The organism is Luteimonas sp. MJ250 (assembly GCF_039548455.1).
GTDB lineage: Bacteria > Pseudomonadota > Gammaproteobacteria > Xanthomonadales > Xanthomonadaceae > Luteimonas.
This window is the reverse complement of sequence record NZ_JBCLVB010000011.1, coordinates 395059-449940: the sequence shown is the minus strand read 5'-3', so window position 1 is coordinate 449940 and position 54882 is coordinate 395059. Positions and strand designations below refer to the sequence as shown.

Genomic DNA, 54882 nt, shown 5'->3' with positions numbered 1-54882 from the left:
CAAGGGCTATGCGATCGGTTCGGCCGGCCTGGCCGCACTGGTGCTGTTCGCCGACTACGCGCACAAGCTGGAAGCCTCGGGCCGCGCGGTGAACTTCTCCATCGACAACCCGAACGTGGTCATCGGCCTGTTGATCGGCGGCATGATCCCGTACCTGTTCGGCGCAATGGCGATGCAGGCCGTGGGTCGCGCGGCAGGCGCCGTGGTCGAGGAAGTGCGGCGCCAGTTCCGCGAGATCCCCGGGATCATGGAGGGCACCGGCAAGCCGCAGTACGACCGCGCGGTCGACCTGCTGACGCGATCGGCAATCAGGGAAATGATCGTGCCTTCGCTGCTGCCGCTGGCCATTCCGATCATCGTCGGCCTGGTGCTGGGCGCGGACGCGCTCGGCGGCCTGCTGATGGGCACCATCGTGACCGGCCTGTTCCTGGCGATTTCGATGTGCACCGGCGGCGGTGCCTGGGACAACGCCAAGAAGTACATCGAGGAAGGCCACCACGGCGGCAAGGGCTCCGAGGCGCACAAGGCCGCGGTCACCGGCGACACCGTCGGCGATCCCTACAAGGACACCGCGGGTCCGGCGGTGAACCCGCTGATCAAGGTCACCAACATCGTGGCCCTGTTGCTGGTGCCGCTGCTCTAGCGACGCTGCCCGCCGGCCGTGCCGGCCTGCAACGCAGAAGCGGCCCATGGGGGCCGCTTCTGCTTTCAGGCTCGCTCGCACGCAGCGGCGGTCACCACCTGCCGATCTCAGCCGCTTTCGAACGTCCCCGCCGCCATGTCGAACCACGGCGTGCACAGCAGCTGCTGCCGCTCGACCACGCTGAAGGGCGCCGACCACAGGGCGACATCGCCCCCCGAGGTCGCCGGCCTGAACTCGGCCTCTTCGAAGGGCAGCACGCCCAGGCACCAGCGCACCCGCGCGACGCTGGCGGGGGACAGAGACAGGTCCACATCGAAGCTGGCATCCAGGCGTTCGCCCGGACCGAGCTTCGTGGCCAGCGGCGTCGGCGGCGACGTCGGTGCCGGATCCGGCAGCGCCTGTGCGGCATGCGACAGCGTGAGGCCGTCGACCCCCCCCTCCATCCTCGGCCCCGGCACGTCACCCGCCACCAGGCGCTTGCTCAGTACCGAATGGACGTCTCCGCGATCGAATAGCGCCAGCGGCGCATCGCTGTCATTACTGACGCGATAGCGCACCGCGAGGCGCTGCGCGTCGGGGTCGAAAGCGACTTCGACCATCGCCCCTTCGCCGCTCACGCGGGTACGCGCCACCTGGTCTTCCTCGTTCACGGCTTTGGTCTCCACTTGTCCGCCCGCGACCGCGGGCTGTGCGACGACTGCAGCGGTCGACAGGGCGGCCGCGAGGATGCCCGCGTGCCGGATGATGTTCAGGGCCATGTCTGTGCTGCCTCCTGGTTGGTACCGCTCAGGATGACCGAACGCACGCAGCCTGCGGTGAACGCAGGCTGCGCGGAACCATCACCGGGCCGGATTTGTTCAGAACTCGAGCGCGTAGCTCGGGCGGTCCGGCATGCCCAGCTCCTCGCGGATGCCGTTCTCGGTCAGGTGATCCGGGTTGGCGGTGGTCGGTGCAGTCGAGCGATCGCCGTCGAAGTCGAAGGCGGGTGCGCTGGTCTCCAGGCCCACGGCCTGTCGCTCGGCGTTGGCGATGCCGTTGTCAGGCCCCGGACCGGTGTATTCACCGGGCTGGAAGCTCCCGTTCACGCCGTTGTAGGCATGCGACATCTCGTGGTACAGCACCACCACGGGGGCCGGGAAGGCATCCATGTGGAAGGACGGGTTGTAGACGATGTCGACGTTGCCACCGGCGCCGGCGCGACCGTTCACGATGTCGGCGTCGCGGCTGAAGGTCTGGGCATAGCCGTTCTGCTCGTTGGCCAGCTCCTTGATCGTGACCATGTTGCCTTTGACGTCGGCGGCCTTGTCGAACTCGGCGAGCATCTGCTGCCCCACCGGCGAGGCGCGCAGGAAGTCGAGCTCGGACTGGATGCGCTGCACGAAGCCTTCCGAACCCTCGACCTTGATGGTGTGGCCGGCGTTGGCGTCGATGGCGACGTTGACCACGGTCGGCTTGCTGCCGGTGGCCGAGTTGATCAGGTCGCCGACCTCGGCGTAGACCGTGGCATTGACGCCGGCGCCGTCCACGGCGTCGTCGCCGGCACCGGTATAGATGGTGCTCTTGCCGTCGCCCGCGGCGATGCGGTCGTTGCCGACGCCGCCGGACAGGATGTCGCTGGTGCCGGCGCCCTGGATCACGTCGTCGCCGGCGCCGCCCTCGATGAAGTTGGTGCCGGCGCCGGCGGTGATCTCGTCGTCGCCGTTGCCGCCGTGGATGATGTTGACGCCTTCGCCACCGGTCAGCAGGTCGTTGCCGCTGCCGCCGAAGATGTCGTCGCGGCCGGCGCCGGAGAACACGGTGTCGTTGCCTTCGCCGCCGTCGATGCGGTCGTCGCCGGCACCGGTGGTGATGGTGTCGTCGCCCTTGCCGCCCTCGACCACGATGTTGACCCTGACGTTGGGCGCGACCTCGATCACGTCGTTGCCGTCGCCCGCACGGATCGTCAGCTCCTGCCCCCGATCGAGATGCACCTCGTAGTTCTCACCGTTGATGCTGACGTCGAGCGTGCCGTCGTCGCGCTGCTTGACGCCGAAGCTGTCGTTGCCGGCGCCGGTGGTGAACACCAGCTGGTCGCTGCTGACCTGGTTCCAGGCGTCGATGGTGCGTTCGCGCGCCACCTCCAGGCCCTTGTCGGAATGCAGCGGGTCGACCACGACCGGCTTGCCGTCGACCGTGCTGCGCTGGCTGCGCCCGGCGGGATTGTCGGAGCCGCCGTCGATCGTCCGACCTTCCTCCTGCCCTGGCGCCTGGTCCGCATCCACGGCATCGGTGCCGCCCACGTCGACCTGGCGGGGCGCCGGGGCATCGCTACCCAGGGCCTCGGCACCGCGGTCATGCTGGTGCGGGGCGTCGGGGTTGTTCCAGTAGCCCGCGCGCTCGAACTGGGCGGCGGCGCTGGCGCCTGGAAGGGAATTCGCGGACTGGATGCTCATGCAGGGCGCTCTCGGTGTGGATACGGTGCCGTACTGTGTAACCGGACCGTCAATCGCACCAAGCTGGGGCGTACCCCAGCTCGGGTCGCCCCGCCGCCTGTTCATCCCCCGCGCGCCGCCTGCGACACCCTTTGCTGCGTCGCAACAGCGACGCGTAGAATGGGCGCCCTTCCCTTACGCGGCAGCGGCCATCCCGGTTCGCCCGCACCACTGGAGCAGCCATGGGCCTGGATCATGTGACCACCGGCAAGAGTCCGCCGGACGAAATCAACGTCATCATCGAGATCCCCAAGGACGCCGAGCCGGTCAAGTACGAGGTCGACAAGGAGTCCGGCGCGATCTTCGTCGACCGCGTGCTGTCGACCCCCATGCGCTACCCCTGCAACTACGGCTACGTCCCGAACACCGTTTGCGGTGACGGCGATCCGGCCGACGTGATGGTGATCCTGCCGCTGCCGCTGGTGCCGGGTTCGGTGATCCGCTGCCGCCCGGTCGGCGTGCTGAAGATGACCGACGAGGCCGGCAGCGACGAGAAGCTGCTGGCTGTGCCGGAGCCGAAGGTGTTCGCCGGCTATGCCCACATCCATGACATCGACCAGGTCTCGGGACACTGGCTGGAGCGCATCGGCCACTTCTTCGAGCACTACAAGGACCTCGAGAAGGGCAAGTGGGTCAAGATCGAGGGCTGGGGCAACGCCGCCGAGGCCAAGGGCCTGCTGCTCGAGGCGATCGAGCGCTACCGCGCGGCATAAGGGCCGCCGGATGCCGGCGTCCGGACCTGCACGCAGGGTTCCCCGGATCGCCGGCGCTCAGTCCCGGCTGCGCCCGCGCTGGCGCACGATGCTCAGCGCGATCAGCCGTGACACCACGGCGGCGATGTAGCCCACGCCCGCGAACTGCTCCAGCATCACCAGAACCCGCGCATAGGGCGTCAGCGGCATGATGTCGCCGTTGCCGGTGCCCGACAGCGTCGAGAAGCTCAGGAACAGCAGTTCGATCCAGCGTCGCGGCCGTTCCGGTTCGACCACGCCGGTGAAGCTGGCCGGCAGGATCGCCTGGCAGACCAGGAAGGCATAGGCGAAGCCCCAGGCCAGCAGTGTGAACGCCGCGGCCGCCGCGAACAGCTCGTCGACGGTGACCGTGTGATCCTCGAGCATGTACACGATCAGCGCGCCGGCGGCGTAGAAGTAAAGCACTGACTCCAGCGCGGCCGAGGCCACCCCGAGCAGCGGCAGGTCGAAGCCGATCGCAGCACCGGCCAGCAGCATCGCGGGCACGGCCAGCGCCCATGCGAACCCGTTTGCAGCGTGGCTGCGCGACACCACCCAGACCGCCAGCGGCACCGCCACCAGGGTGAACGCGCTGAACAGGACGCGGCTTTCGCTGCCGTCCATCAGCGGGTAGAGCAGCAGGCTGGCCAGCTGCACAGCCAGGAGCAGCGCCGAAGGATGCCTCGCCGCGGCGGTGGACCAGCGCATCGGCTTGCGGAGGATGTCGACCATCGGCGGAGTGTGCCGCGCCGGGGCCGCGTGCGCACGCATGGCGCGCAGTGCCCACCCTCGGGCAGGCACCAGCTGTCGACGGCTGCGCGCGGTCCCTAGGCTTCGTGGCTCCCCCGACACGAGGTGCCGCATGTGATGGATGTCACCCAAGCCCTTTCCCCGGCGACAGGAGGGTCGCTGGCATTGCTGCAGCAGTCTCCCGGCCGCATGGCCATGGCGGCGGCGGCCGATCCAGATGCCGATCTCGTCTCCCACCTCCAGGACCTCGCCGACGGCGGCGACATCGAGAGCTTCCTCGGCCAGGTACGGGACGCGATCTCCCTCGCCGGTGGCGACCAGACCTTCGGCGACCACCTCGACCCGCTGCTGGGCCGTATCCGCGATGCGCTGGGCGAGCTCGACACGAGCCGGCTTCCGCGCGCCGAGCGCGACGCGATCGAAGCCACGGTCAACGAACTCGACGCCCACCTGGGCGTCGATGATGTCGATGGCCCGGACGTCCCGGATGGTCCCGACGCGCCCGGCGAAGTTCCCGGCGGCGGCCTCCAGGCCCACGAAGACGCCGGTGGCCACCTGATCGAGCGCCACGTCGGCAAGAGCGAGGAGTGGCTGGTCGACCGCGTGCGCAACGACAACATCAGCGCCGCTTCCAGCTTCCGCGACATCGGGGAAGCCGAACACTTCGTGTCCGCCACCCTCTCCGAGCACCAGAGCCGCATCGACGCCTGGGTCGACGGCCAGGGCGGCAACCGCCTGGTGATCGACGCCAGCTTCGACGCCACCACCGGCATCTCGGTCAAGCGCGGCGACAGCAGCGCCGAAGACGTGTTCTCCGTACGCCTGGTGCTGGAGCGTTCGGACCGGCTCGATACCGGCTATCGCATCGTCACCGGCTATCCTTCGACGCCCTGATCACGATCCCGAGGCCCCTGCATGAGCGACACTCCGGCGCTTGAGAATTTCCTGTCCGCCTATTTCCACCAGGACTGGGCGATGGAGCACGACACCGCAGCCGGTGTCGTCGATGCCTACCTGGGCAGCGAAGCCGACGCCGAGATCGTCGCCGTGCGCGATGATCTTTCAAAGCTGGCCGGCGAAGGCCTCGACGAGGCCGCACTTGGGGCGCGCATGCAGGCCCTGGGCAGCGAATACGACCCCAGCCGCGACGGCGGCAGCTGGCAGGGCTGGCTCGCCTCCCTGCAGACCGCTTTCACGCGCTGAGGCGGCGACCATCGTCCGCCCCGCGGCGTGGCCGGGTCGGCCGAGTGCCGCTCAAGGCGCTCCGGCGCGGTGCGGATAGGCGGCGAAGATCTCGGCAATCGTGCTGTCGATGGCCGCGTCGCGCTCGAGCGGGTCCTGGTTGCGCCGGACCCGACCGACGGCGATGCCTTCCCAGACCAGCGTATTGCGATCCGCATCCACCAGGTCGATGTTCATCGTGCCCTCGGTGTAGCGGCTCACCGTGGTGCGGTCACGCCAGTACGGCATGGCCACGTAGCCACGATACCGGTAGCTGTAGTAGTAGGCGTAGTCGACGTCGGGAATGGTGCTGACGTCGGTGCGCTGCTGCATGTAGGCGTTGATGTTGAGCCACAGGTCGGGCTCCTGCTCGCTGTAGCGGTAGCCGCGCGATTCCATCTCGGCGCGCGCCGCGGCCTTCATGCGACCGCTGACGAGGCTGGCATAGCCCTCGCGCTCGATCGCCAAAGGCGAGTAGAACGCGAACGTGCGGTAGGCGGAGAAGTCGACGCGCGGGTCGGAGTCCGAGCTGATGCGCGGGCCGGTGGCGCAGGCGGTGACCAGCCCGACCAGAAGCGAGGCCAGCAGCCATCGGAATGAAGACGGTCGGATGCGTGCCATGGCGAAGCTCCTGTCTGGATGCACCGGACGCTAGCACGCAGCCGGCGGCGCGCACGTGAAGCGGGACCCCTGGAGGGGACCCGCCGGGCACGCGTTTACTTCCGTTTCAGTCGCGCCGGTAGACCTCGGCGCCGGCCGCCCTGAACTCGGCCGCCTTGCCCGCCATGCCCGCCTGCCGGGCCTGCTCTTCATCGAGGCCGTTGCCGGCGGCGTAGTCGCGCACGTCCCGGCTGATTTTCATCGAGCAGAAGTGCGGGCCGCACATGGAACAGAAATGAGCCAGTTTGTGCGCGTCCCTGGGCAGGGTCTCGTCGTGGAACTCCCTGGCCTTCTCCGGGTCCAGGCCGAGGTTGAACTGGTCTTCCCAGCGGAACTCGAAGCGCGCCTTGCTCAAGGCGTTGTCGCGCACCTGGGACCCGGGATGCCCCTTCGCCAGGTCGGCGGCGTGGGCCGCGATCCTGTAGGCCATGATCCCGTCGCGGACGTCCTGCCGGTTGGGCAGGCCCAGGTGCTCCTTGGGCGTGACGTAACAGAGCATCGCGGTGCCGAACCAGCCGATCATCGCCGCGCCGATCGCGCTGGTGATGTGGTCGTAGCCGGGCGCGATGTCGGTGGTCAGCGGGCCAAGCGTGTAGAACGGCGCTTCGCCACACTCGGCCAGCTGCTTGTCCATGTTTTCCCTGATCAGCTGCATCGGCACATGCCCGGGACCTTCGACCATGCATTGCACGTCATGCGCCCAGGCGACCTTCGTGAGTTCGCCCAGGGTCTCGAGCTCGGCGAACTGGGCGGCGTCGTTGGCATCGGCGATGCAGCCCGGCCGCAGGCCATCACCCAGCGAGAAGGCCACGTCGTAGGCTTTCATGATGTCGCAGATGTCTTCGAAGCGTTCGTAGAGGAAGCTTTCGCGGTGGTGCGCCAGGCACCACTTGGCCATGATCGAGCCGCCGCGGCTGACGATGCCGGTGACGCGCTTCGCGGTCAGCGGCACATGGCGCAGCAGCACGCCGGCGTGGATGGTGAAGTAGTCCACGCCCTGCTCGGCCTGTTCGACCAGCGTGTCGCGAAAGATTTCCCAGCTGAGCTCCTCGGCACGACCGCCGACCTTTTCCAGCGCCTGGTAGATCGGCACCGTGCCGATCGGCACCGGCGAGTTGCGGATGATCCACTCGCGGGTTTCGTGGATGTGCTTGCCGGTGCTGAGATCCATCACATTGTCCGCGCCCCAGCGGATCGCCCAGACCAGCTTCTCGACCTCTTCAGCGATGCCCGACGACACCGCGCTGTTGCCGATGTTGGCGTTGATCTTGGTGAGGAAGTTGCGGCCGATGATCATCGGCTCGCTTTCGGGATGGTTGATGTTGCAGGGCAGGATCGCGCGGCCGCGGGCGATTTCGTCGCGCACGAACTCCGGCGTGATCCGCGCCGGAATCGACGCCCCGAACGATTGCCCCGCGTGCTGTGGCTGCCCTGGCAGGGAGTCCAGCCGCTGGTTTTCGCGAATGGCGACGTACTCCATCTCCGGCGTGATGATGCCGCGGCGGGCGTAGTGCATCTGGGTGACGTTGGCGCCGGCCCTGGCACGCAGCGGCCGCGCGCGCGACGGGAATCGCACCGCGTCCAGGCGCGTGTCGGCCTCGCGTCCGCGGCCGAAGGCGGAGCCCGGGACATCCAGGCACTCGGTGTCACCGCGCTCGGCGATCCAGCCGGCGCGCTTCGCGGGCAAGCCCACGGAGAGGTCGATGTCGGCATCCGGATCGGTATACGGGCCCGAGGTGTCGTAGACCGGGATCGAAGGATTGTCCTCGCCGCCGAACAGGGTCGGGGTCGGCGTCTGCACGATTTCGCGCATGGCCACCCGTAGGTCCGGGCGCGATCCTTCGACGAAGATCTTGCGAGACCCGGGAATCGGGCGGGTGACGGATTCGGAAAGCTGTTGCGCCTGCTGCTGCAGGGGCGAAGGCACTGCGTTCATTGGCATCGTCCTGTGGGTGCCGCGGGAGGCTCCCGCGTGCTGGACGAAGCGAAGGCGCAGCAGCCCCACCGGGACCGGTGGCGCTGTCGCGAAGCTTCCCTACGGCGGTATCAACCGCATCAGGTTCGAAGGGTCTGTCTCAACCACGCCGTGCCGGCCGTGGTACCCCCGCTTCGGCCGGAATTGGAGCATGCAGGCCGGGGAAAGGCCAGAGCCTGCGTTCAGCGCAGCGCGGCGTCGTGAACCGCAGGCCGCGGGATGGGACAATCCGGACATGAGCCCAGACCATCGCCAGGCCCGCGCGTTCGCACCCGCAAGCATCGGCAACATCGGCGTCGGCTTCGACCTGCTCGGGCACGTCATCGACGGGCCGCGCGACGTCGCCACGGTTCGCGTCATCGAAGAGCCGGTGGTGCGCGTGGACGCGGTGCGCGGACCGGTGCGTGGCATCGAGGGCATTCCCCTGGACGCCGCGGCCAATACCGCCGGGCGCGCGCTGATCACGCTGCGCGAAGGGCTTGGACTCGGCCACGGCTTTGCGATCGAGCTCGACAAGGGCATCCCGATGGGCTCGGGGCTCGGCGGCTCGGCGGCATCCTGCGTGGCCGCCCTGGTCGCGGCCAACGCGCTGCTGGCGCAACCGCTCTCCCGCGAAGCGCTCTATCCCTATGCGCTGGAAGGCGAGTGGGCCTCGACCCACAGCCGGCAGGGCGACAATGTCGGCCCGATGCTGGTCGGCGGCGTGGCGCTGGCCACGCCCACGCGGCTGCTGCGCCTGGAGGTGCCGGACTGGCTGCACTGCGTGGTCGTGCAGCCGGAGCTGGTGCTTGAAACACGCCGCGCGCGCGCGGTCCTGGCCGAGCCCTGTCCACTGCCCCTGGTGGTCGAACACGCCTCGCACCTGGCCCTGTTCCTCACCGGGCTGGCCCGCGCCGACGCCGCGCTGATCGGCGACGGCCTGCGCGACGTGCTGGTGGAGCCGCGGCGCGCGCCGCTGATCCCGGGCTTCGCCGCGGTGAAGCAGGCCGCGCTCGAGCGTGGCGCGCTGGGCGCCAGCATCTCCGGCGGTGGACCCTCGTGCTTCGCGTGGTTCGCATCGCGGCCGCAGGCGGAGGCCGCGGCGGCCGCGATGGTGGCCGGTTTCGCCACCGCCGGCGTGGCGGCGCTGGCGCATGTTTCGCCGGTGGCAGGGCCGCGCGCGGAACTGCTTGCCCAGGCCGGTCCCCGCTAGCCGCGGTACCGCCGCGGCCCGCGGCGATCGAATCCTGGCCGCGCGCCGGGGCTTGAAGTGGCGAGTGCTATGTTCACAGAACTCCACGGTCTAGTATTTGCCGATGTCCACGCCCAGCGACCAGCCGGTGGCCCCGCGCCCCGCACCGGGCCGCCCCAAGGACCTTGCCAAGCGCGCGGCGATCCTCGATGCGGCCCAGCGCATGTTCCTCGAGCATGGCTTCGAGGGCGTAAGCATGGACCAGATCGCGGCCCTGGCCGGGGTTTCCAAGCTCACCGTGTACAGCCACTTCGGCGACAAGGACACGCTGTTTGCCGCTGCGGTCGAGTACTACTGCGAGCAGCAGGTGCCGCCGTCCCTGTTCACGCCATCGCCGGGCACGCCGCTGCGGCCGCGCCTGGTCGGCATCGCGCGCGCGGTTCACGCGCTGATGACCTCGCCCGAAGCGCTCGCGGGCTTCCGCCTGGTCTGCAGGCCCGCGCGGGTGGATCCCAGGCTGTCGCGCATGTTCTGGGACGCCGGCGCCGGCCACCTGCAGGCCGGGTTCGCGGCGCTGCTGGCGCGCCGCACGGCCACCGGCGAACTGGACGTGGCCGACACCGGGCGCGCGGCGAGCCAGTTCTTCGCCCTGCTCAGGGGCGAACTCCATCCGCGGCTGATGATGGGCTGCGGCGACATGCCCGGTTTCGACGTCGATGCGCACCTGGAGGCGACGGTGGAGCTGTTCCTGCGCGCCTACGCCCGCCGCCCGGCGCCGTAAGCGCCCCGCCGGGCGGCCCGGTGACTTCCGGCACTCAGGCACGGCACCCGGTCGCGGCGATGCTGTCGGCACCCCCCGCCAATACACCGTAAAATGGCCGGTCACCCAGACCCGCCAGGCCCCGACACCATGACCCTCGATTTCGCCAAAGCACGTGAAGCCATGGTCGAGCAGCAGATCCGCCCGTGGGACGTGCTTGAACCCCGCGTGCTCGACGTCCTGCTGCGCCTGCCGCGCGACGCGTTCGTGCCGGCCGCGCATCGTGCACTGGCCTATGCCGATATCGCCCTGCCCCTGGCTCACGGCGAATCGATGATGAAGCCGGTGGTCGAAGGCCGTACGCTGCAGGCGCTGGCGCTGGAAGGATCCGAGGACGTGCTCGAGATCGGCACCGGCAGCGGTTTCCTGGCCGCCTGCATTGGTCGCCTTGCGCGCGCGGTGACCACGATCGAACGCCACGCCGATCTCGCCCTGGGCGCGCAGGCCTCGCTGCTGGCGCAGGGCTCAAGCAACGTCTCGGTGGTCCATGCCGATGCATTCGCCTGGGAGCCGGGCCGCCAGTTCGACGCGATCTGCGTCAGCGCCGCGGCCGACATCGTGCCGGAGCGCTTCATCGGCTGGCTGCGCCCCGGCGGCCGCATGTTCATCGTGCGCGGCCACGCGCCGGCCATGGAGGCCGTGCTCGTGCACGCCGACGTCAACGGCAACCGCATTGAATCGTTGTTCGAAACCGAACTCGCCTATCTCGCCGGCGCCGTGCCGGCGCCTGCATTTGCGTTCTGACCACCGGCTCACCGCCGGCCCCGACCAAGGACCTCCCCTGATGATCCGTCGCCCCCTCGCCCTTGCGCTCCTCCTCGCCCTGCTGCCGGCCGCGGCATCGGCCGAAGACCTGCTGCAGACCTACGAGCTGGCGCGCGGCAGCGATCCGCAGCTGGCGATCTCCGAAGCCAACCGCGACATCAGCCGCGAGGGCCGCGTCCAGGCCCGCGCCAGCCTGCTGCCGCAGATCAACGGCAGCGCATCGATCAACCGCAGCTACGCCGCCGGCGTCGACGGCGACGCGCGTCGTCGCAGCGTGGGCGTGGACCTCAGCCAGACGGTGTTCGACCTGGGTGCGATCTCCAACCTGCGCGCGCAGCGCGACCTCGACGCCGCAGCCGGGCTTGACCTCGAGGCCGCCAACGACGAGCTGATCACCCGCACCTCGGCCAGCTACTTCAACGTGCTGGTGGCGATCGAAACCCTGGCCGCCGCCGAGGCCGCGGAACAAGCGCTGCAGAAGCAGTTCGACTTCGCCGACAAGCGCCTCGAGGTCGGGCTGGCGCCGATCACCGACGTGCACGAGGCGCGCGCCCAGTACGACGCCGCGCGCGCAAACACCATCCTCGCGCGCAATGCGCTTGAAGACGCCTACCAGGCCCTGGCGGAGATCACCGGCCGCCCGGTGCGCACCCTGCGCGCGCTGCCCGAGGACTTCCAGCCCGAAGCGCCGGAAGGCAACGGGCTGGGCCGCTGGCTTGCCAGCGCGCTGGAGAACAACCCCTCGCTGCGCGCCGCCGAGTACAACGTCAGCGCCGCCGAACACAGCGTCAACACGGCCCGTTCCGGCCACCTGCCGCGGCTCACCCTTGGCGCCGGCTATGACAACGGCGCGGCCTGGGGCGATCTCGGCACCGGTGGCGGCGTCGGCACGTCCACTGGCGAAGGACACAGCATCGGCCTGACCCTGAGCGTGCCGATCTTCAGCGGCGGCGCCACCCAGTCCCAGGTCCGCCAGGCGCTGTCGCGCCGCGACATCTCCGAGCAGCAGCTGGAACAGGCCCGTCGCGCGCTCGACCGCAACACCCGCAACGCGTACCAGACGGTGGTCGCCGGGGTCAGCGAGATCGAGGCCCGCCGCCAGGCGCTGATCTCGGCGCGCAGCGCGTACGAGGCGTCCCAGGTTGGCCTGGAAGTGGGCACCCGCACCGTGGTCGACGTGCTGATCAACCAGCAGAACCTGTTCAACGCCGAGCAGCAGTACGCGCTGGCGCGCTACAACTACCTGCAGAACCGGCTGCTCCTGGCCCAGGCCGCGGGCACCCTGGACATCGGCAACGTGCAGGACATCAACCGCCTGCTCACCGTCGACGCGGCAACCCCGGACACCGGCGCCGAGGGCTGAGCAGCACCGCGACGGTCACGCCGGGGGCAGCTCCGGCGTGACCATCGCGATCGTCCGCGCCAGCGCGCCGCGGCCTTCCATCACCAGGCGCAGGCCCTGCCCGGCCATGGACGCCCGCGCGCCTTCATCGCCCAGGAGCGCTTCCACCGCGGCGCCCACCGCCTCGGCGTCCGCGCCGATGCGCACGGCGCCGGCATCGTCCATCTGCCGGGCGATGTCGGCGAAGTTGTGCAGGTGCGGCCCGGTGACCACGGCCACGCCCAGCGCCGCGGGCTCCAGCAGGTTGTGTCCGCCCACCGGCTGCAGGCTGCCGCCGACGAAAGCCACCCTGGCGCAGGCGTAGAAATTCACCAGCTCGCCCAGGGTATCGATCACGAACACATCGTCGTTGCGGTCGGGCCACTGCGTGAGCTTGCGCGTGGCCACCCGCCAGCCGGCCTCGACGCAGGCCTGGGCCACCGGGCGGAAGCGCTCCGGATGGCGCGGCGCCCACAGCAGCATCAGGTCCGGCCAGCGTTCGCGCAGCCGGCGGTGGATGGCGATCACCGCGGCCTCTTCCTCGGGATGCGTGCTGGCGGCGATCCAGGCCATGCGCTCACCGCTTTGCTCGACGAACGCGGCCGCGATCCGGCGTGCGGCACCGTCGACCTTGACGTCGAACTTCAGGTTGCCGAGCACCGAGACCGCCGCCGGCTCCGCGCCCAGGCGCACGAAGCGCGCGGCGTCGGCGTCCGACTGCGCTGCCACGCAGGCCAGCGTGCGCAGGGCGCGGCCGATCAGTGGACGCAGCGCGCGGTAGCCACGCAGCGAACGTTCGGACAGGCGCGCGTTGACGAGATAGGCGGGGACGCCGTGGTCGCGACAGCAGAACAGCAGGTTCGGCCAGAGCTCGGTTTCCAGCACCAGCGCCAGCCGCGGGCGGAAATGGCCGAGGAAGCGGCGCACCGCGCCGGATAGATCGTAGGGCAGGTACACGTGTTCGACGCGATCGCCCCACAGCGCGTGCACGCGCGCCGATCCGGTCGGGGTGATGGTGGTGACCAGCAGGCGCAGGTCGGGACGGCGCTCCAGCAGGGCGTTGACCAGCGGCGCGGCGGCCGTGACCTCGCCCACCGAGACCGCATGCACCCACACGCAGCCATCCAGCGGCGGCGTGCGGTAGGCGGCGTAGCGTTCGCCCCAGCGCTCCAGGTATTCGGGCTGGCGGAAACCGCGCCAGATCAGGTGGTAGACCGTGACCGGCACGAGCAGGTACAGCGCGGCCGAATACAGGCCGCGCAGCAGGCGTTCGACAGCGCGATCACGGGGGGCGGCCTCCATGCGCCAAGGATAGCGAAGCCGCAGCGCGCGCGGGCGCATGCCGCGACGAAGCCCTTAGAATCAACGCATGGCCACACACCGGGACAAACCACCGCTGGGACCCCGCCACTGGCCGACATGGATGGGCATCGGCGCGATGGCGCTGCTGGCACGCCTGCCGTGGCCGCTGCAGCGCGCGCTTGGCCGCACCGTTGGCGGCCTGCTGCGGCGCGCGCTGCCCGCACGCCGCCGCGTGGCCGCGCGCAACCTCGAGCTGTGCTTCCCGGAGCTCGACGCCGCCGCGCGCGAAGCGCTGCTGCGCCGGCACTTCGCCGCCATCGGCATCGGCCTGTTCGAATTCGCCCGTGCCTGGTGGGGCTCGGTGGAGCCGCTGCGCCGCGGGCTCGTGGTCGAGGGCCTGGAACACATGGAGGCGGCGCGCGCAGGCGGTCGCGGGGTGATCGTGGTCAGCGGCCACTTCACCACGCTGGAGGTCTGCGGCCGGCTGATGTGTGACTACGTGCCGCTGGCCGGCATGTATCGCCCGCATGCGCAGCCGGCGATGGAATGGGCCGTGCGCCGCGGCCGCCTGCGCTACGCGGCGGCGATGTTCCCGAAGCAGGACCTGCGCGGCACCGTGCGCCACCTCAAGCGCGGCGGCCTGCTCTGGTACGCGCCCGACCAGGATCCGAGCCGCGGCGACAGCGTGTACGTACCTTTCTTCGGCCAGCCGGCGCACAGCCTGACCTCGACCCACCAGCTGGCGCGCATGTCCGGCGCGGCGGTGCTGTTCTACCAGCATGCGCGGCGCGACGACGGTGGCTATACCCTGCGCCTGTTTCCGGCCAGCGAGGGCTACCCCTCGCGCGATGCCACCGCGGACACGGCCGAGGTCATGGCCGCGATCGAAACCATGGCGCGCGCGGCGCAGGCGCAGTACCTCTGGATCCACCGCCGCTTCAAGCGCCAGCCCGACGGCGGCTCGGCCTACTGAGGCGGGACTGCCACGGCTGGAGCCGGGGATGTCGCGCCCGGGGCCGTCGCGCTGGTGTTGGCGCGAGCCAGCAGGCTGCCGGCATACAGCGCCGCCAGCATCAGGGTCAGGGCGCCCCAGAAGGTCGAATAGAACGCCAGGTGGGTGTTGAGCGGGAACACCGTGACCAGCAGCGCCAGCATCGCCGGCCGTGCGCGTTCGCGCGCCGCGGCACTCGCGAAGCGCCAGGCGCGCACCGCCAGCGCCACGCCCGACAGCCACAGCAGCAGTCCGATGATGCCGGTTTCGCTGAGCACTTCGAGCACGATCTGGTGCGCGTGCAGGGCCGGTCCGTCGCCCCAGGCGGCCATCGTCCCGGCTTCGGCATCGCAGGCCGGGAACGCCTCGCGGAAACCGCGGGCACCAACGCCGTTGAACGGATGCTCCCGCACCATGCACAGCGCAGCGCCCCAGATCCGGGTCCGGCCGGAGAGCGCGGTATCGACGCCATTCTCGCCGGCCTGGAAGGCGTGCGAGGTCCGCTCCAGGCGCAGGCGCACCTCCGGCGACGCCAGGCCCACGGCCACCGTCACCGCCGCCCCGGCGGCGAACACCAGCAGCAGCCGCTTCCAGCCCAGCAGGCGCCAGCCCGAGAGCAACAGGACCAGACCGTAGGTCAGCCACGAGGCGCGCGAGCCTGCGAATACGATGACGATGCCCACCGCCGCGGCCGCAAGCACCCAGCCCGCGGTCTTCCAGCGGCGCCCGGCGGCGTACAGCAGGAACGGCGACAGGCTCGCCAGCACCAGGCCGAGCTTGAGGTTGCATGGACCCAGCACGCCGCCCAGGCGGTCGGCGCGCGCAAGTTCGTCCAGACCGCACATCGGGCGGCCGCTGATCAGCTGCTTGGCGGCGTCGATGCCCCAGAACAGCGGGCTGGTATCGAACGCCACTTCCACCAGCGCGTCTGCGGCCCACACCGCCACGATCACCGCCAGGCCGCCGAACGTCAGCCGCCTGCCGCGGTCGTCGGCAACCGCGATCGCCACCAGCCACAGGAAAGGCAGGTAGCGCAGGTCGACCGCCGCCTCGCGCAGCGCGCGCGCCGGGTCGACCGAGCCCACCGCCGACAGCAGCTCGGGCAGCCAGTAGGCGAAGAACAGCACGCTGGTCAGGGCCCAGGCCGGGCCGCTGAGCAGCGTCGCGCCGCCGCGGAAGCGCGTCGTCGCGAGCTTGATGATGACCGCCAGCGCCCCGAGGGCCACGATGGCTTCGGCATAACCGGGCGCGGGCCACAGCGCGACGAAGACCAGCACCCAGTGCGGCGCCCAGCGCCACCCGGCGGCGGTCGCGTGCGGCGTTGCGGGCGTGGTGTCAGCGGAGTTCGTCATAGACCGAGAGCGTGGCGTCCTGCATGGACCGGAGTGAATACATGGCTGGAGCCGGTGGAATCGTAGCTGGTAGCCGCGCGTCGCGCGCAAGCATCCGCCGTGCGCGCTCGCCCAGTGCGGCGTTGTCGAAGGCCGCTACCGCGCCAGCCGGCTGCAGCTCGCGCAGCAGTTCACCGACGCCGCCGTGGTCCCAGCCAAGCACGGGCCGGCCCACGGAAAGGGCTTCGATCACGGTGCGGCCGAAGGCTTCGGGCTTGCGCGAAAGCTGCAGCACCAGGTCGCAGGCGGCATAGGCTTCGGCGATCGCCGCGGTCGGCGGCGTGATCGCCATGGCATCGGCGACGCCAAGGGCCTGCGCGCGCGCTTCAAGCTCGGCGACGTAGGCCGCGCGCGCGGGGTCGCGGGCGCCGGGCATCCACAGCCTGGCGTCCAGGCCACCGGCGCGCAGGCCGGCAAGCAGGTCGAGCGCGTCCGCGTGGCCCTTGAGCCGGGTGCCGCGACCCGGCATCAGCAGCAGCGGACCCTCGCCATCGAGCTGCGGGTGCTCCGCGGCCGCCACCGCCCGCGCCGCCCCCTCCGGCAGCGGTGCGCGCGGGAAGGCCACCGGATCGATGCCGCGCGGGATGACGCGCAGCCGGCCGGGATCGGTCCCCGGGTAGTGCCGCAGCAGGTGTTCGCGCACGGTGGCTGATACGCAGATGACGCGTTCGCCGCGGGCCATCACCTGGCTGTAGCGCGAAGGCGAATTGAGGCCGTGGACCGTGGTGACAAGACGCGGCCGCGACCCTGCGGGCAGGCCTTGCAGCGCGCGCCAGCCGATCCAGGCCGGCAGCCGCGAACGCGCGTGCACGATATCCACGCCCTGTTCGGCCATCAGCTGGCGCAGCGGACGCACCAGGCGCAGGGTGGCAAGCGACTTGCGACCGATATCAAGCGCCACGTGCTCCGCTCCGGACTCGAGCAGCGCCGGCAGCATCCGGCCCCCGGCGGATGCCACCAGCGCGCGATGGCCGGCAGCCACCAGGGCGGCCGACACTTCAAGGGTGGAGCGCTCGACGCCCCCCGACTCCAGGGCCGGAAGCAGCTGCAGGACGGTCAGCGGCCGGGGCATGCGCCGGCGGCGCCGCGCGCCGGGCTCAGTCGACCAGGACGAAGTGGGCGCCGCAGTAGGGGCAGTCGGACTGTCCGCCTTCGTCCTCGATCGGCAGGTACACGCGCGGGTGCGAGTTCCACAGCGCCATGGACGGCAGCGGGCAGCTCAGCGGCAGGTCGGCGCGACGCACCTCGTACTGCTTTTCGGCGTTGGCCTGGACGGGCTGCGACGTGGCGGTGGACATCGTGACGTGACCGGGGCTGGGGGGACCCGCACAGTTTAGCGCGCCGGCGCCCGCGTGGCCCGATCAGGCGGGCAGCACGAACAGCAGCAGCCAGGCCGTGCCCGCTGCGGTGGCGGTCAGGGTGGACGGTGCACCGCTGCTGCCGGCGGTCCAGGCGATGCCGTCGCCGGAGGCAAGCCGCGGGTCGTCGTCGTTGTTGTCGTGGCCGGAGACCGCCACGCCGCCGTCGAGCACTTCAAGCCAACACCTGCCGCCGCGGCAGGCCGGCACATCGATCGCTGCGCCCGCGGCGATTCGCACCGCCATCAGCCGCGCCCGCTGCCGCAGCGGAAGTGGACCGCTGTCGCTGGTGTTGATGTGGACGCCATTGCCGCCGCCGGCATTGCCGGCATGGTTGCCGCTGTCGTCGTCGTTGCCGCCGCCGCTCTCACCGCGGTCACCGGCCGCCAGCGCGACCCAGGCGCCGTCGGCATCGAAACCGCCCGCACTGCGACAGGCGACCGCCGGAGTGGCGTTGACGCGACCAGGCTGCAGCCAGCACTCGACCAGGCGCAGGGGCGCCGTCGCCGATCTGTTGGACACCCGCGACGGCAGGCCGTGCCCGGTGCTGATCCACAGCAGGTCGCCGGCCTCCAGGCGATGCCGGCCGAGAGCACCACAGTCGGCCTCGAGCGCGCCCTCGAGCACCAGCAGCAGCCGCTCCATATTGGCCACGCGGCCATCGTCGCGGTTGATGCCGGGTGCCCAATGCTGTCGCGACAGCACGCGCAGCGCACCCCAGCCCATCCAGTCGCGGGTGATCGCATCGCCGCGGGAGAACGCTTCGGTCGCGACGATGCCATCGCGCCGGGCGTGCGCCCGTGCCGCGGCCGGACGCGGGCGCGGGCGCGACACTGCCGCAGCCTGGCTGCCTGCCGCGCTCATTCGATGCGCGCGGCCTCGTCGAAGGGCAGCCGCGGCGAGCGCGGGAACAGCTGCGCCGGGTCGCCGTGGCCGAGATTGACCAGGATGTTCGACCGGATCGCGGTGCCCTTGAAGAAGGCCTCGTCGACCATGCCGTTGTCGAAGCCGCTCATCGGCCCGCAGTCCAGGCCGAGCGCGCGCGCGGCCATGATCAGGTAGGCGCCCTGCATGCTCGAGCCGCGCAGGCCGACACGCTCCAGCCGCGCCTCGTCGGAACCGGCGAACCACGAGCGCGCATCGGTATGCGGGAACAGCACCGGCAGCTTGTCGTAGAAGGCCATGTCGTGGCCGACGATCACCGTCACCGGCGCTGCCAGGGTCTTGTCGCGGTTGCCGTCGCTGAGCGCCGGCGCCAGCTTCGCCTTGGCCTCGTGCGAGCGCACGAACACGAAGCGCGCCGGGCAGGAGTTGGCTTCGGTGGGGCCGAACTTCAGCAGGTCGTACAGCGCGCGCAGGGTGGCGTCGCCGACCTCGCCGCCGATCGCATTGTGGGTGCGGGCATCGCGGAACAGGCGGGCAAGCGTGGCATCGGGCAGCACATCGGACATCAGGATCCCTCGTGGTCGGCAGGCGAAGGCCGCAGTGTAGAGTTTCGGTGATGATTCCACCGCCCCACGGCTGCAACGCATGGTCATGACCGCGATCGACGGCGACCCGGAAGACCTTGTCGCGCTGAGCGACGGACGCGCGGGGAATGCGCGCCAGGCGCAGGCCCTGGCCGCGGCGCTTGCGTCTTCAAGCGCGTCGATGTCGGCGACCGCATCGATGTCCGCGCCTGCAACGGGTCACGCACCCGTGCCGTCACCCGTACCGCGCGAACTGGTGCTCGACCCGCGTGCGCCGTGGCGCTGGCTGGCGCCGCGACGGCTGCCGGGCGATGCGCGGGCCTTCGGACCGGGTTTCGCGCAGGTCCTCGCGACAGCGCCCGCATTGGCCGTGGGCTGCGGGCGCCAGGCCGCACTGGCCACGCGCATCCTCCGTGCACGCGGCACGCGCGTGGTCCAGATCCTCGATCCCCGCCTGCCACCCCGGCTCTGGGACGTGGTCGTCGCGCCGCTGCATGACGGACTGCGCGGCGACAACGTGGTGACGCTGCTCGGCAGCCTGCACGCCGTGGACGATGTCTGGCTGGCACGTGGCCGCGAGGACTTCGCCGCGTTCGCCGCCCTGTCCTCGCCGCGGATCGCGGTGCTGGTCGGCGGACCCAGCGCGCACGCCGGCTTCGACATCAACGATTTCGAGGCCCTGATGGGCGCGGCCGAAGCCATGGCCGATCGCGCCGGCGGCAGCCTGCTGGTCACCGCTTCCCGGCGCACGCCGCCGCAGGTCCGCAGCGCATTGCGCGCCCGCCCGCAGCGGGTGCCGACCGTCACCTGGGTCGACTCCGCGGACGGCGCCAATCCCTATGCCGGCATGCTTGCCTGGGCCGACCGCATCGCCTGCAGCGCGGACTCGGTGAACATGCTGTCCGAAGCCTGCGCCACGGCGGCGCCGGTGTTCGTGCACCGACCCGGGGCCGTCCAGGGCCGCCCCCGGCGCTTCGTGGACGAATTGCTGGCCCGCGACCGGGTGCGCCCGCTCGAGGCCATGGCCACGCCATTCGACGCCCGGCCCCTGCGCGAGACCCTGCGCGTGGCCGCCGAAGTGCGCGCCCGCCTGCGCCTGCCCCGGGCGACGAGGGCGGACGACCGCTCCTGATTGTCCTATCCTCGACACACCAGGCGTCCAGCGGGTTCCACCATGGCAGGCAGCAGCGAAGCAGACCGTCCGATCGACCGCTGGTTTGCCAGCTACTCCGGCGACCACCGCAACGACACCAACCAGGCCATCCATCACTTCGCGGTGCCGGCGATCCTGTGGAGCGTGATCGCGCTGCTGTGGTGCATCCCGGCGCCGGGCACCCTGTTCAAGCCGGGGATCTGGGCCGCGCTGCCGATGTTCGCGGCCTGGCTGTTCTACCAGCGCAGCTCGCGGCGGCTGGGCGTCGGCATGGCGCTGGTGCTGCTGGCGATGGCGTCGCTCACCTGGTGGCTGCACGGGGCGCTCGGGACCCGCGGGCTCTCCGCGCTCGCGATCGCGGTGTTCGTGGTGGCCTGGATCGCGCAGTTCGTCGGCCACCGCATCGAAGGCCGCAAACCGAGCTTTCTCACCGACCTGGTCTATCTCCTGATCGGGCCGGCGTGGGTGCTGTCCAAGATCTATCGCCGCATCGGCTGGCGCTGGTAGGAAGGCGCATCGCCGCCATGGCGGCTCCCACATCGCGGTGCGCAACGCTGCGTGCCAGGGCCATCGCCCGGGTGGGCGGGCACATCGGAGCGGCACAGGCGACAATGGCCGATGTCCCCACGTGACCTCTTCCTGATCCTCACCATCTGCGTCGCCTGGGCAGGCAATTTCCTGTTCTCGGCCTACGCACTGCTTGAGATGCCGGCCTTCCTGTACACGGCGCTGCGGATGGCGATCGTGGCCCTGGTGCTGCTGCCGTTCCTGAAACCCGTGCGGCGCGCGCAGTGGCCGCGCTTCCTCGCCGTGGCGCTGTGCATGAACGTGTTCCACTTCGGGCTCAGTTTCTGGGCGCTGCGCCTGGCCGGCGAGCTGTCCGCGGTGGCGATCGTGATGCAGAGCTACGTGCCGATGTCGGCGCTGCTGGCCTGGGTGGTGCTGGGCGAGCGCTTCGCCTGGCGCACCGGCACCGCGATCGCGGCCAGCTTCATCGGCGTGCTGGTGATCGGCTTCGACCCCTCGATCATCGAGAAGCCGGCGGCGATCGCGGCGATGCTGGTTTCGGCCGGCTTCCTGGCGCTGGGCACGGTGCTGATGCGTCGCCTGGGCGGCATCGGCATGGTCACCCAGCAGGGCTGGAGCGCGCTGATCGCGGTGCTGCCGCTCATGGCGCTGAGCCTTGTGTTCGAACCGGGCGGGATCGCGGCGCTGACCACGGTCAGCCCGCGGGCGTGGATCGGCGTGTCGTACTCGGCGCTGGTGGCGTCGCTGCTCGGCCACGGCGTCTACTTCCTGCTGCTGCAGCGACATCCCGTGGCGCAGCTCACGCCGTGGCTGATGCTGACGCCGCTCCTGGCAGTGCTGTTGGGCATCTTCGTCTGGGGCGACAGCCCGGGGCCGCAGCTGTGGATCGGCGGTGCCCTGGTGCTGGGTGGCGTGGTGGCGATCGCGCTGCGCGCGCTGGCCAAGTCCCGGCCGCTGCCGCCGGCGCGCGAGATCTGAACGCGGCCGGGCCGGGTCAGTCCGGCTCGAACATCGTCGCATCGGGCCGGAACGGCCGCGGCGCGTGGCCCAGCGCGGCAGTGGCCGGCGCGACGTCGAACACCAGGTCTTCGCGCAGGCGCGCCTGTGCCTGCGCACCGAAACCCTGCAGCCGCCCGCTCGCGCGCAGCGCGGCGGCCAGCGTCGCAAACAGCGGCGCCGGCAGCTCCAGCAGCCGCGCCGGTGGCCGCAGCGCGGCCAGCACGCGCGCCACCATCTCGCGATAGGCCAGGGTTTCGCCACCGGGGAGGTCATAGCCACGCCCGCCCTCGCCGCTCGCATCCAGCGCGGCCATCGCCGTGGCGGCGAGGTCGTCGACGTGCACCGGCTGGCGCAGGCCCGTCGCCCCGCGCGGCAGCACGAACAATCCGCGTCGCCTGGCCATCGTGGCGATGCGGCTCAGGGTCTGGTCGCGGCCGGCGCCATAAACCAGGGTCGGGCGCAGCACGATGGCATCGCCCCCGCGTGCGGACGCCGCCGCGAACAGCGCATCCTCGGCCGCGGCCAGGCGCGCCGCCAGGTCACGCTCGGCGGCATCGACCGATGCGCGCTTGACCGCAAGGCTGGTCGAGCCGAACGCGACCACGCGCGGCGATGCGATGGTGCCTGCGGCGTACCAGCGTGCGAACCGGTCCAGGGGGCCGCAGCTCAAAACCGCGTCGTAATCCGCCGCCAGCGAAGGCATGGCATCGAAACCGCCCCGCAGCCACCGCAGTTCCGGCGCAGGTGCGCGTTCGTTGCGTGAAAGCGCATCCACCTCCCATCCCGCATGCAACAGGCGCGCGAGCACCGCGGCACCCACCTGCCCGCTGCCGCCGAACAGCAGCGCCCGCCCGCGCCCGGCACTCATGCGGAAGGATTCCGTGGCGGCGTGGCCGCGTGCGCTGGATGGATGTGCATCGACTCAGGATAGGCGACGCGATGACCGGGAGCGATATCCACCGCTGTTAGAATCCCGGGACGACCGTGCGGAGCGCGGTCTCCCCACGGCAAGACCCAAGGACACCGATGCTCGAACTCATGCTGGCCCTGCCCTTCGTGCTGGCGCTGGTGCTCGCGATCCTGCGCGACGCACCGGCGCGCGCGGTCGCGTGGCTCGCGGGGCTGGCCCCGCTGCTGTCGCTGGCGGTGCTGGCCTGGCTGACGCCCGGGGTGATGGCCGGTGACATCCCGCGCGCCATGCATGAATGGTTGCCGCAGGCCGGCCTCGCCTTCAGCCTGCGCCTGGACGGCCTGGGCTGGATGTTCTCGGCCATGGTGCTGGGCATCGGCGCGCTGGTGGTGCTGTACGCGCACTACTATCTCGGCCCGCAGGAAAAGACCCGGCGCTTCTTCTGCTTCCTGCTGCTGTTCATGGGTTCGATGCTGGGCATGGTGCTGTCCGGCAACCTGCTGCTCACGGTGGTGTTCTGGGAGCTGACATCGATCAGCTCGTTCCTGTTGATCGGCTTCTGGTTCCATCGCGACGACGCCCGCGAGGGCGCGCGCATGGCGCTGACCATCACCGCCGCCGGCGGCCTGGCGCTGCTGGGCGGCGTGGTGCTGATCGGCCGCGTCGTAGGCAGCTACGAACTCGATGCGGTGCTGGCCGCGGGCGACGCGATCCGCGCCCACGCGCTGTACCCGTGGATCCTGGGCCTGGTGCTGGCCGGCGTGTTCACCAAGAGCGCGCAGTTCCCGTTCCACTTCTGGCTGCCGCACGCGATGGCGGCGCCGACGCCGGTCTCGGCCTACCTGCATTCGGCGACGATGGTGAAGGCCGGCGTGTTCATGCTGGCGCGCCTGCATCCATCGCTGGCTGGCACCGACCTGTTCTTCTATACGGTCAGCATCGTCGGCGGGCTGACGCTGCTGATCGGCGCATGGAACGCGATCTTCCAGCACGACATGAAGGGCGTGCTCGCGTATTCGACCATCTCGCACCTCGGCCTGATCACGCTGCTGCTCGGCCTGTCCACGCCGATGGCGGTGGTGGCGGCGATGTTCCACATCCTCAACCACGCCACCTTCAAGGCCTCGCTGTTCATGGCCGCGGGCATCGTCGACCACGAGACCGGCACCCGCGACATGCGCCGCCTCGGCGGGCTGCGCAGGATCATGCCCTATACCAGCGCGCTGGCGATCATCGCCTCGCTGGCGATGGCCGGGATCCCGCTGCTCAACGGCTTCCTGTCCAAGGAAATGTTCTTCGCCCAGGCGCTGGAAATCGAGGGCCACGAGGAGATGCGCTGGTTCATCACCATCGCCGCCTTCCTGTTCGCCACCTTCGGCGTCGCCTACAGCCTGCGCTTCGTCCATGACACTTTCCTCGGCAGCGGTCCGCGCGCGGTCGAGAACGAAGTCCACGAGCCGCCGCGCTTCATGCAGGTGCCGGTGGCGATCCTGGTGGTGGCCTGCATGGCCGTGGGCATCGCGCCGCAGTGGACCATCGGGCCCTTCCTGCAGACGGCGGCACGGGGCGTGCTTGGCGACGCGCTGCCCGAGTACAGCCTGGCCGTCTGGCACGGCATCAACACGCCGCTGCTGATGAGCCTGGGCGGGGTGGTCTGCGGCGTACTGCTGTACCTGGGCCTGAACCGGGTGCTCGACCTGCACGCGATCGTGCGCCAGTCGCAGGGCCGCAGGCTGTTCCATCTCAACATCGAGGCGCTGTTCCGGCTCGGGCGCCGCTTCACCCACACCGTCGCCAACGGCAGCATGCAGCGCAGCCTGCTGTGGCTGGTGCTGGTGGCCATCGCCGCGGGCGCAGCGCCGTTCATCGCCGCCTGGGGCGACCCCGACGTGCCCACGGTGTTCGCCGGCCAGCCAATGGTGCGCCTGGCCTGGGTGCTGTGGCTGATGCTGGTGTGCTGCGCGTTCGGCACCCTGGCGCTGTACCGCCACCGCCTGTTGGCGGTGCTGGTGATGGGCGGCTGCGGCCTGGCGGTGAGCATGACCTTCGTGGCGCTGTCGGCGCCCGACCTCGCGCTCACCCAGCTGCTGGTGGAGCTGGTGACGGTGGCGCTGATGCTGCTGGGCCTGCACTACCTGCCCAAGGATTCGCCGCCCCTGCGCTCCCTGCCGCGCCGCCTGCGCGATGGCGCGGTGGCCCTGGTTGCCGGCGTCGGCACCGGCGGCCTGGCCTGGGCGATGATGACCCGGCCGCCGTCGAACGGCGTCGCGGCGGAACTCACCGCCCGCGCCCTGCCCGAAGCCTGGGGCAGCAACATCGTCAACGTGATCCTGGTGGACTTCCGCGGCTTCGACACCCTGGGCGAGATCACCGTGTTCGGCATCGCCGGCCTGGTGGTGCACGCCATGCTGCGCCGCGCGCGCATGGCGCCGGAAAAGGTGATGCCGGGGCCGCCGGTCAAGCTGCCGGTGCCCGCCGACCTAGCGCAGATGATGTTCCCGCTGACGCTCGTGGTCTCGATCTTCCTGTTCCTGCGCGGCCACAACTCGCCCGGCGGCGGCTTCATCGCCGGCCTGACGCTGGCCGTGCCGCTGCTGATCCAGTACGTGATCCAGGGCGCGGCCTCGGTGGAGTCGCGCTTCGGCTTCGACTACATCCGTGCCATCGGCCTCGGCCTGCTGATCGCGCTCTTCGGCGGCGCGGCGGCGATGCTGTTCGACGTGCCCTTCCTGTCCAGCGGCCACTACGACCTGGAGCTGCCGCTGCTGGGCACGATCCCCCTGGCCAGCGCGGCGGTCTTCGACCTCGGCGTGTACCTGGTCGTATTCGGAAGCACCATGCTGATCCTGTCGATGATGGGCACCATCGAGCCCTCCAAGAAAATGATCGCCCATCGCGGCACGATCGATCCCGCCACCCGCTCCGCCACCACCGGGGAGGCCAACTGATGGAACTCGCCATTGCCAGCGGTATCGCCGTGCTGGTGTTCGCCGGCGTGTACCTGGTCCTGCGCGCGCGCAGCTTCGACGTGATTCTGGGCCTCACCCTGCTGTCCTATGGCACCAACCTGCTGATCTTCTCCAGCGGCCGGCTCACCATCGGCAAGCCGCCGGTGCTGCAGCCGGGCCTGGAGGCGACGCTCGCCAACCACACCGACCCGCTGCCGCAGGCGCTGGTGCTCACCGCGATCGTGATTTCATTCGCGATGACCGCGGTCCTCATCGTGCTGGCGATGCGCAGCCGCGCCGATAACGACAGCGACCATGTCGATGCCGGCGACGTACGCGATGACCGCACCGGGGATCGCGGATGAACCAACTGCCGATCCTTCCCATCCTGCTGCCGCTGCTGGCCGGCGCGCTGTCGCTGTTCGTCGAACACCGGCGCGTGGGCACCATCGTGCAGCGGTCGGTGGCGTGGGTCTTCATGCTGGCCACCCTGGTGGCGTCGATCCTGCTGGTGGCCCGCGCCCACGAGGGTTCGGTACTGGTCTACCTGCTTGGCGACTGGCCGGCGCGCATCGGCATCGCGCTGATGGTCGACCGGCTCTCGGCGATGATGGTGCTCACCACGTCGCTGCTGGGCGTGGCCTGCCTGCTGCACGCATGTTCCGGCTGGGACCGGCGCGCACCGCACTTCCATGCCCTGTTCCAGCTGCAGCTGATGGGCATCAACGGCGCCTTCCTGACCGGCGACATCTTCAACCTGTTCGTGTTCTTCGAGGTCATGCTGATCGCGTCCTACGGCCTGCTGCTGTCCGGTGGCCGCGGCGTGCGCATGAGCGCGGGCATGCACTACGTGGCGTTCAACATCGCCGCCTCGACCCTGTTCCTGATTGCGCTCGGCCTGGTCTATGGCGTGTTCGGCACGCTCAACATGGCCGAACTCGCCGCGCGCGTAGCCACGGTCCCGCCCGGCGACCTGAAGCTGGCCAAGGCCACCATCGGCCTGCTGCTGGTCGTGTTCTGCTCCAAGGCCGCGCTGATGCCGCTGTACCTGTGGCTGCCCGAGGCCTATACCCGCTCCCCGGCCGCAGTTGCGGCGCTGTTCGCGATCATGACCAAGGTCGGCATCTACGCCGTGCTGCGCGTGGGTTCGCTGATGCTGGGCGAGGACGCCGGGCCGATGGCCGGCTACGGCTGGGACTGGATACTGCCGGCGGCGGTCGGCGGGCTGGCGCTGGCCACGCTTGGCGTGCTGGCCGCGTCGCGCCTGCGGGTGCTGGTGGCCTACGTGGTCCTGGTTTCGGCAACCACGCTGTTCATCGCTTTCGGCCTGCGCACCGTCGGCACCATCGGCGCCGGCCTCTACTACCTGGTGCACAGCACCTTCGTCGCCGCCGCGCTGTTCCTGGTCGCCGACCTCGTCCGCCGCGGGCGCGGCGACGCCGGCGACGCGCTGCGCGCCTTCGCCCCCGCGCCCGGCGTGCGCATCATGGCCGGCGCGATGTTCATGGTCGGCGCGATTTCCGTCGCCGGCCTGCCTCCGCTGTCGGGCTTCATCGGCAAGACCCTGCTGCTGCAGGCGGTGCCCGAGCTCGACATCCAGTGGGCGTGGCCGGCGATCCTGGGCAGCAGCATGCTGGTGATCGTCGGACTGACCCGTGCCGGAACGCGCATCTTCTGGAAGCCCGCCGCAGCCGAGCTGTCGGCCGCCGGTGACACCCTTCCCGACTACCCCGCCGAGGGGCGCGGGCGCCTGCGCCTGCCCGAGACCATCGCCACCATGCTGCTGCTGTCGTACGGCGTCGCCATGGCGGTCGCTCCGGGCCCGGTGACTGCCTACACGCGCGCCACCGCCGAACAATTACTGGCACCGGCCACCTATATCGACCAGGTGCGCGCCGCCATGCCGCAGAGGAGGCTGCCATGAACCGCCGCTGGCTGCCCTCGCTGCCGCTCACCCTGTCCATCACCGTGTTCTGGCTGCTGATGGTGTCCGAGGTCAACGCCGCGCAGCTCACCCTGGCGCTGCTGCTGGGCCTGGTGATCCCGCTGTATGCCACCCGGATCGATCGCGAGTTCGCGAACATCGGCAGCCTGCGCCCGCTGCCGAAGCTGCTGGTCGTGCTGCTCTGGGACATCCTGATGTCCAACGTACGCGTGGCGCGGCAGGTGCTTGGCCGCGAGTCGCGGATCCATTCCGGCTTCATCTGGTACCCGCTGGACATCGGCAACATCCACGGCATCACCGCGCTGGCGTGCTGCATCACCCTGACCCCGGGCACGGTCACCGCCGCGCTGTCCGATGACCGTCGCTACCTGCTGGTACACGTGCTCGACCTTGCCGACGAAGCCGCGCTGGTGGCCGACATCAAGCGCCGCTACGAATGCCCGCTGATGGAGATCTTCCCGTGAACCCTCCCGAACTCGCCGGCATCCAGGTCTTCGGTTACGGCCTGATCGATGTCGCCATAGGCGTGTCGATGTACGTGGTCGGCATGGCGATGCTGCTGGCGCTTTGGCGCCTGCTGCGCGGCCCGACCGTGCCCGACCGCATCGTCGCCCTGGACACGCTCAACGTCACCGCCATCGCCGAGCTCATGCTGCTGGGCATGCACCTGAAGAGCGCCATCTACTTCGAGGCGGCGCTGATCATCGCCATGCTCGGCTTCGTCAGCACGGTGGTGCTGAGCAAGTACGTGATGCGGAGGGACATCGTCGAATGAACGTCTTCTGGGAACTGCTGCTGGTGGCGCTGCTGCTCGTGGGCAGCTTCTTCATCCTGATGGGCGGCATCGGCGTGGTGAAGCTGTCGGAGTTCTTCCGGCGCCTGCACGCGCCGACCAAGGCCAGCACCCTGGGCGTGGGCTGCGTGCTGAGCGCATCGGTCGGCTACCACATGTTCGTGGGCAGTGACCCGCAGCCGCGCGAACTGCTGATCGTCGCCTTCCTGCTGATCACCGCGCCGATCAGCGCGCACCTGATGTCCAAGGCCGCCCTGTCGCTGCGGATGGACGAGTGGCCGCAGCTGCCGGGCAAGTCCGACGAGGACACCCATGTGCCGCCGCGCCCGGACGGCAGCGACGACGAAGGCTTCTGAGCCGCGGCCCGGCGGACCGCCGCCGGCCCGGGCCAACTCAGCCGAGCAGCGCGGCCTCCAGCACGAGCCAGGCGGCCAGCGCGGCCAGCAACATCCCGCCCTCGCCCCGGCTGACCGTGGTATTGCCGCGCAGCAGCGGCACCAGCAGCAGCGCGAACAGGAAGGCCACCGGCAGTTCCAGGCGCACGAACGAGGACGGCACCGGCACCGTGCCGCCGACCGCCGCCATGCCGCCCAGCACCACCAGCAGGTTGAACAGGCTGGAACCGATCACATGGCCGGCGACGATGTCGCCCTGTCCGCGACGCGCGGCGGCAACTGCTGCGGCGGCCTCCGGCAGCGCCGTGCCGACCGCCACCAGCACCAGGCCGGCAAGCAGCGAGTCCATGCCCAGGGCGTGGCCGATCGTCGGCATGTGGGCCACGATCCAGCCGGCGCCGAACCACAGCAGCACCGTGGCCAGCACGACCCGCACGATGTTCATGCCCAGCCCACCGCGCGTGGTCGCGAACGCATCGATCTCCGCGCGCACCTCCGGCGACTCGTCATCGCCGCGCATGGCGACGAAGGCCACCACGCCCACGAACACCAGCAGCAGCACAATGCCTTCGATGCGCGAGAGGCCGCCGTCCAGGCTGAGCCCTGCGACCGCAAGCGTCGACAGCAGCAGCACGGCCAGGAGCGGCGACAGCGCCCGCCAGCCGATGACCAGCGGCGCCGCCAGCGCCGCCAGCCCCAGGGTCAGGCCGACGTTGACGATATTGCTGCCGACCGCGTTGCCCAGCGCGAGCGCGCTGTTGCCGGACGCCACCGCGCGTGCATTGACCGCAAGCTCCGGCAGCGACGTCGCCACCGCGACCAGCCCGAGCCCGACCGCGAAGCGCGGAATGCCCAGGCGCTCGCCCAGTCCCGCCGCGCCCTTGACCAGGGAGTCGCCACCCAGTGCAAGCAGCACCAGGCCCAGGACCGTGAAGCCTATTGCCTCGAACATCGCCTTGTCTCCGAGCCGCTCATTCCCGTGGGAGCGGCCGTGGCCGCGATTTCACAGCGGGTCGCGGCCTGGGCCGCTCCCATGCCGGTGTCAGCTGCAGCCTTCGACGTAGCCGACCTGCGGCGCCATGCCGACGCGCCAGCTGCTCACGACGCCACCGGCGCCGAGTTCGAAGAACAGCCGCGACGGCAGCGCGCCGCCGTCCTCGGGGCTCATCAGCACCTTGCCGCCTTCGACGTACTTGTGCGGGGTCGACTGCAGCCGCTCGCCGTAGAGGCCCTGCAGGGTGGCCTCGTCCATGCCGACGCGGCCGCCGCCGGGAGCGGTGACTTCGGTCGACTCGACGCTGTAGCGCACGAACAGGTCGTCCTCGAACATGAAGGCCAGGGCGGCCGGCGTCGCCTGGCCTGCCGGGGCCAGGTGGTGGCAGCTGGAGCCGTCGGCAGGCTCGCCCAGGGATTCGAGCGGGTTGCCGCTCCAGTCCGCGCGCGCCTCCGCGGCGGTCATGCCGAACTCCAGGTCCGCGTAACCGTCCATGCGTGAATCACCCGCGGCCGGAATCGCCGCGGCGGCCGCCGCGGGTTCGGTCACGGGCTCGATCGCCTCGATGGCGTCGGTGGCCGCCTCCACGCCGTTCTCGGCGCTGCGCTCGGAGTCGCAGGCGGCGAGCGCCAGGGTCAGGGACAGCAGGACAACTGTGGGGGCACGACGCATGCGCTTGCTCCGGATGGCGGAAGTCCAAGGCTACGACAAAACCGTGCGCGGACGGTGTGGAGATCCGGCGATGAGGTCAGCGCGGCGGCGGCCGGCCGCGCCGTGTCGCTCAGCCGCCGGCCTGGAAGTGCCTGCGCAGGCCCGCCCAGCACGCCTGGTAGCCGAGCTGGCGGTGCGCGGCGTCGAGCGCCTGCCGCGTGGGTCGGATGACGGCGCGGGTTTCGAACATGAAGGCCATGGTGTCGCTGATCACGTCCGGCTGCGACAGGTCGGCCGCCGAGGCCTTCTCGAAGGTCGCGGCATCGGGCCCGTGCCCGGTCATGCAGTTGTGCAGGCTGCAGCCGCCGGGCGCGAAACCCTCGGCCTTGGCGTCGTAGGCGCCGTGCACCAGGCCCATGAACTCGCTGGCGATGTTGCGGTGGAACCACGGCGGCCGGAACGTGTTCTGCTGCACCAGCCAGCGCGGCGGGAAGATCGCGAAGTCCATGTTGCTGGTGCCGGGCGTGTCGCTGGGCGAATGCAGCACCAGGAAGATCGACGGATCCGGATGGTCGTAGCTGATCGAGCCGATGGCATTGAAGCGGCGCAGGTCGTACTTGTACGGCGCGTAGTTGCCGTGCCAGGCGACCACGTCCAGCGGCGAATGGCCGATATCCGCGCGCCACAGGTGGCCCTGGAATTTGGCGATGAGTTCGAAGTCGCCTTCGCCTTCCTCGTAGGCCGCGACCGGCGCCAGGAAGTCGCGCGGATTGGCGAGGCCGTTGGAGCCGATCGGGCCGAGGTCGGGCAGCTGCAGCAGCGCGCCGTAGTTTTCGCAGACGTAGCCGCGCACGGTGGCGCCGTCGCGTTCGGCATCCGGCAGCTCGACCCGGAAACGCACGCCGCGCGGGATGACCGCGATCTCCTGCGGCTCCACCTCCAGCACGCCGAGCTCGGTGGCGATGCGCAGGCGACCCTGCTGCGGGACGATCAGCAGCTCGCCGTCGGCGCTGTAGAAGAAGCGGCCGCGCATCGAAGCGTTGGCCGCGTACATGTGGATGCCGACGCCCGTGCCTGCGCGCGAACCGCCGTTGCCGGCCATGGTGAACAGGCCATCGACGAAGTCGACCCGGGTCCCGCCCGCAGGCATCGGCAGCGGATCCCAGCGCAGCTGGTCCGGCGTCACCGGGCCATCGCCGAAATCCTCGTGCAGGCGCGGCTGCGCATACGGCTGGAAGCTGCCGTGCATCGCCGCCGGACGGATCCGGTACAGCCAGCTGCGCCGGTTGGCGTGGCGCGGCGCGGTGAACGCCGTGCCCGTGAGCTGCTCGGCATAGAGCCCGTGCGCCACCCGCTGCGGCGAGTTCCGCCCCACCGGCAGCGCCCCGGCCACCGCTTCGGTGGCGAACTCGTTGCCAAAACCCGACATGTAATCGACCACGGCTGTCTCCCGGAAAAGCGTTTGCCTCGGATTTGCGCGGGTGGTCAAGCGCAGCGCGCTTACAGCACCCCGCGCTCCATCTGGTCCCGCTCGATCGACTCGAACAGCGCCTGGAAGTTGCCCTCGCCGAAGCCCTCGTTGCCCTTGCGCTGGATGATCTCGAAGAAGATCGGCCCGAACGCGTTCTTGCCAAAGATCTGCAGCAGCTTGCGCTGCTTGGTCTCCGGATCGGCGTCGATCAGGATCGCGTTGCGACGCAGGCGCTCGACGTCCTCGCCATGGTCGGGCACGCGCTGGTCGATGACGTCGAAGTAGGTGGCCGGCGTGTCGAGGAAGGCGATCCCGGCCTCGCGCATCTTCTCCACCGACGCGTAGATGTCGTCGGTGAACAGCGCGATGTGCTGGATGCCCTCGCCCTTGTAGTCGCGCAGGTATTCGTTGATCTGGCTCTTCTCGTCGCTGGACTCGTTGAGCGGGATGCGGACCACGCCGTCGGGCGCGGTCATCGCCTTCGACAGCAGGCCGGTCTTCGAACCCTTGATGTCGAAGTAGCGGATCTCGCGGAAGTTGAACAGCGTCTCGTAGTAGTCCGACCACTTCTGCATGTTGCCCAGGAACAGGTTGTGCGTCAGATGGTCGATGAAGGTCAGGCCGAAGCCCTTCGGGTGCTGGTCGGCGCCGGGCAGCGGCGCGTAGTCGGCGTAGACGTCGGCGCCGTCGTCGACGAGATACAGCATGCAGTCGCCGATGCCCTTGATCGCGGGGAAGTCGACGGCGCCGGTATCGGCCCTGTGGTCGGCCTTCTCGCCGCCGTTGGCGAGCACGTGCTCGAGCACTTCGCCGGCCGGGCGCTTGAAGCGGATCGCGAAGCCGCAGGCCGAGGGGCCGTGGCTGGCGGCGAAGTCCGAGGCGAAGGAGTCCGGCTCCTCGTTGAGCAGGAAGTTGATCGTGCCCTGGCGGTACAGGGTGATCGCGCGCTGGCGGTGCCTTGCGACCGCGGTGAAGCCGAGCTTCTCCAGGTAGCTGCGCATCGCGTCGGCGCGGCCGGCGGGCGCGGCGAATTCGACGAACTCGAAGCCGTTGATGCCCATCGGGTTTTCAAAGGTGGTGACCTGCATGCCGAGGTTCGGCTGGGTCTGGGTCTGGGCGCTCATGGCGGCTCCTGCAGTGGACGGGAGGGATGCGATGTTATAGTTTCATATGAAACCAGTTGCAAGGCGCAGCGCAGCAATGTCCCAGCCTCCAGACAGGAATGCCCCCACCGGCTCCGCCGTCGACGCCGCCGGCGACGCGGTTCTCGACCTCGAGCGCTTCGTGCCCTACCAGCTCAGCCTGCTGTCCAACGTGGTCAGCCAGGAGATCGCCGAGGCCTACGGAGAACGCTTCGGCCTGGCCGTCACCGAATGGCGGATCATCGCCGTGCTCGGCCGCTTCCCCGGACTGTCGGCCGCCGGCGTGGCCGAGCGCAGCGCCATGGACAAGGTGGCGGTGAGCCGCGCGGTGGCACGCCTGCTGGAACGCGGCCTGCTGCACCGGGAAATGCACGATGACGACCGCCGGCGTTCGATACTGGAGCTTAGCGACGCCGGACGCGAGGTGTATTCGCAGGTCGCACCGCTGGCGCTGGCCTACGAGCGCGAACTGCTGGCGCCGCTGAGCGAGGACGAGCGCGTGCAGTTTTCGCGCATGCTGGACAGGCTCGGCGAACGCTACGGGCTCTAGTAGATTGGCCACGATGCAAGCAGACACCCGCTCGGACGACGCCAGCCTGCCCCACGCCCAGGCCTGGCTGGAAGCCAACGCACTGGCCGCGGCCTGCGACTGGGCCGGCGCCGCCGCTGCCTATGCACGACTGGCCGACGCGACGCCCGGCGATGCGGCGCCCTGGCTCGGATTGGCCAAGGCCCAGGCGCGCGCCGGCCGTTACCGCGACATGCATGCCGCCACGATGCGGGCTCACGCAGCCGGTCCCCGCTCCTGGCCGCACGCGCTGGCGCTCGCGCGACTGCTGCGCGACCTGCACGAGCCACGCGCGCTGACGGAGCTGTCGCTCGCGCTTGCCGGGCGTGCCGACCAGGCCAGCGTCGACGACATGGTCGCGCTGGCGGACCTGCTTGGCGCCGAGGACCTGCACGAAGCCGGGATGGCCTGGCTGGACCGCGCGGTGGCCCGCGACCCCGGCCACGCCCCCGCGCGCTACGTGCGCGGCAGCACGCGCCTGTTCCTCGGCGACATGGCCGGCGCCCGCGAGGACCTGGACCGGGCGATCGCCCTGACGCCGCACTTCGCCCATGCCCACCGCCGCCTGTCACAGCTGCGCGCGCAGGACACCGCGGGCACGCAGGCGCGCATCGCCCGCCTGCGCGACGAACGGGCGCGCGTCGCCCCGGGGAGCGAGCACGACATCCACTTCAGCCACTCCCTGTTCGACGAGCTGCACGAGCTCGGCGAACACGAGGCCGCCTGGCCCGAACTCGAGCGCGGCATGCGCGCCAAGCGCGCCGCCATGCGCTACGACGTCGCCGACGACCTGCGCCTGCTGGAAGCCATCCGCGACCGCTGCGACGCGGGATTCCTTGCCGGCCCGGGCCACGACCCGGGCGCTGGCGCGCAGCAACCGGTGTTCATCGTCGGCCTGTTCCGTTCCGGCTCGACGGTGCTCGAACGCATGCTTGGAGGCCACCCCGCGATGGCCGAGGGCGGCGAAAGCATGGGCTTTGCCGCGGCGCTGCGGCTGGCCGCCGACCATCGCGGCCAGGGCCTGATCGACGCTGCGCTTCTCGATCGCCTTGAAACGATCGACTGGCCGGCGCTGGGCCGGGCCTTCCTCGAGGCGAACGCGTGGCGCGCGCGCGGCCGCGGCCTGTGGACGGAGAAGCTGCCCACCAATTCCCTGCTGCTGGGCTGCATCGCGCGCGCACTGCCGCGGGCGCGGTTCATCCATACCCGGCGCGCGCCGATGGACGTGTGCTTCTCCAACCTGCGCATGCTCTATGGCGGCTCGGCGCGCTGGTCCTACGACCAGCGCGAACTGGCGGCGTGGCACCAGGGTCACGCGGCGCTGATGGCGCACTGGCACGGCGTGGTCGGCCCAAGGCTGCTCGACGTGGCCCATGACGACCTGCTGCGCGACGCGGACGCCACCATGCACCGCGTCCTCGCGCACATCGGCCTGGATTTCGATCCCGCCGTGCTGACGCCGGCGCGCGGCGGCGGTGCCGTTTCCACCGCAAGCGCGGCGCAGGTGCGCGCCGGGCTGCGGGCGCCGCGTGCACCCGACTGGCTTCCCTATCGCGATCGCCTGGGCCCGCTGGCCTCGGGCCTGGGCGTGGACCCGGTCATCAAGGCCTGAAGCACCCCGGCCTGAAGCATTCCGAACCGATCCGATCAGGGACGACCCGGCGAATCGGACCGGGTCGTCGCGCACACTCTCGCGTCAGCGACGCTCTTCGGTGATGTCGATGCCTGCCGCTGCCGCCTCGGCCAGCTCGTCCTGTCCGGCGAGGTCGTCGTCGCGCAAGGTGTCGAGGTGCATCAGCTTCTTCACCAGCGGTGCGATCAACAGCATCACGATGCCCACGCCCACCGCCAGCCAGCCGACGTTGGAATAGACATCCAGCACCTTCTCCGGGCCCGCGCCCTCGCCGCCGGTGGCGGCCGAGATCAGGCCCGCGGCGAAGTTGCCGGTGGCCGAGGCGAAGAACCACGTGCCCATGATCAGGCTGGCCATGTGGGCCGGCGTCAGCCGGTTCATCGCCGACAGGCCTACCGGCGACAGGCACAGCTCGCCGAGGGTGTGGATCAGGTAGATCACGAAGATGAAGATCACCGGGGTCGCGCCCACGGTCGACGCATTGGCACCGGCGACCAGGGCAAGGAAGCCCGCACCCACCAGCACCACACCGATGGCGAACTTCGCCGGGGTCGACGGCTCGAGGCCGCGCCGGGCCAGGGCCAGCCACATCATCGCGAACAGCGGCGCCAGGCAGACGATGTAGATCGAGTTCAGCGACTGGAACATCGAGGCCGGGACTTCCCAGCCGAGGATGTTGCGGTCGACCGAGCGGTCGGTGAACAGGTTCAGCGACGCACCGGCCTGCTCGAACAGCGCCCAGAACAGGATCGAGCCGATGATCAGGTACATCGCGGCGAAGATGCGGTTGCGCTCTTCGCGCTGCATCGAGAACACCGCCTTGTACAGCACGTAGCAGACCAGGATCAGGCCTGCGCCGCCCAGCAGGAAGCCGACCAGCTTCTGGTGCTGGATCATCCACCACACCAGGCCCACGGTCAGGAAGCTGAGCGCGTAGAGCAGCCACTCGAAGCGGATACCGAACATCGGCGCCACAAGCCGCTGCGGATCGCGCGGTTCGCCGCGCCCCATCAGCATCGGCTTGCCGATGATGAACACCACCAGGCCCAGCAGCATGCCGACGCCGGCGGCACCGAATCCGTACTTCCAGCCGTAGGTCTGGCCGAGGTAGCCGGCGATCAGCGAACCGAGCATCGCGCCCAGGTTGATGCCCATGTAGAAGATCGTGTACGCCGGGTCGCGCCGGATGTCGGTCCGCGGGTACAGCTGGCCGACCATCACCGAGATGTTGGCCTTCAGGAAGCCCGAGCCGACGATGATGAAGGACAGCGCCAGCCAGAAGATGTTGATCTCGGCCGCACCCTGGCCACCGGTGCCTTCGAATGCCATCAGGAAGTGGCCGAAGGTCAGCAGCACCGCGCCGAACAGCACCGCCTTGCGCTGCCCCAGGTAGCGGTCGGCCAGATACCCTCCCACCACCGGCGCGATGTACACCAGCGCGGTGTAGGCGCCGTAGATCACCGAGGCCTCGCCGTCGGAGAACATCCAGTGCTGGACGAGGTAGAAGATCAGCAGCGCGCGCATGCCGTAGTAGGAGAACCGCTCCCACATCTCGGCGAAGAACAGCACGAACAGGCCGCGCGGATGGCCGAGGATGGTCTTCTTTTCCTCGGCTGCGTAGGGATTCGGGGTCACTCGCTACTCCTGGCTGATTGGGTACGGCGCGCTGGCCGACCGGTTAACTTAGCGTGATGCCGCCGCCAAGGGGAAGTGCGGGACCGTTTGCGCGGCCGTCGTCAGCCCGGGTAGCCGTAGCTCGAACCCACGCCCAGCGGCAGGCCCAGCGCCCAGAATCCGACCAGGAACAGGCTCCAGGTGACCAGCAGCGTCACCGAGAACGGCAGCATCAGTGCCAGCAGCGTGCCGACGCCGGCCGACTTCACGTACTTCTGGCAGAACACCACGATCAGCGGGAAATAGGGCATCAGCGGCGTGATGATGTTGGTGCTCGAGTCGCCCACGCGGTAGGCGGCCTGGGTCAGGTCGGGCGAGATTCCCAGCTGCATCATCATCGGCACCATGATTGCGCCGATCAGCGCCCACTTGGCCGACGCCGATCCGATCAGCAGGTTCACCGTCCCCGAAAGCAGCACGATGCCGATCACCATCAGCGACATGTGCAGGCCCATCGACTGCAGCGCGTTGGCGCCCTTGATCGCCAGCAGCACGCCCAGGTTGGACTGGCTGAATGCGTAGATGAACTGCGCGGCGAAGAACGCCATGACGATGTAGTAGCCCATGCCGCTCATCGACTTGCTCATGCCCTGGACGATGTCGCGATGGCTGCCGACCGTGCCCGACACGTAGCCGTAGACCACGCCCGGAATCAGGAAGAACAGGAAGATCAGGGCCACGATCGACTGCATCAGCGGCGCACTGAATGCGAGCAGCGGATGGGTCGAGGCCGGCAGCGTGGCCGGATCCGCGGCCCACGGCGTCCCCGCCGGCAGCAGGCTCAGCACGAACAGGACCACGGCCACGCCCATGGCCGCGAGCGCGCTCCACAGGGCGCGTTTCTCGACGGGCGTCAGCGGATCCATGGTCGGCATGTCGCCGCTGTCACCGTCGACGACCGTGGCCTGCAGGCGCGGCTCGATGACGCGATCGGTCAGAAACCAGCCGACCAGCACCACCAGGAAGGTCGAAGCGGTGGTGAAGAAGTAGTTGTTCATCGGATTGACCAGGGCCTCGGGCGCGATGATGCGCGCGGCCTCCTGGGTCAGACCGGCCAGCATCGGGTCGAGGCTCGATGGCACGAAGAACGTCGCGGAGAAGCCGCCCGACACGCCTGCGAAGGCCGCCGCGATGCCGGCCAGCGGGTGGCGCCCGGCGGCATAGAAGATCACCGCGCCCAGCGGGATCACCAGCACGTAGCCAGCGTCGACCGCGACGTGGCTGAGGATGCCCACGCCGATCAGCGCCGGCGTCAGCAGCATCTTCGGGGTCACGCCGAGGATCGCGCGCAGCACCGCGTTGATGAAGCCGGTGTGCTCGGCCACGCCCAGGCCGAGCATGGCGACCAGCACCACGCCCAGCGGCGCGAAGTTCACGAAGGTCGACACCATCGTGGCCATGAACGCGGTCAGGCTGGCCCCGGAGAGCAGGTTCCGGATCACCACCGGATCACCGCTGCGCGGATCGATCTCGCTGAAGCTGACCCCGGACAGCAGCGCCGAAATCGCCCAGGTCGCCAGCATCAGGATCAGGAACAGGATCGCCGGATCCGGAAGCCGGTTGCCGACGCGCTCGATGGCGTCGAGGGCGCGCGAAACGGGGCCGCGCGACGCGGTGGCGCGTTCCTGTGCTGGCTGGTTCATGCAATATCCCCTTGGAATCAGTGGCGGATCCTAGCAGGCGGACCGACGGCAGGCTCGCGCCTCCATCACCCGCTTAGTAGGCGCCGTCCGGCGCGCCGCCGATGCGCGTGCGCACCTCGAACAGCTCCGGGAAGAAGGTCAGATCCAGCGCCTGCTTCAGGAAGCCCACGCCGCTGGAACCGCCGGTGCCGCGCTTGAAGCCGATGATGCGCATCACCGTGCGCATGTGGCGGAAGCGCCAGAGCTGGAACTCGGTTTCCAGGTCCACCAGGTCCTCGCAGAGGTGGTAGGCCTCCCAGTGCGAGGCGGTGTCGCGGTAGATGCGCTCGAACACCGGCATCAGCTCGTCGTCCATCACGTGCGGCCGGGTCCAGTCGCGCTCCAGGTGGCGCGCCGGCACGGCGTGGCCGGTGCGCGCCAGGTGGCGCAGGGCCTCGTCGTACAGGCCGGGCGCTTCGAGCGCGCCGCGCAGCATGGCCTCGGCCGCGGGGTCGTGGGCGAAGACCTTCAGCATGCCCGCGTTCTTGTTGCCGAGCAGGAACTCGACGGTGCGGTACTGGGCCGACTGGAAGCCCGAGGACGGCCCCAGCAGGTCGCGGAACTCGGCGTACTCCGAAGGCGTGAGCGTTTCCAGCACCGACCACATCGCGGTCAGCTGGCGCAGCACGCCCTTGCAGCGCGCGAAGATTTTCTGGCACGGGTCCAGCCGGCCCGCCCGCAGGTGGCCGACCGCCGCCTGCAGCTCGTGGACCAGCAGCTTCAGCCACAGCTCCGAGACCTGGTGCTGGATGATGAACAGCATTTCGTCGTGGTGCGGCGGGTCGGTCACCGGCTGCTGCGCTGACAGCAGCCGGTCCAGACGCAGGTAGCCGCCGTAGGTCATGCGGCCGGAAAGCTCGGTGTGGATGCCGGCCTCCAGGGCGCGTTCGTTGTGTTCGATGCTCATGCGCAAAGGGTAGCGCAGGCCCCTCCCGTGGCGGGGGATGGCCGAGTCCGGGTGCGTCACACAGCTGCCGCCCGGCTGGTGCAGAATCGCGGAGCTGCGGCGGGGGCCGCGCCAGACATCTTCCAGGGGAACCACACCATGCAACCGACTCCGCGCCGCCTGGCGCTCGCCCTTGCCCTGTCCGCGGCCATCGGCGCCGCGCACGCCGATTCCACGCCGCAGGCGCTGCCGTTCGCGCAGGACTGGACCGATACCGGCCTGGTCACCGCCAATGACGACTGGTCGAACGTGCCCGGCATCCTCGGCTACCTCGGCGGCGACCTGACTTCGGCCAACGGGGTCGACCCGCAGACGGTGCTGGGCGCCGATGCCGCCGGCGTCGTCGACGTGATCGCCAACCAGACAAGTACCAGCATCAGCAACGGCGGCGTGGCCGAGTTCCACATCGCCGATCCGGTGGTGGCGCTGCAGGGCAGCGGTTCGGCGGACGCGCCCTATCTCAGGATCCACCTCGACACCCGCGGCGCGAGCGGCATCCAGGTGTCCTACCGCCTGCGCGACGTCGACGCCTCGGCCGACGACGCCGTCCAGCAGGTCGCCCTGCACTACCGCGTCGGCGGCATCGGCGACTTCAGCAACGTGCCCGAGGCCTACGTCGCCGACGCCAGCAGCCCCGGCGGCACGCGCGACACGCCGGTGTCGGTGAATCTGCCCGCCGACGCCGACAACCAGGCGCTGGTTGAGCTGCGGATCATGACCACGAACGCCGCCGGCAACGACGAATGGATCGGCATCGACGACATCAGCGTGGTTGCCGGCGGCGGCGGCGCCGTCCCGGTGATCAACCTCGGCAACGGCAGCGTGGCCGAGGGCGATTCGGGCACCACCGAGATGTTCTTCCAGGTCGGCCTGAGCCGGCCCGCCGGTCCCGGCGGCGCCAGCTTCGACTATGCGACCGCCAACGGCACCGCGCTGGCCGGCGAGGACTACGTCGCCAAGAGCGGCACGGCCACCATCGCCGAAGGCGACACCTCGATCTCGCTCTCGGTCACCGTGGTCGGTGACACCGTGGCCGAGGCCGACGAAACCTTCGGCCTGGCGCTGTCGAACATCTCCGGCGCGGCGGACGGCACCCTCGTTGGCACCGGCACCATCGTCAACGACGACTTCACGATCGTGCCGATCGCCGCCATCCAGGGCGCGGGCGCGAGCTCGCCGCTCGCGGGCCAGTCGGTGGTGACCGAGGGCATCGTCACCGCGCGCAAGAACAACGGCTTTTTCATGCAGACCGCCGACGGCCAGGACGACGGCGACGACGCCACGTCCGAGGGCATCTTCGTGTTCACCGCGGGGGCCCCGCCCGCGGCGGCCTCGATTGGCCACCGCGTGCGCGTGCAGGCCACGGTGGAGGAATACATTCCCGCCGCCGATCCCTACCAGCTGCCGATGACCGAGCTGACTTTCGCCACCGTCACCCAGCTCGGCACCGGCCATGCGCTGCCGGCGCCGATGGTGCTGGCGGCGGACAGCGTGCTGCCCGAGGGCGGGCTCGGCCAGCTCGAGGCCTTCGAAGGCATGCGCGTCAGCATCGCGAGCGCCACCGTGGTCGCGCCCACCCGCGGCAACACCAGCGAAGCCAATGCCACGTCGACCGGCAACGGCCAGTTCGCGGTGGTGGTCACCGGCGTACCGCGCCCGCTGCGCGAGGCCGGCATCCAGGTGCCCGACCCGGATCCGAGCGGCACCACGGCCACCGCCATCCCGCGCTGGGACTTCAACCCCGAGGTCATCGCGGTGGACAGCGACGCCATCGGCGCGCCGCAGGCGGACCTGGCCGCCGGCTGCCGGATCGTCGACGGTACGCTGACCGGTCCGCTGGACTACACCTTCCGCCGCTACACCATCTATCCCGAAGGCCCCCTGGCGACCGCCTGCGACGGCCTCGACCAGCCGCGCGGCGCGGTGGTGCCCAGCGAGGACCACGCCACCTTCGCCACCTACAACCTGCAGCGCTTCTTCGACACGGTGAACGATCCGGCCATCAGCGAACCGGTGCTCACCGCCGACGCGTTCGCGGCCCGGCTCAACAAGGCCTCGCTCGGCATCCGCGCCTACATGCATTCGCCCGACGTGATCGGCGTGAGCGAAGTCGAGAACCTGCCCACGCTGCAGGCGCTGGCCGACAGGATCAATGCCGATGCGGTGGCGCTGGGCGAGCCCGATCCCGGCTACGCCGCCTACCTCGAGGAAGGCAACGACGTCGGCGGCATCGACGTCGGTTTCCTGGTGAAGTCCGGCGAGATCGCCGCGGGCCTCCAGCGGGTGCAGCTGGTGGCGCTGGAGCAGGTCGGCGCGACCGATACCTGGACCTATGCCGGCGACGGCTCGACCTCGCGCATCAACGACCGTCCGCCGCTGGTCCTCCACGCGGTGGTGAACTTCGCCGACGGCCGCGCGTTTCCCATCACCGTGGTGACCGTGCACCAGCGTTCGCTCAGCGGCATCAATGACGAAACCCCGCTGGGTACCGGCACCAACGGTGACCGCGTGCGGCAGAAGCGCCAGATCCAGGCCGGATTCCTCGCAAACCTGCTGCAGGAGCTGCAGAGCCCGCTGCTCGACCGCAAGGTCGTGGTGCTCGGTGACTTCAACGCGTTCGAGTTCAACGATGGCTACGTCGACGTGATGGGTGCCCTGACGGGCATGGCTTCGCCCGACGAGGCCACGGCGGTCGAGCACGACGGGGCCAACCTCGTCGAGCCCGGCTACGTGAACGCGACACATGCCCTGGATCCGTCGCAGCGATACTCGTTCGTGTTCGAGAACAACGCACAGTCGCTCGACCACATCCTTGTGAACCAGAGGCTGCTGGCCTCGCCGCTGTTCAACTCGTGGACCATCAGCCACGCCCGGCTCAACGCCGACTTCCCGGAAACCGCGCGCAACGACCCCGACAGCGCCGCGCGCCTGTCCGACCACGACCCGTCGGTGCTGATGCTGCGCATGAACGCCATCCAGTTCGCCGACATGCAGGCCGTGGTGAGCACGCCCCAGTCCGCCGTGCAGGTGGGCGGGACGATGAGCTGGGTGGTGCACGCCCGGAATGAAGGCCCCGACGCAGCCGGGTTCCCGGGAGTAGGCTTCTCGGTGGGCACATTGTTGCCGACGCTGACGGTCGAGGCGCCTGCCGGCTGGACCTGCGATGCGACGACGGCCGAGGCTGGCCTGACCACCTCCGCATGTACCGCCGACACCCTGGCAGCGTCCGCCACGGCCGCGTTCACGCTCCGTGCGACGGCCCCCGCGCACCTCGCGGGCCACACGGCCACGCTGACGGCCGCGGCAACCTCGCAGACCGAAGATCCCGAGGCGGCCAACGACAGCGACAGCGCCACGATCGCCGTCGATGCACAGGCCGACCTGGCGGTGACGATGGTGGCGGCCGAGCGGATCGTCCGCGGTGCCTGGGGAAGCCACGCGATCAGCGTGCGCAACGAGGGTGCGGCGACCGTGGAAGACGTGGTCGTGCGCTTGTCGACCGGCGTTCGCGAGAATCTGGTCCATGTCGGCAGCGCGCTCGATTGCGTCACCGAGTCGGCCAATCCCTTCCGGGCGCTCTGCCTCCTGGAGGGTCCGTTCGAAGCCGGCCAGACCCGCAGCCTGCAGTTCATGACCGGCACCGGCGGTCGCCTCACCCCACCCAGGTACGACGTCACGGTCCAGGTGGAGTCGGACATCGATGATCCCGACACCGGAAACAACGCCGCCCGCGCCCGGATCCACACCGTCCGCGGCGACTGACGCCGCAAGCCGATGCGGCGTGCCTCGCACGCCGCTCCACCCCCGGCCACGCCACGGACGGCGTTGCCGCAGCGCGCAACGAACGCGAAACGCCCTGCGGGTATCATGTCCGGCTCCCGTGGATGACCGAGCACGTGCCCGCATGAGCGTTGCCGCGACCTTTGAAATCGAATACCTCCAGTACCTTGGCCCTGACGGCACCCTGGTGGCCGACCTGCCCCCGGAGGCCCTTCCGGCGGCCGAAATCCTGCCGCTTTTCAAGCAGATGCTGATGGTGCGCACTTTCGACACCAAGGCCATCGCACTGCAGCGCACCGGCAAGCTCGGCACCTACGCCGCCAGCCTGGGCCACGAGGCCACGCACATCGGCATCGGCGCCGCGATGCGCCCGGAGGACGTGTTCGCCCCCAGCTACCGTGAATACGGCGCGCAGTTCATGCGCGGCGTGAAGCCGCGCGACGTCCTGATGTACTGGGGCGGCGACGAGCGCGGCAACGACTTCTCCGGCCCGAAGCACGATTTCCCGTGGTGCGTGCCGATCGCGACCCAGTGCCTGCACGCGGCCGGCGCGGCGCTGTCGTTCAAGCTCCGCGGCGAAGACCGCGTGGCCGTGACCTGCTGCGGCGACGGCGGTTCGTCCAAGACCGATACCTACGCCGCGATCAACTCCGCCGGCGCCTACGCGCTGCCCTTCATCCAGTGCATCATCAACAACGGCTGGGCGATCTCGGTGCCGCGCAAGTCGCAGACCGGCGCCAAGACCCTGGCCCAGAAGGGCCTGGCCGGCGGCCTGCACTGCCTGCAGGTGGACGGCAACGACCTGTTCGCCGTGCTCGAGGGCATGCGCCGCGCCATGGAGCGCGCGCGCTCGGGCGGCGGCGGCAGCGTCATCGAATTCATGACCTACCGGCTGCACGACCACACCACCGCCGACGACGCCCGCCGCTACCGCGACGAGGCCGAGGTCAAGGACGGCTGGACCCGCGAGCCGATGACCCGCCTGCGCACCTGGCTCACCGCCCAGGGCGTCTGGGACGAGGCGCAGGAAACGGCCTGGATCGAGGAGTGCGGCCAGATGGTCGACGTGGAAATCAACGCCTACCTGGAGTGCAAGGTGCAGCCCGTGGAAGCGATGTTCGACTATCTGTATGCAGACCCGCCTGCCGACCTGCTTGAACAGCGCGCGGCTGCCATCGCGCTGGAGAAGCGCTCGTGAGCGCCGTGGCGAAGGACGCGGCGCCCGCCGCCATCACCCTGATCGAGGCCGTGACCCAGGCCCTGGCCTACGAGATGCGCAACGACGATTCGGTCGTGGTGCTGGGCGAGGACGTCGGCGTCAACGGCGGCGTGTTCCGCGCCACCGCCGGCCTGCACGCCGAGTTCGGCGACCTGCGCGTGATCGACACCCCGCTGGACGAAACCACCATCGCCGGGCTGACCGTCGGCATGGCCGCGCAGGGCATGAAGCCGATCGCCGAGGCCCAGTTCGACGGCTTCGTCTATCCGATGCTCGACCACATCATCTGCCACGCGGCGCGCTTCCGTTACCGCACGCGCGGCCGCCTGACCTGCCCGATGGTGCTGCGCGTGCCGTGGGGCGGTGGCATCCGCGCGCCGGAGCACCATTCCGAAGCCAACGAGGCGCTGTTCACCAACGTCCCTGGCCTGCGGGTGGTCCTGCCGTCGTCGCCCGCGCGCGCCTACGGCCTGCTGCTGGCTGCGATCCGCGAGCCGGATCCGGTGATCTTCATGGAACCCAAGCGCATCTACCGCCAGTACAAGGAAGTGGTGCCGGACGACGGCGAAGCGCTGCCGCTGGACGTGTGCTTCGTGCTGCGCGACGGCACCGACGTGACCCTGGTGACCTGGGGCGCGCAGGTGAAGGAGACGCTGGAGGCCGCCGATGCGCTGGCGAAGGACGGCATCAGCGCCGAAGTCATCGACGTCGCCACGCTGACCCCACTGGACTTCGACACCATTGCCGAATCGGTCGCGAAGACCGGCCGCTGCGTGATCGTGCACGAGGCGCCCAAGACCGCCGGCTTCGGCGGTGAAATCGCCGCGCGCCTGGCCGAGGAGTGCATGTACGACCTGCTGGCACCGGTCGAGCGCGTGACCGGCTACGACACGCACATCCCGCTGTTCCGTCTTGAAATGAAGTACCTGCCCAGCGTCGAAAAGATCGTCGCCGCGGTGAAGCGGGCGATGGCCGCCGGCTGAGCACGCGCGGCAGCCGGCAATCCGCCCGCGCTGCCGTACCGCTGCGCGACGCAGCAGGCGACACGACGACACCGCCGCGCCCGTTGCACCGGGCCGGCGAACCGAACGCAACCGCTCCCACGCTGGAGCACCGGATTCCCGAGGACACCATGGCCGACAAGAAGACCTTTTACCTCCCCGACCTCGGCGAAGGACTGCCCGACGCCACCATCGTCGAGTGGTTCATCAAGGAGGGCGACATCATCCGCCTGGACGAGAACCTGGTGTCGATGGAGACCGCCAAGGCCGTGGTCGACGTGCCTTCGCCGGTCTCGGGCAAGGTGCTGAAGCTCGCCGGCGCCGCCGGCGACGTGGTGGTCACCGGCGCGATGCTGGCCGAATTCGAGATCGATCCCGGCCTGCCGCAGCGTGCGGAGGGCCAGGACACCGGCCACCACCACGGCGGTGGCGGACACGGCGTCGGCAGCCAGGACCCGGCGCCGGACGACAAGGTCGTGGCATCCGATGACGGCGGGGCGATCAGCGAGGGCGGCGAGCGCAACGACAGCGGTACCGTGGTCGGCGCCATGCAGTCGTCGGACGCCGTGCGCAGCGAACAGGCCGTGGCCGTGGGCGGCGTGCGCGCCATGCCCGCCGTGCGCGCACAGGCGCGCAAGCTCAAGGTCGACCTCGGCCGCGTGCGCGGCACCGGCACCGATGGCACCGTGACCATGGCCGACGTGAAGCGCGCCGCGGCCGACGGCAGTGCGCCGATGGGAGCCGCGGCTGCTGTGGGCGCGGCTACGGCCGCGAATACCGCAGCGCCGGTCGCGGCCATGGCCGCTCCCACAGGCGCAGCCGCCGGCCGTGCCGCCGGCGATCGCACCGCGCTGTCCGCAAGCGGCAAGCCGATGCGCACGCAGCCGCCGGGCGTCACCGCCAGCGGCCAGCCCGAGCAGCTCAAGGGCGTGCGCCGCAACATGGCGCGCGTCATGGCCGCCGCACACGCCCAGGTCGTGCCGACCACCCTGGTCGATGACGCCGACCTGCACGCCTGGGCCGGCAAGCAGGACATCACCGCGCGCCTGATCCGCGCGATCTGCACCGCGGCCAAGGCCGTGCCCGCGCTCAACGCCTGGTTCGACGGTGACAGCCTGACCCGCACCATGCATCCGCAGGTCGACATCGGCATCGCCGTGGACACCGACGACGGCCTGTTCGTGCCGGCGCTTCGCAATGCCGACGTGCTCGACGCCACCGGCGTGCGCGCCGGCATCCAGCGCCTGCGGGCCCAGGTCGAGGACCGCAGCATCCCGGCCAGCGAACTGTCGGGCTACACGATCAGCCTGTCGAACTTCGGCATGTTCGCCGGCCGCTACGCCACTCCGGTGGTGGTGCCGCCGTGCGTGGCCATCGTCGGCGCCGGCAAGCTGAGCCAGGACGTGGTGGCCGTGATCGGCGGCATCGAGGTGCACCGCAGGATGCCGATCTCGTTGACCTTCGACCACCGCGCCGCGACCGGCGGCGAGGCCGCGCGCTTCCTCAAGGCGCTGCTGGACGACATGGCGCTGGCGAACTGACGCCACCTTCCGCGCCGTGACATCGCCGCGCGCCACGCCCGTGGGCGCGGCTCGCGGCGCTTCAGCCGCCGCGCGCCGCCTGCCTGCGCTCGCGCTCCATCCACGCGGCCAGGCCCTGCGCGTTGAGCTCGATGTCCATGTCCAGCAGCGCGGGCACCTGCTGTTCTGGATCGCCAACGCCGTGGATGCGCGCACGGTCCACGTAGAGCGTCGTCAACGCCTGCTTCAGCGCGGCGTGCGCGTCCGGCGCATCGGCCAGGAATTGCGCCAGCGCGACCATCGCATCGACCTGTTCGACCAGGCGCAGGCCCACGCGCCGCACGTCGCGCACGGCGCCGAAGTGGGTGACGTAGCAGACCTCCGGCTCCGCCGCCAACAGGCGCCGCACGGAGTCCTTCATCTGCCCCGGGTCGAACTGCACCGGTGACGTGGTCGGGATCGCGAACGGGCGGCCGCCGACGTCGAACTCCCGATAGGAAATGCCGAAGACATCGCCGGTGAACCAGGCGCGCGTGCGCGCGTCCCACACCGACAGGTGGTGCAGTGCATGCCCGGGCGTGTGCGCCAGCAGCAGCGGGCGGCCCGCCAGGTCCAGAACCTGGCCGTCGGCCGCCTCCAGCACGCGCTCCGCCGGCGCCGGCACCAGCCCGCCGTAGGCACGATCGAACAGCGCATCACCGTAGACCTGCCGCGCACTCGCGATCAGCCTGGCCGGATCGAGCATGTGCGGAGCGCCGCGTGGATGCACCACCAGGCGCGCGGCGGGCAGCTCGCGCAGCAGCGCGCCGGCGCCACCGGCATGGTCGAGGTGGACGTGGGTGGCGATGAGGTAGTCGACGGCATCGCGCGCCACCCCGGCGGCGTCCAGCGCGGCGAGCATGCGCGGCACGCTGTGCAGGGTGCCGCAGTCGATCAGCGCCGCACGCCCGGCTTCCGCCACCAGGTAGGCGGCGCAGAAGGCGGGCCGTTCGCCGAAGCCGGTATCGATGATGGTGATGCCGTCGCCCAATCCCACGCGTTACCCTCGCTGTGACCGTGATCCCGGAGCCTGGGGGAACGCGCCGGCCGCGCCGATACGACTTTGGTCCAACGCGCTCAGCGCCGGCGGAACAGCAGCATCCGCAGCACCACCGCGAACAGCATGGCCGCCAGGAACACGCCGTAGCCCAGCGCGGTGGCGAGGATCTGCCGCCACATGCGGCCGTGCGCCGGGTCTGCGACCTGGTGCGACCAGTACAGGCTGGCCACGAACACCGCCAGCGCCGCCAGCAGCGCGACCACGTCGTACAGCCGCCGCACAGGGCCCCGCGGCTGGCGCGGATAGATCCAGAACAGGGTCGCCAGGATCAGGAACCAGGGCAGGAACAGGATCAGGGTGAGGTTCACTTCGACCAGCGGATTCATCCCTCGTCGTCCCCGAAGCGCCCAAGCGCCTGCACCAGCGCGGCCTCGTCCACGCCCGCGCCCAGCGCGCCAACGGCCGCGCCGTCGAGCAGGACCTGGCCGGCCTCGTCGATGCGGGGGGGCGCGGTTCCCGACTTCAAGGACGCCACCACGCGGCCACAGTCGCGGGGCGACTCGAAGCCGGCGCCCTGCAGCAGCAGGCGCTCGCCGTCGACAAGCTTGAAGTGGAAGCGGCCATCGGCTTCGCGATACTGCTTGAACACCGGCGGCGCCGGCCTGGCCGCGCCTTCACCCGCAGCGGACGACGCCGCGATTCCGCCGCCGCGCGTGCCCAGGTCGCGCAGCCCGACCGCATCGCGCAGCCGCGCCAGCAGCGGCCGCGCGCGCTCGTCGCGCAGGCGCTCGCCGCCCAGGCGCAGCACGCGTTCGATGCCGGCCGGGTCGGCCACCAGGGCGTCGTAGCGCTCGCGCATCGGCGCAAGCTCGGTGTCGATGCGCTCGACCAGCCGCTCCTTGGCGTCGCCCCAAGAAATGCCGCCGGCGAACGCATGGCGCATCGCCTCGGTGTCGCCGGCCCCCGCAAAGGCCTGGTAGAGCTGGAACACCGCCGAACCCGCGGTGTCCTTCGGCTCGCCCGGCGCACGCGAGTCGGTCACGATCGAAAGCACCAGCTTGCGCAGCTGCTCGCGCGGCGCGAACAGCGGGATGACGTTGTCATAGCTCTTCGACATCTTGCGGCCGTCCAGGCCCGGCAGGGTCGCGACCTGCTCCTCCACCGCCGCCTCGGGCAGGGTGAAGTGCGCGCCGTAGAGATGGTTGAAGCGCTGCGCGAAGTCGCGCGCCATTTCGATGTGCTGCACCTGGTCACGGCCCACCGGCACCTTGTGCGCGTTGAACAGCAGGATGTCCGCGGCCATCAGCACCGGATACATGTAAAGCCCCGCGGTCACGCCGGCATCGTCGTCGCTGCCTTCGGCGCGGTTGCGATCGACCGCGGCCTTGTAGGCATGGGCGCGGTTGAGCAGCCCCTTGCCCGCCACGCAGGTGAGCAGCCAGGTCAGCTCGGTGGTCTCGGGGATGTCCGACTGGCGGTAGAACGCCACGCGCTCAGGATCCAGTCCGCAGGCAAGCCAGCTGGCCGCGATCTCCAGCGTCGAACGCTGCACCCGCACCGGATCATGGGTGCTGATCAGCGCGTGGTAGTCGGCAAGGAAAAAAAAGCTTTCGACATCGGGTGCCGCGCTTGCGAGCACCGCGGGGCGGATCGCACCGACGTAGTTGCCCAGGTGCGGAACGCCGGTGGGCTTGATGCCGGTGAGGACGTGCAGGCTCATGCAGGGACCGGAGGCGGAAAACGCCATTCTAGTCCAGTGCCCGCCACGGCTCGCCCTCCCCGGGCTCTCCCGCCGCAGCGCCCGCTCCGCGGACAAAAAAAACGGGCCGGCGAACCGGCCCGTCCGATGCTGCTCGACTCTCCGGTCAGCCGAGGCCCTTCTCGAAGTCGCGGACCTCGCGCTCGGCGCGGTCACGCTCCCAGCCGTATTGCTCCTGCAGCTTGCCCGCCAGGTATTCGCCGTTGCCTTCGGCGACATCGAACACATCGTCGGTGAGATCGCCCCACCGCGCCTGCGCCTGGCCCTTGATCTGGGTCCACTTGCCGGAAATGATGTCCTTGTTCATATGCGTCACCTCGTTGATGGGGTAAAGGTCACCGCGCTTGCGGTGGATCCGGGTCCATCATGCGGGCCTCCACATGTCGGCACGGTCAAGGTTTCGTTGGCTGGTCTTCACCTCGATGACTGCGGATTCAGCGGGACCTTCAGCGGGGATCGGTGGCGCCGGTGTCATCGGCCGCGTCCTCGACCTGCTCGCCGACCTTCTGCACGTCCTTGCCAGCACCGGCAACGGTGTTGCAGGCGGAAAGCATGCCCGCGGAAAACAGCGAGACGAAAATGAGGATTGCGATGCGCTTCATGGGAACTCTCCGTTGATGGACGATCGACGGGGCGGCGGTGCCCCGTTGCCGCCATCAGACGCAGGTGCGGGTGAAATCCGCGTTGAGGCCGCTACCTGGCGCCTCAGCATGGTCGCTTCGCATTCATCCGCAGCGCTCAGTCGCGCATCAGCGTGGACTTGCCGAACAGGCTCTCCACCAGATCCACCGCCAGGCGCGCGGTGCGGTTGCGTACGTCCAGCGCCGGGTTGACCTCGACCACGTCAAGGGAATCGGCACCGCCGGCGTCGGCGATCATTTCCATCATCAGCTGCGCCTCGCGGTAGTCCAGGCCACCCGGCACGCGGGTGCCGGTGCCGGGCGCGATGGTTGGATCAAGCACGTCGACGTCGAAGCTGACGTGGAGATGGGTGTCGTCGCCCATGCCCGCAAGCGCCTCCTCCATCACCTGCTTCATGCCCACCTCGTCGATGTAGCGCATGTCGTAGATGTCCAGGCCGTGTTCGCGGACCAGGCGCTTCTCTTCGAGGTCGACCGAACGGATGCCGATCTGGCGCACGTCGGCCGGGGAGATCATCGGCCCCTGCCCGCCAAGGTTGACGAGGGCGTCCGGGCCGAGTCCGCAGAGACAGGCGACGGGCATGCCGTGCACGTTGCCGGACGGCGTGATCGCCGACGTGTTGAAGTCGGCATGGGCGTCGAGCCACAGCACGCGCAGCCGCTTGCCCTGCGCACGGCAGTGGCGTGCGACTGCGGTGATCGAGCCCATCGCCAGGCAATGATCGCCACCCAGCATCACCGGCATCCGCCCGGCCGCGAGTTCGATGCCCGACATCTCCATTACCGCCCGGTTCCAGGCCACGACTTCGTCAAGGTGGCGATAGCCGTCCACCGGCTTCTGCCAGGGGTTGCGCGGTCCCACGACATCGCCCCGGTCGACGACGTCGACCCCGCGCGCGGCCAGCGCCTCCACCAGCCCCGCCACGCGCAGCGTCTCGGGCCCCATGGACGCCCCCCGTCCTCCCGCGCCGACGTCGGTGGGGACGCCGAATACGGATACGGGCTGCAATTTCAAGGACATGGGTGCCTCCAGCGGGCGGAACGGGACTTTGCATGATCCTGCAGCAAAGGTGACAGGTCCAGAATGTGCCCTGTGGCACACTCGCCCATGCCTGGTCGGGACCGGGCAACCCATGTACCAGATCAAGGAACAGATAACGACATGAAAGCCATCGCTCCCACGCTCATCGGCTGCCTGCTCACCGCAGCCATGATCCCGGCCGCGAATGCCGCGGTCGAAAACCTCCAGATCCAGAGCAACGCCACCGGTCTGTGCCAGAGCGCGCTGCCGGCCTGGGATACCAACCTGCGCAAGCGTCCGCTGGGCATGGTCAACGAAGGCGAATCGGCCACCTTCGTGACCTGCTCGTTCACCACGGTCATCGACCAGGGCGGCGGCGGCGGTGTCACGCAGGACTCTGTCATCCGCTATTTCGGCATGTTCCTGACGAGCAGCGTCGCTGAGCCGCAAACGCTGAGCTGCACCGGCGTGATCGGCTACCCGGGGTCGCCCGACCTCCAGTATGTGGCGCTGTCGGTCGATGTCTCGTCCGAGACCCCGGACAGCAATTATCTGTACTTCTATCCGACCGATGCCGATCCGGAGCAGGCGACTTTCCACCAGCTGGCATCGCTGAGCTGCCGGCTTCCCCCAGGCACCGGCATCGGCGACACCTACGTCGGCATCCGCCTCGACGACGCGTAGTCGCCGCATCGGGCTGAAACCCACGATGCATGACGTGCATCGTGGTGCCGGCAGTCCGAATCGAACGGACGACCTACCGCTTACAAGGCGGTTGCTCTACCAGCTGAGCTATGCCGGCACGATGCGCCCGGTGGGGCGCGCGCATTCTAGCGCGCGACGCCCGCTGCGACGACGGGCGCGCAGTCGATGTCATGCAACTGCGGTGCCCCGGCAACACGCCGGGCCGCTGCGGCATCAAAGCCGGGACCCGCGGCGACGTCCAGCCAGTGGCTGACGCTGGCGTCGCCCAGGGGCTGTGCCGACGCCGGGAAGCCCGCGGCCCGCAGCGCGGCCTCGCGACGGCGGGCGGCCGGTTCGCTGGCGTACCGACCGAGTGCAATCCCGTTGGCGTTGGCGCCGGAGGGAACGACCAGCAGGTCGTCGAAGCCGGCCTCCCTGATCTTCAGGGCCAGTGCGTTCGCCGTGTCGCGGTCGGATTGCGGTGCCATCGCCACGCTCCAGCCCCGCGGCGCCTCGACCACGTCGCGCACGCGGGTCCGCGAAGCGCCGAGCGGCTGCAGCGCCGCCCGTGCCGCCGCGACCGGTGCGGCATCGGCATAGGGGCCGAAGCTCATGCAGCGAAGCGCCGTGGATACGGGCGGAGACAGGGGACCGGCATCGGCCGGCGATTGCGCGGGTTCCGGCGATGCGTCCGGTCCGCCGTCCCGGCCGTCGTCCTGCACCGCGTCCGGTGCCCCGGCCAACGCGGACTGCCCCGTTTCGCCGCGCGGCTCGATTCCCGCGGTTGCAGGCCCGTCGGCGCGGGCTGGATCCGCGGCCCGTGTCGGTGCCGGTACCGGCTCACCCAGGAGCACGAGCCGCGGCACGGCATCAGGCTGGACCCACGGCGCCGGCGCCGATGGCCCCGGGCGCAGCAGCCACCAGGTGGCGACGCCGAAGTTGAGCATGACCAGCAGGACCAGCAGCGCGCGCAGTGACATGCTCGGATTCTAGCCCGTGCCTGCTGGCTGCCGCGCCAGGCGCGCCAGGCCGTCGACGACCAGCGACGGCGCAAGCTGCGCGCCCGGCACATGCGGCAGCAGGTCACCGGCGCCACCGCCGTGCAGGATCACGTCAACCGGCATGCCGGCACGCGCACCGGCCTCGCGCCGGCTGCGCTCCAGCAGCCCGAGCGCTGCACCCAGGCAGCCCGCCGCCAGCGCATCGGCAGTGTCGGTGGCGAAGGCCATGACATCGCCGCCGGATGCCGGAAGCTGCGGCGCGCGCGCATGCAGGGCTTCGCGCATCAGCGTCGGCGAGGGCGCGATGCTGCCGCCATGGTGCTGTCCGTCGGCGGCCAGCAGGTCGACGGTGAGCGCGGTACCGACCCCGACCACCAGCACCCAGCCCGGCGCCTTGGCGCGGGCGCCCACCAGCGCCAGGGCGCGGTCCACACCAAGCCGCGCAGGTTCGGCGTAGCCGATCCGCACGCCGGCCATCTCGCGCTCCACGCGCACTTCGACAACGCGCGCGGCCCGCGGCACCAGCACCTGCAGCAGTGACGCGCGCAGCGCCGCCGGACCCACGCTGGCCACCCATGCGACGTCGATCCTGGATGGCAGCAGCGATGACCATGCGGAATCGAGTTCCTGGCCGTGGCCGAAGGCCGCCACCGGGCCGGCGCCTTCCGGATCCAGCGGCGCAAGCTTGAGCCTGGTGTTGCCCAGGTCGAACAGCCAGTCGCTCACGGGGTCGCCAGCCGCGTGCGCAGGCCGGCTTCGCCGGCATGGAAATGACGTTCGCTGCCGCCGACGTCCACGCGCAGCGCGCCGTCGGCCGCAAGCCCCAGCGCACGCCCTGCGTGCAGGCCGCTGCCCACGCGCAGTTCGATCTCGCGCCCGGCCAGCGCATCCAGCGCCGCGTGTCGCGGCAGGAACGGCGCCAGGCCTTCGCGGTCGAACTGCTCCAGCGCCGGTACGAGATGCGCGATCAGGGTGGCCGCAAGGGCGCTGCGCGAAGGCCGGCCAGGGTGCGCGAGGGTCGCAAGGTCGCACCAGGGCTGATCGATCGCGGCCGCCGCCGCAGCGGGCATGCCCACGTTGAGCCCCAGGCCGAGCACCGCCCGCACCGGTCCGGCGTGCTCGCCGCCGCCTTCCACCAGGAGGCCACCGAGTTTGCGCAGGGCAGCGCCAGCCGGATCGACGACCACCAGGTCGTTGGGCCACTTCAGACGCACCATGCCGTATCCAGCCGCGTGCAGTGCCTCGGCGCTGGCAACGCCGGCTACAAGGCCCAGTCCGCCAAGCCGCGCGAGCCCGCCGGCAAACGCGCGCGCCAGCGACAGGTAGAGGTTTGCCGCCAGCGGCGAGGTCCAGTCGCGGCCAAGCCGGCCGCGCCCGCCAAGCTGCCGCTCCGCCAGCAGCACGGCCACGCCCCGGTCGGGCGTGCGCCGGCGCATCAGCTCGCTGTTGGTGGAATCGATGGTCCAGACGACTTCCGGTCCCTGCACCCCTGCGCGCGTGCCTGCCGGCAGCGCGGCGGCGATTGTTTGCGCATCCAGCAGTTCCACTGGCGCATCCAGCGCATAGCCATGGCCGCGACGCGCGCTGATCGCGATGCCCGCCGCGCGCAGTGCCTCGACCCGTTTCCACACGGCGGCCCGGGTCAGGCTGTATTCGCGGGCAAGGTCGCCACCGGGGACCGGCCCG

General features: G+C 70.2%; 52 protein-coding genes, 1 tRNA gene, 1 pseudogene and 1 riboswitch (2 of these 55 cut by a window edge). Of the genes and pseudogenes, 25 read left to right on the top strand and 29 right to left on the bottom strand.

Features of this window, described 5'->3' with window-relative positions; genetic code table 11:
• A protein-coding gene (locus WCE37_RS08750; RefSeq protein WP_343279014.1) for a sodium-translocating pyrophosphatase crosses the window boundary here: on the top strand, positions 1-643 show its final stretch. It extends 1388 nt beyond the left edge of the window; only the last 643 of its 2031 coding nucleotides appear in the window; its start codon lies beyond the left edge, outside the window; its stop codon occupies positions 641-643.
• A gap of 107 nt (positions 644-750) precedes the next feature.
• Here the strand turns inward: WCE37_RS08750 and WCE37_RS08745 are convergent, their stop codons facing one another.
• Complete coding sequence (locus WCE37_RS08745; protein ID WP_343279012.1) at positions 751-1401, bottom strand: hypothetical protein; 651 nt, start codon at positions 1399-1401, stop codon at positions 751-753.
• Between the two features lie 99 nt (positions 1402-1500).
• Positions 1501-3075, bottom strand: a complete 1575-nt coding sequence (locus WCE37_RS08740; protein ID WP_343279011.1) for a M91 family zinc metallopeptidase — start codon at positions 3073-3075, stop codon at positions 1501-1503.
• Between the two features lie 221 nt (positions 3076-3296).
• Here WCE37_RS08740 and ppa point away from each other — a divergent pair, with 221 nt between their 5' ends.
• Positions 3297-3827, top strand: coding sequence for an inorganic diphosphatase (gene ppa / locus WCE37_RS08735; RefSeq protein WP_343279010.1), 531 nt, complete (start codon positions 3297-3299; stop codon positions 3825-3827).
• 57 nt (positions 3828-3884) lie between these two features.
• On the opposite strand, the gene WCE37_RS08730 is transcribed toward ppa, so the two are convergent.
• Positions 3885-4577: a potassium channel family protein gene (locus tag WCE37_RS08730; RefSeq protein ID WP_343279009.1), complete on the bottom strand. Its 693-nt coding sequence runs from the start codon at positions 4575-4577 to the stop codon at positions 3885-3887.
• Positions 4578-4712: 135 nt separating this feature from the next.
• Here WCE37_RS08730 and WCE37_RS08725 point away from each other — a divergent pair, with 135 nt between their 5' ends.
• Complete coding sequence (locus WCE37_RS08725; protein WP_343279008.1) at positions 4713-5489, top strand: RNase A-like domain-containing protein; 777 nt, start codon at positions 4713-4715, stop codon at positions 5487-5489.
• Positions 5490-5510: 21 nt separating this feature from the next.
• Positions 5511-5798 (top strand): contact-dependent growth inhibition system immunity protein, encoded by a 288-nt coding sequence (locus WCE37_RS08720; RefSeq protein WP_343279007.1) that lies wholly within the window; start codon positions 5511-5513, stop codon positions 5796-5798.
• A gap of 51 nt (positions 5799-5849) precedes the next feature.
• Here the strand turns inward: WCE37_RS08720 and WCE37_RS08715 are convergent, their stop codons facing one another.
• Positions 5850-6437 (bottom strand): DUF4136 domain-containing protein, encoded by a 588-nt coding sequence (locus WCE37_RS08715; protein WP_343279006.1) that lies wholly within the window; start codon positions 6435-6437, stop codon positions 5850-5852.
• A gap of 106 nt (positions 6438-6543) precedes the next feature.
• On the bottom strand, positions 6544-8412 hold the full coding sequence (gene thiC, locus WCE37_RS08710; protein WP_343279005.1) for a phosphomethylpyrimidine synthase ThiC: 1869 nt from the start codon (positions 8410-8412) through the stop codon (positions 6544-6546).
• Between the two features lie 78 nt (positions 8413-8490).
• Positions 8491-8592: riboswitch (TPP riboswitch) on the bottom strand.
• A gap of 94 nt (positions 8593-8686) precedes the next feature.
• Between thiC and WCE37_RS08705 the strand changes: the two genes are divergently transcribed.
• The 4 genes from WCE37_RS08705 (at position 8687) to WCE37_RS08690 (ending at position 12570) form a co-directional block, all read left to right on the top strand.
• Positions 8687-9643 carry a homoserine kinase gene (locus WCE37_RS08705; protein ID WP_343279004.1) on the top strand — a complete coding sequence of 319 codons (957 nt, stop codon included), beginning with the start codon at positions 8687-8689 and terminating at the stop codon, positions 9641-9643.
• 103 nt (positions 9644-9746) lie between these two features.
• Entirely contained in the window at positions 9747-10403 is a 657-nt protein-coding gene (locus WCE37_RS08700) for a TetR/AcrR family transcriptional regulator (protein ID WP_343279003.1), read from the top strand.
• 129 nt (positions 10404-10532) lie between these two features.
• A complete protein-coding gene (locus WCE37_RS08695) occupies positions 10533-11186 on the top strand; it encodes a protein-L-isoaspartate O-methyltransferase (RefSeq protein WP_343279002.1) in 654 nt (217 codons plus the stop codon).
• Positions 11187-11226: 40 nt separating this feature from the next.
• A complete protein-coding gene (locus WCE37_RS08690; protein ID WP_343279001.1) occupies positions 11227-12570 on the top strand; it encodes a TolC family outer membrane protein in 1344 nt (447 codons plus the stop codon).
• 15 nt (positions 12571-12585) lie between these two features.
• On the opposite strand, the gene waaA is transcribed toward WCE37_RS08690, so the two are convergent.
• Positions 12586-13890, bottom strand: a complete 1305-nt coding sequence (waaA, locus tag WCE37_RS08685; RefSeq protein ID WP_343279000.1) for a lipid IV(A) 3-deoxy-D-manno-octulosonic acid transferase — start codon at positions 13888-13890, stop codon at positions 12586-12588.
• Between the two features lie 67 nt (positions 13891-13957).
• Here waaA and lpxL point away from each other — a divergent pair, with 67 nt between their 5' ends.
• Positions 13958-14863 carry an LpxL/LpxP family Kdo(2)-lipid IV(A) lauroyl/palmitoleoyl acyltransferase gene (lpxL, locus tag WCE37_RS08680; protein ID WP_343254759.1) on the top strand — a complete coding sequence of 302 codons (906 nt, stop codon included), beginning with the start codon at positions 13958-13960 and terminating at the stop codon, positions 14861-14863.
• On the opposite strand, the gene WCE37_RS08675 is transcribed toward lpxL, so the two are convergent.
• From WCE37_RS08675 to WCE37_RS08655, 5 genes are all read right to left on the bottom strand, one after another.
• Positions 14857-16233: an O-antigen ligase family protein gene (locus WCE37_RS08675; protein ID WP_343278998.1), complete on the bottom strand. Its 1377-nt coding sequence runs from the start codon at positions 16231-16233 to the stop codon at positions 14857-14859. The genes lpxL and WCE37_RS08675 overlap by 7 nt on opposite strands.
• Positions 16217-17344: a glycosyltransferase gene (locus WCE37_RS08670; protein ID WP_343278996.1), complete on the bottom strand. Its 1128-nt coding sequence runs from the start codon at positions 17342-17344 to the stop codon at positions 16217-16219. The genes WCE37_RS08675 and WCE37_RS08670 overlap by 17 nt, the downstream gene beginning before the upstream one ends.
• 25 nt (positions 17345-17369) lie before the next feature.
• Positions 17370-17570 (bottom strand): zinc-finger domain-containing protein, encoded by a 201-nt coding sequence (locus WCE37_RS08665; RefSeq protein ID WP_343254762.1) that lies wholly within the window; start codon positions 17568-17570, stop codon positions 17370-17372.
• 63 nt (positions 17571-17633) lie between these two features.
• Complete coding sequence (locus tag WCE37_RS08660) at positions 17634-18494, bottom strand: hypothetical protein (RefSeq protein WP_343278994.1); 861 nt, start codon at positions 18492-18494, stop codon at positions 17634-17636.
• Positions 18491-19081, bottom strand: a complete 591-nt coding sequence (locus WCE37_RS08655) for a malonic semialdehyde reductase (protein ID WP_343278993.1) — start codon at positions 19079-19081, stop codon at positions 18491-18493. Before WCE37_RS08655 ends, WCE37_RS08660 begins: the two co-directional genes overlap by 4 nt.
• An 85-nt stretch (positions 19082-19166) precedes the next feature.
• Between WCE37_RS08655 and WCE37_RS08650 the strand changes: the two genes are divergently transcribed.
• The 3 genes from WCE37_RS08650 to WCE37_RS08640 all read left to right on the top strand — a co-directional run bounded on the left by WCE37_RS08650 (position 19167) and on the right by WCE37_RS08640 (position 21758).
• On the top strand, positions 19167-20231 hold the full coding sequence (locus WCE37_RS08650; RefSeq protein ID WP_343278992.1) for a mitochondrial fission ELM1 family protein: 1065 nt from the start codon (positions 19167-19169) through the stop codon (positions 20229-20231).
• A gap of 42 nt (positions 20232-20273) precedes the next feature.
• Positions 20274-20759: an Mpo1-like protein gene (locus WCE37_RS08645; protein ID WP_343278991.1), complete on the top strand. Its 486-nt coding sequence runs from the start codon at positions 20274-20276 to the stop codon at positions 20757-20759.
• 111 nt (positions 20760-20870) lie between these two features.
• Positions 20871-21758, top strand: coding sequence for a DMT family transporter (locus tag WCE37_RS08640; protein ID WP_343278990.1), 888 nt, complete (start codon positions 20871-20873; stop codon positions 21756-21758).
• A gap of 16 nt (positions 21759-21774) precedes the next feature.
• On the opposite strand, the gene WCE37_RS08635 is transcribed toward WCE37_RS08640, so the two are convergent.
• A complete protein-coding gene (locus WCE37_RS08635) occupies positions 21775-22647 on the bottom strand; it encodes an NAD-dependent epimerase/dehydratase family protein (RefSeq protein WP_343278989.1) in 873 nt (290 codons plus the stop codon).
• A gap of 158 nt (positions 22648-22805) precedes the next feature.
• On the opposite strand from WCE37_RS08635, the gene WCE37_RS08630 reads away from it, so the two are divergent.
• The 6 genes from WCE37_RS08630 to WCE37_RS08605 all read left to right on the top strand — a co-directional run bounded on the left by WCE37_RS08630 (position 22806) and on the right by WCE37_RS08605 (position 28731).
• Complete coding sequence (locus WCE37_RS08630) at positions 22806-25637, top strand: monovalent cation/H+ antiporter subunit A (RefSeq protein ID WP_343278988.1); 2832 nt, start codon at positions 22806-22808, stop codon at positions 25635-25637.
• A complete protein-coding gene (locus tag WCE37_RS08625; protein WP_343278987.1) occupies positions 25637-26002 on the top strand; it encodes a Na+/H+ antiporter subunit C in 366 nt (121 codons plus the stop codon). The genes WCE37_RS08630 and WCE37_RS08625 overlap by 1 nt, the downstream gene beginning before the upstream one ends.
• Positions 25999-27561, top strand: a complete 1563-nt coding sequence (locus tag WCE37_RS08620) for a monovalent cation/H+ antiporter subunit D (RefSeq protein WP_343278986.1) — start codon at positions 25999-26001, stop codon at positions 27559-27561. The genes WCE37_RS08625 and WCE37_RS08620 overlap by 4 nt, the downstream gene beginning before the upstream one ends.
• On the top strand, positions 27558-28046 hold the full coding sequence (locus WCE37_RS08615; RefSeq protein WP_343254772.1) for a Na+/H+ antiporter subunit E: 489 nt from the start codon (positions 27558-27560) through the stop codon (positions 28044-28046). Before WCE37_RS08620 ends, WCE37_RS08615 begins: the two co-directional genes overlap by 4 nt.
• A 68-nt stretch (positions 28047-28114) precedes the next feature.
• Entirely contained in the window at positions 28115-28357 is a 243-nt protein-coding gene (locus WCE37_RS08610; RefSeq protein ID WP_343254795.1) for a K+/H+ antiporter subunit F, read from the top strand.
• The gene (locus tag WCE37_RS08605) at positions 28354-28731 is read left to right on the top strand and encodes a Na+/H+ antiporter subunit G (protein WP_343278985.1); all 378 of its coding nucleotides are present in this window, start codon (positions 28354-28356) and stop codon (positions 28729-28731) included. Before WCE37_RS08610 ends, WCE37_RS08605 begins: the two co-directional genes overlap by 4 nt.
• Before the next feature lie 37 nt (positions 28732-28768).
• On the opposite strand, the gene WCE37_RS08600 is transcribed toward WCE37_RS08605, so the two are convergent.
• The 4 genes from WCE37_RS08600 to hppD all read right to left on the bottom strand — a co-directional run bounded on the left by WCE37_RS08600 (position 28769) and on the right by hppD (position 33010).
• On the bottom strand, positions 28769-29722 hold the full coding sequence (locus WCE37_RS08600) for a sodium:calcium antiporter (protein WP_343278984.1): 954 nt from the start codon (positions 29720-29722) through the stop codon (positions 28769-28771).
• Between the two features lie 90 nt (positions 29723-29812).
• Entirely contained in the window at positions 29813-30436 is a 624-nt protein-coding gene (locus tag WCE37_RS08595) for a lectin (RefSeq protein ID WP_343278983.1), read from the bottom strand.
• Between the two features lie 109 nt (positions 30437-30545).
• Entirely contained in the window at positions 30546-31844 is a 1299-nt protein-coding gene (hmgA, locus tag WCE37_RS08590; protein WP_343279178.1) for a homogentisate 1,2-dioxygenase, read from the bottom strand.
• 71 nt (positions 31845-31915) lie between these two features.
• Positions 31916-33010, bottom strand: a complete 1095-nt coding sequence (gene hppD, locus WCE37_RS08585) for a 4-hydroxyphenylpyruvate dioxygenase (protein ID WP_343278982.1) — start codon at positions 33008-33010, stop codon at positions 31916-31918.
• Between the two features lie 76 nt (positions 33011-33086).
• Between hppD and WCE37_RS08580 the strand changes: the two genes are divergently transcribed.
• Entirely contained in the window at positions 33087-33578 is a 492-nt protein-coding gene (locus WCE37_RS08580) for a MarR family transcriptional regulator (RefSeq protein WP_343278981.1), read from the top strand.
• 13 nt (positions 33579-33591) lie between these two features.
• A complete protein-coding gene (locus WCE37_RS08575) occupies positions 33592-35208 on the top strand; it encodes a sulfotransferase (protein WP_343278980.1) in 1617 nt (538 codons plus the stop codon).
• Positions 35209-35292: 84 nt separating this feature from the next.
• Here the strand turns inward: WCE37_RS08575 and WCE37_RS08570 are convergent, their stop codons facing one another.
• The 3 genes from WCE37_RS08570 to WCE37_RS08560 form a co-directional block, all read right to left on the bottom strand.
• Positions 35293-36864: a peptide MFS transporter gene (locus WCE37_RS08570; RefSeq protein ID WP_343278979.1), complete on the bottom strand. Its 1572-nt coding sequence runs from the start codon at positions 36862-36864 to the stop codon at positions 35293-35295.
• A 101-nt stretch (positions 36865-36965) separates the two neighbouring features.
• Positions 36966-38546, bottom strand: a complete 1581-nt coding sequence (locus tag WCE37_RS08565) for an AbgT family transporter (protein ID WP_343278978.1) — start codon at positions 38544-38546, stop codon at positions 36966-36968.
• A gap of 73 nt (positions 38547-38619) precedes the next feature.
• A complete protein-coding gene (locus tag WCE37_RS08560; protein WP_343278977.1) occupies positions 38620-39492 on the bottom strand; it encodes a tryptophan 2,3-dioxygenase family protein in 873 nt (290 codons plus the stop codon).
• A gap of 138 nt (positions 39493-39630) precedes the next feature.
• Between WCE37_RS08560 and WCE37_RS08555 the strand changes: the two genes are divergently transcribed.
• The 4 genes from WCE37_RS08555 to WCE37_RS08540 all read left to right on the top strand — a co-directional run bounded on the left by WCE37_RS08555 (position 39631) and on the right by WCE37_RS08540 (position 47072).
• A complete protein-coding gene (locus WCE37_RS08555; RefSeq protein ID WP_343278976.1) occupies positions 39631-43293 on the top strand; it encodes a Calx-beta domain-containing protein in 3663 nt (1220 codons plus the stop codon).
• 142 nt (positions 43294-43435) lie between these two features.
• Complete coding sequence (gene pdhA / locus WCE37_RS08550; protein WP_343278975.1) at positions 43436-44509, top strand: pyruvate dehydrogenase (acetyl-transferring) E1 component subunit alpha; 1074 nt, start codon at positions 43436-43438, stop codon at positions 44507-44509.
• Complete coding sequence (locus tag WCE37_RS08545) at positions 44506-45513, top strand: alpha-ketoacid dehydrogenase subunit beta (protein ID WP_343278974.1); 1008 nt, start codon at positions 44506-44508, stop codon at positions 45511-45513. Before pdhA ends, WCE37_RS08545 begins: the two co-directional genes overlap by 4 nt.
• A gap of 149 nt (positions 45514-45662) precedes the next feature.
• Positions 45663-47072: a dihydrolipoamide acetyltransferase family protein gene (locus WCE37_RS08540; protein ID WP_343278973.1), complete on the top strand. Its 1410-nt coding sequence runs from the start codon at positions 45663-45665 to the stop codon at positions 47070-47072.
• A 61-nt stretch (positions 47073-47133) separates the two neighbouring features.
• Here WCE37_RS08540 and WCE37_RS08535 read toward each other — a convergent pair whose 3' ends face one another.
• From WCE37_RS08535 to rocF, 6 genes and pseudogenes are all read right to left on the bottom strand, one after another.
• Positions 47134-48087: an MBL fold metallo-hydrolase gene (locus WCE37_RS08535; RefSeq protein ID WP_343278972.1), complete on the bottom strand. Its 954-nt coding sequence runs from the start codon at positions 48085-48087 to the stop codon at positions 47134-47136.
• A gap of 80 nt (positions 48088-48167) precedes the next feature.
• The gene (locus WCE37_RS08530; protein ID WP_343278971.1) at positions 48168-48476 is read right to left on the bottom strand and encodes a hypothetical protein; all 309 of its coding nucleotides are present in this window, start codon (positions 48474-48476) and stop codon (positions 48168-48170) included.
• Between the two features lie 134 nt (positions 48477-48610).
• A pseudogene (locus WCE37_RS08525) lies at positions 48611-49810 on the bottom strand (tryptophan--tRNA ligase); the annotation flags it as partial.
• Between the two features lie 145 nt (positions 49811-49955).
• On the bottom strand, positions 49956-50156 hold the full coding sequence (locus WCE37_RS08520) for a CsbD family protein (protein ID WP_343254896.1): 201 nt from the start codon (positions 50154-50156) through the stop codon (positions 49956-49958).
• A 139-nt stretch (positions 50157-50295) separates the two neighbouring features.
• Complete coding sequence (locus tag WCE37_RS08515; protein ID WP_343254897.1) at positions 50296-50451, bottom strand: entericidin A/B family lipoprotein; 156 nt, start codon at positions 50449-50451, stop codon at positions 50296-50298.
• A gap of 136 nt (positions 50452-50587) precedes the next feature.
• Complete coding sequence (gene rocF / locus WCE37_RS08510) at positions 50588-51511, bottom strand: arginase (RefSeq protein ID WP_343278970.1); 924 nt, start codon at positions 51509-51511, stop codon at positions 50588-50590.
• 141 nt (positions 51512-51652) lie between these two features.
• On the opposite strand from rocF, the gene WCE37_RS08505 reads away from it, so the two are divergent.
• The gene (locus WCE37_RS08505) at positions 51653-52195 is read left to right on the top strand and encodes a hypothetical protein (protein ID WP_343278969.1); all 543 of its coding nucleotides are present in this window, start codon (positions 51653-51655) and stop codon (positions 52193-52195) included.
• Positions 52196-52237: 42 nt separating this feature from the next.
• On the opposite strand, the gene WCE37_RS08500 is transcribed toward WCE37_RS08505, so the two are convergent.
• From WCE37_RS08500 to WCE37_RS08485, 4 genes are all read right to left on the bottom strand, one after another.
• Positions 52238-52313 (bottom strand) — tRNA-Thr (locus WCE37_RS08500).
• A gap of 28 nt (positions 52314-52341) precedes the next feature.
• Entirely contained in the window at positions 52342-53175 is an 834-nt protein-coding gene (locus WCE37_RS08495; RefSeq protein WP_343278968.1) for an SPOR domain-containing protein, read from the bottom strand.
• 9 nt (positions 53176-53184) lie between these two features.
• Positions 53185-53922 carry a type III pantothenate kinase gene (locus WCE37_RS08490; RefSeq protein WP_343278967.1) on the bottom strand — a complete coding sequence of 246 codons (738 nt, stop codon included), beginning with the start codon at positions 53920-53922 and terminating at the stop codon, positions 53185-53187.
• A protein-coding gene (locus tag WCE37_RS08485; protein WP_343278966.1) for a biotin--[acetyl-CoA-carboxylase] ligase crosses the window boundary here: on the bottom strand, positions 53919-54882 show its 3' portion. Its footprint extends 77 nt past the window's final position; only the last 964 of its 1041 coding nucleotides appear in the window; the start codon falls outside the window, past its right edge; its stop codon occupies positions 53919-53921. Before WCE37_RS08485 ends, WCE37_RS08490 begins: the two co-directional genes overlap by 4 nt.

What these genes read in the sequence shown, in the direction of transcription:
- WCE37_RS08630 (WP_343278988.1), top strand. Translation starts at nt 22,806, where the DNA reads ATGCTCGAACTCATGCTGGCCCTGCCCTTCGTGCTGGCGCTGGTGCTC.
- WCE37_RS08505 (WP_343278969.1), top strand. Translation starts at nt 51,653, where the DNA reads ATGAAAGCCATCGCTCCCACGCTCATCGGCTGCCTGCTCACCGCAGCC.
- hppD (WP_343278982.1), bottom strand. Translation starts at nt 33,010, where the DNA reads ATGAGCGCCCAGACCCAGACCCAGCCGAACCTCGGCATGCAGGTCACC.
- WCE37_RS08495 (WP_343278968.1), bottom strand. Translation starts at nt 53,175, where the DNA reads ATGTCACTGCGCGCGCTGCTGGTCCTGCTGGTCATGCTCAACTTCGGC.
- WCE37_RS08690 (WP_343279001.1), top strand. Translation starts at nt 11,227, where the DNA reads ATGATCCGTCGCCCCCTCGCCCTTGCGCTCCTCCTCGCCCTGCTGCCG.
- lpxL (WP_343254759.1), top strand. Translation starts at nt 13,958, where the DNA reads ATGGCCACACACCGGGACAAACCACCGCTGGGACCCCGCCACTGGCCG.
- WCE37_RS08720 (WP_343279007.1), top strand. Translation starts at nt 5,511, where the DNA reads ATGAGCGACACTCCGGCGCTTGAGAATTTCCTGTCCGCCTATTTCCAC.
- WCE37_RS08615 (WP_343254772.1), top strand. Translation starts at nt 27,558, where the DNA reads ATGAACCGCCGCTGGCTGCCCTCGCTGCCGCTCACCCTGTCCATCACC.
- WCE37_RS08665 (WP_343254762.1), bottom strand. Translation starts at nt 17,570, where the DNA reads ATGTCCACCGCCACGTCGCAGCCCGTCCAGGCCAACGCCGAAAAGCAG.
- WCE37_RS08705 (WP_343279004.1), top strand. Translation starts at nt 8,687, where the DNA reads ATGAGCCCAGACCATCGCCAGGCCCGCGCGTTCGCACCCGCAAGCATC.
- WCE37_RS08625 (WP_343278987.1), top strand. Translation starts at nt 25,637, where the DNA reads ATGGAACTCGCCATTGCCAGCGGTATCGCCGTGCTGGTGTTCGCCGGC.
- WCE37_RS08600 (WP_343278984.1), bottom strand. Translation starts at nt 29,722, where the DNA reads ATGTTCGAGGCAATAGGCTTCACGGTCCTGGGCCTGGTGCTGCTTGCA.
- WCE37_RS08745 (WP_343279012.1), bottom strand. Translation starts at nt 1,401, where the DNA reads ATGGCCCTGAACATCATCCGGCACGCGGGCATCCTCGCGGCCGCCCTG.
- WCE37_RS08675 (WP_343278998.1), bottom strand. Translation starts at nt 16,233, where the DNA reads ATGACGAACTCCGCTGACACCACGCCCGCAACGCCGCACGCGACCGCC.
- WCE37_RS08565 (WP_343278978.1), bottom strand. Translation starts at nt 38,546, where the DNA reads ATGAACCAGCCAGCACAGGAACGCGCCACCGCGTCGCGCGGCCCCGTT.
- WCE37_RS08650 (WP_343278992.1), top strand. Translation starts at nt 19,167, where the DNA reads ATGACCGCGATCGACGGCGACCCGGAAGACCTTGTCGCGCTGAGCGAC.
- WCE37_RS08730 (WP_343279009.1), bottom strand. Translation starts at nt 4,577, where the DNA reads ATGGTCGACATCCTCCGCAAGCCGATGCGCTGGTCCACCGCCGCGGCG.
- WCE37_RS08610 (WP_343254795.1), top strand. Translation starts at nt 28,115, where the DNA reads ATGTACGTGGTCGGCATGGCGATGCTGCTGGCGCTTTGGCGCCTGCTG.
- WCE37_RS08645 (WP_343278991.1), top strand. Translation starts at nt 20,274, where the DNA reads ATGGCAGGCAGCAGCGAAGCAGACCGTCCGATCGACCGCTGGTTTGCC.
- WCE37_RS08555 (WP_343278976.1), top strand. Translation starts at nt 39,631, where the DNA reads ATGCAACCGACTCCGCGCCGCCTGGCGCTCGCCCTTGCCCTGTCCGCG.
- WCE37_RS08635 (WP_343278989.1), bottom strand. Translation starts at nt 22,647, where the DNA reads ATGAGTGCCGGGCGCGGGCGGGCGCTGCTGTTCGGCGGCAGCGGGCAG.
- WCE37_RS08605 (WP_343278985.1), top strand. Translation starts at nt 28,354, where the DNA reads ATGAACGTCTTCTGGGAACTGCTGCTGGTGGCGCTGCTGCTCGTGGGC.
- WCE37_RS08520 (WP_343254896.1), bottom strand. Translation starts at nt 50,156, where the DNA reads ATGAACAAGGACATCATTTCCGGCAAGTGGACCCAGATCAAGGGCCAG.
- WCE37_RS08595 (WP_343278983.1), bottom strand. Translation starts at nt 30,436, where the DNA reads ATGCGTCGTGCCCCCACAGTTGTCCTGCTGTCCCTGACCCTGGCGCTC.
- WCE37_RS08580 (WP_343278981.1), top strand. Translation starts at nt 33,087, where the DNA reads ATGTCCCAGCCTCCAGACAGGAATGCCCCCACCGGCTCCGCCGTCGAC.
- WCE37_RS08695 (WP_343279002.1), top strand. Translation starts at nt 10,533, where the DNA reads ATGACCCTCGATTTCGCCAAAGCACGTGAAGCCATGGTCGAGCAGCAG.
- ppa (WP_343279010.1), top strand. Translation starts at nt 3,297, where the DNA reads ATGGGCCTGGATCATGTGACCACCGGCAAGAGTCCGCCGGACGAAATC.
- waaA (WP_343279000.1), bottom strand. Translation starts at nt 13,890, where the DNA reads ATGGAGGCCGCCCCCCGTGATCGCGCTGTCGAACGCCTGCTGCGCGGC.
- WCE37_RS08725 (WP_343279008.1), top strand. Translation starts at nt 4,713, where the DNA reads ATGGATGTCACCCAAGCCCTTTCCCCGGCGACAGGAGGGTCGCTGGCA.
- WCE37_RS08515 (WP_343254897.1), bottom strand. Translation starts at nt 50,451, where the DNA reads ATGAAGCGCATCGCAATCCTCATTTTCGTCTCGCTGTTTTCCGCGGGC.
- WCE37_RS08715 (WP_343279006.1), bottom strand. Translation starts at nt 6,437, where the DNA reads ATGGCACGCATCCGACCGTCTTCATTCCGATGGCTGCTGGCCTCGCTT.
- thiC (WP_343279005.1), bottom strand. Translation starts at nt 8,412, where the DNA reads ATGAACGCAGTGCCTTCGCCCCTGCAGCAGCAGGCGCAACAGCTTTCC.
- WCE37_RS08660 (WP_343278994.1), bottom strand. Translation starts at nt 18,494, where the DNA reads ATGAGCGCGGCAGGCAGCCAGGCTGCGGCAGTGTCGCGCCCGCGCCCG.
- WCE37_RS08560 (WP_343278977.1), bottom strand. Translation starts at nt 39,492, where the DNA reads ATGAGCATCGAACACAACGAACGCGCCCTGGAGGCCGGCATCCACACC.
- rocF (WP_343278970.1), bottom strand. Translation starts at nt 51,511, where the DNA reads ATGTCCTTGAAATTGCAGCCCGTATCCGTATTCGGCGTCCCCACCGAC.
- WCE37_RS08640 (WP_343278990.1), top strand. Translation starts at nt 20,871, where the DNA reads ATGTCCCCACGTGACCTCTTCCTGATCCTCACCATCTGCGTCGCCTGG.
- WCE37_RS08740 (WP_343279011.1), bottom strand. Translation starts at nt 3,075, where the DNA reads ATGAGCATCCAGTCCGCGAATTCCCTTCCAGGCGCCAGCGCCGCCGCC.
- WCE37_RS08700 (WP_343279003.1), top strand. Translation starts at nt 9,747, where the DNA reads ATGTCCACGCCCAGCGACCAGCCGGTGGCCCCGCGCCCCGCACCGGGC.
- WCE37_RS08670 (WP_343278996.1), bottom strand. Translation starts at nt 17,344, where the DNA reads ATGCCCCGGCCGCTGACCGTCCTGCAGCTGCTTCCGGCCCTGGAGTCG.
- pdhA (WP_343278975.1), top strand. Translation starts at nt 43,436, where the DNA reads ATGAGCGTTGCCGCGACCTTTGAAATCGAATACCTCCAGTACCTTGGC.
- WCE37_RS08655 (WP_343278993.1), bottom strand. Translation starts at nt 19,081, where the DNA reads ATGTCCGATGTGCTGCCCGATGCCACGCTTGCCCGCCTGTTCCGCGAT.
- hmgA (WP_343279178.1), bottom strand. Translation starts at nt 31,844, where the DNA reads ATGTCGGGTTTTGGCAACGAGTTCGCCACCGAAGCGGTGGCCGGGGCG.
- WCE37_RS08575 (WP_343278980.1), top strand. Translation starts at nt 33,592, where the DNA reads ATGCAAGCAGACACCCGCTCGGACGACGCCAGCCTGCCCCACGCCCAG.
- WCE37_RS08620 (WP_343278986.1), top strand. Translation starts at nt 25,999, where the DNA reads ATGAACCAACTGCCGATCCTTCCCATCCTGCTGCCGCTGCTGGCCGGC.
- WCE37_RS08540 (WP_343278973.1), top strand. Translation starts at nt 45,663, where the DNA reads ATGGCCGACAAGAAGACCTTTTACCTCCCCGACCTCGGCGAAGGACTG.
- WCE37_RS08530 (WP_343278971.1), bottom strand. Translation starts at nt 48,476, where the DNA reads ATGAATCCGCTGGTCGAAGTGAACCTCACCCTGATCCTGTTCCTGCCC.